This is a genomic window from Sulfurirhabdus autotrophica (assembly GCF_004346685.1).
GTDB classification, from domain to species: Bacteria; Pseudomonadota; Gammaproteobacteria; order Burkholderiales; family SMCO01; genus Sulfurirhabdus; species Sulfurirhabdus autotrophica.
Genome location: NZ_SMCO01000003.1, coordinates 1 through 57,671, shown reverse-complemented (window position 1 = coordinate 57,671; position 57,671 = coordinate 1). Strand labels below are relative to the sequence as shown.

The window sequence follows — 57,671 nt, the reverse complement described above, 5'->3', positions numbered from 1 at the left end:
ACAGAGGGGCTTGGCAGCAACTTCCATCGGGGGGAGAAACAGAAGAGGTTGCTCGTTCATTCTGGTTGCAGACAAAGCGGCTGCATGCAAGTCTTCTGGTTCCTGCTGGGCGCCCGGATTTTTCCGGAAAAGCATCCTTGTCAGAAATGAATCAGGAAGAATTGATGTGGCTGGCAAGCCAGCAAGCCATTGCTGGTGCCTGCATAGTGGGGGATGGTTTGTTGCATCGCCGACGGCAGATTGACTATCAGCCCTCTCGGGGAAAGGCCAACGACAGGGAAATGCGTTTCGAAGGCGAAAACTTGTGGGAAGGATCGCCCAATAGTACTGAGCATCTGGTGTGGCGAAAGATCAGTGAACCCGGCGCTGAATCGATTGCTTTACGGTTCCAGGATGAAGGCGATATCACAGACATTTCCGGGCAGCGTAAAGGATTGTTGTTGGTGGTGGGCGATTATTTCATGTACGTCCGTGATCGCGGTTATTTTGTGCCTCAATCAGAATCGCTGAGCACCTTGATTGAGTGCAGGGAATATGGCCTCAAGCAAATCGTGGAACTGCTGGATTTTGAAGTGTCATTTGGGGTGCGGCGCTCAGGAGAGATGCCCTGGCAAATTAAACTTTCTACCTTGCCGTTCAGGGAAGGCAAGCCGTTGATGACTGAGGGCGGGTTTGAAGCGCTTTCAAAAGACGGCGGCGCTCTTTTAAAAATGAATAGAGGTGGGAAAATTGTGTTGCGGCGCTGGTCTGTGGATGACTGGAGTACTGCAGCATAGCGGTGCAATGGAATGCCAATGCGGGTAAAGCCTTTGTTCACATCGGCATTCCAATAATAATCAGTTTTTTTCAATATGCGTGATGTTGTGAGCCTCATTTAATGTCTGGAAATACTTAGCACACCAATAAGCACAAGTCCGGAACCGGCTATTTGTAATGCTGTAATAGATTCTCCCAAAAATAAATGCGCCATGTATATGGTTGTTACAGGGCCAATTGAGCCGATCATCGAAGTGCGCCCAGATCCCATTTTACGTATGCTGGCAGCGAGAAAAAATGCCGGTAAAATGGTTGAAAAAACAGCCATTGCCATTCCCAGTTCATAAACCTGAAGGGGTAACTGTAATTTTGACAGGGGGTGAATTGCTGCAAACTGAATCAGTGTGGCAATGCTCGCTACCGACATGGCGTAGGCCATAAATCTCATTCCGCCGATTCGTGCTATTGATTGCCCAGCACCAATCAGATATATAGCATAAGAAATAGTGCTGGCGAATACGAGCAGCGAGCCGAGCACAATGCCTGTTTGCGTTAAAGTAATATTTTGCAAAAAGACGAGTGCTATCCCTGCGTAACTTAACAAGATTGCAATAATCGTTTTTTTATCGATTTTGTGACTGAAATATAGCGCACTCAGGATAATAACAATGGTGGGATACAAAAACAATATCAAGCGTTCCAGGCCAGCAGAAATATATTGCAAACCAAGAAAATCCAATAAACTGGAAAGGTAATAGCCCAATAAACCCAGTCCAACGACTGCAAACCAGTCATTACGGGTAAGTCGGGGGGACATTTTGTTCAAACCAAACCATAGTGCTAAGCCCAAAAAGACAGGCGCGGAAAACGCCATGCGCAGTGCTAGTAAAGTTACAGCATCGACTGGGTAGACATAGGCAAGTTTGACAAAAATGGCTTTGGCAGAAAATCCGATGGCAGCCAAAAGGGCAAAGGTAAAACCCACTAAAGTTACCTGGTTTTTTGACAAGGGGTGTGAGATAGCAGTATCCATAAAGTCCTTATAGTTTTCTGGCGGACCTTATGGCGGAGCTAAGCAATCGCGGTAAAGTCCGCGGTTGCTGAATTAAATTTACGTCATGTAGGAACAGCCGCGGTGATGGAAAGCTTCCATAGCCACAGCAGTGGATGTGATATCGTAAATGGATGTAAATTTTGTGCCATGTTTCAACTATACATACGTCATAATATGTAGTCAATGGGATCAGCTAGCTTAATTGACTAATCTAGCATTGATTATGCCAAGTGCCTTGGGTAATCAGAAAGGTAGGTTATACTTCATGACTACAACTTCATTTTTGAAGCATCTGTCAGTGTGGAGGTTGCGAAATGCTTGTTTCTATTAAAGCGATTGTAGTGTCCAGCATGGTATTTTTCTGTTCAATGACCGCAGGATTTACTTTGGCAGCTGATAAAGTAGACGAATTTTCGCTTCGTCCCATTATCAGTATTGAGAAGCGCCAGGATATTCGCGTTGCTTACGACGTAAAAGATGATGTGTGGGATGCTGGGATCGGGAAGGCGCTTTATTATGTTCGAGGCCTGCTTGATTCGTATAAATCCATGGGTGTAAAGCCGGAACAATTACATATCAGCGTAATCATGCATGGTGCGACAGCCTACTGGTTATTAAAAGATGAAACTTATCAGGAGTATAAGCAAGATCCTTTTGGTTATAATCCTAATGAACAGGTTGTTAAAGAGTTGCTAGCCCATGGTGTAAGTGTTGAAATTTGTTATTCAACCATGAAAGGCAAAGGCTGGCAGGCGGAGGATTTGTTGCCCGGAGTCACAATTGTGCATGATGCTTATACACGGTTGATTGATTTGCAGCAAAAGGGATATGCTTATATTCGATTTTAACTGATTTTTTTATAAAGAATGCACATGAGTGAAGACATATTTGAAGTGAAGAACGAACTGGAAAAGCAGCTTTTAGATGCAATTAACGGCGACCTTTCCAGCGATGAATTTATGACCCAGTTGTTTACAGCGCAGGTGTTTATGCCGGTGAAGGATGAAGCTAACGAGATCAAGGGATTTCAGCGTTCTACCAGCGCGAGTCCAATGGTGATTCAAGATGAAGACGGCAGTAATGTGCTGGTGCTGTTTACCAGTCCCGATCGAGCAAAGCCATTTGTGAAGGATTTTCCCGCTTTTGGTGGCGGTTTGCTTGCAGATTTTAAATGGGTATTGGAGCGCATGGACACTTGCATGGCGATAGCTGTGAATCCAGGGTGGGAAGTGGGTATGGATCTGGATCCCAATACAGTAGGGCAAATGATGCAACGTCTGGCAAGTGTTAAAGCAAATTAGCATTTAGCAAGCTTCAACACCTCCTCGCACTGAAATTGGCTAGTATTTTCTGCAATAGTTCTGCAAAAAGTGGAGAAAGCCAGACTAACTGATTTAAATAAGAGGTTGTTTTGCTGTGAATGATCAAAATCGCAAATACAAAATTAAAGAAACCTTTAATGTCGCTTCTGCGGGATACGACAAACCAGCGTTACGTTTTTTCAGATCAAGTGCCGAGCATCTGGCCAACCAGATGAGATTTGAAGGCCGTGAGCGCATACTCGATGTGGCAACTGGAACCGGTGCAGTTGCTTTGGCATGTGCGAAGCAGCTAGTGAATGGTCATGTTACCGGGATTGACCTGTCTGATGGTATGCTAAAGCAGGCAAGTTCAAAAGCAGCTTTACAGCATCTTGATAACCTCACATTTCATTGCATGGATTTGGAAGCAATGCCTTTCCCTCCTGCTGAGTTTGATGATGCTGTATGTGGATTTGGCATTTTCTTTATGCCAGATATGGAAGCTGCATTACGCTGCATAGCATCGGTTATCAAACCCGGCGGTCGCATAGGAATATCAAGTTTCACCGGGGACATGATGGAGCCGATGTCGCAGAAGTTTGTGGATCGTTTGCAGATATATGGTATTGAGATGCCACCGCTTTCATGGAAAAGGCTGGATGACGCTGAAAAACATCAATCTTTGTTTGCGATGGCTGGCATTACCCAGGTTGAAACCAGATCACAGCAGGTTGGCTACTTTTTGACTGGTTTTGATGAATGGTGGGACATACTGTGGAACAGTGGTTTTCGTGGGATGCTGAGCCAACTATCGGAGAAGGAATTAACGCGTTTCAAGGAAGATCATTTTGCCGAACTTCAGTCAGATACCAGTGATGAAGGTTTGTGGTTAAATGTTGAAGTGTTGATTTCGGTAGGAATTAAGCCTAATTGAACATAAAATAAATCCGATGGAAACGTCATTAGTTGTTTATCTTGCTGTTGTAGGCGGATTCGTTTTGCTGTTAAGGTTCTTGCAGCGTTATTTAGGGGTATTTTTCCTGATGGTGTTACCGGGAACCATTGCGCATGAATTAAGCCATTTCTTGTTGGGTGCGCTAACTTTTGGTCGGCCCAGGAATTTTAGTATTATTCCGAAAAGACAAGGTGAGGGGTATGTTTTAGGCTCTGTTTCTCTGGCCAATGTGCGTTGGTATAACGGACTGTTTATCGGCTTTGCACCACTTTTGTTATTACCTGCGGCAATACTTCTGATCAAGTGGCGTGTTGCAAGCCATCCGGTTGTGTATTTTGCTCACGAATTGCTATGGGTATATTGTGCGGCAAACCTCATTCACGGCTGTATTCCTTCCACGCAGGATATCCGGATAGCAGCAGTGTCAGTGTGGTGGGTTTTGCCAGTCATGGCGGTAGCTGGCTATTTTTATCTTATCCAATCAGGGATGTCGGCGAGATTTTAGGCACAAAAAACCCCGCAGCTGCGGGGTTTTTTATTTGCTGAAATACAATTATTTCGCTTGCTTTGCAATGATGTTGTCTTTGATTTTGTCGTAGACACCTTTAGGAATAATTTTCTTTTTCACCAAGTCATCTTTAGCTTTGTAAGGGCGGCCTTTGATAATCGCTTTGGCTCGCGCTTCTCCGATGCCATGAAAATCGCGCAATTGTTCTTCAGAAGCAGTATTAATGTCCAGTTTATCTTCTACGGCAGATTTCGCTGCAGCAGCTGGTTTAGCTGCGGCTTCAGGGCCGGCAGCAAATGCATTCACACTTAGTGTGGCAATAGCTGAAAAAATCAGTGCAGAAATTAGTTTGTTCATGTCCCATCCTTATACATTAAGTAAAAGCCAATGATATTTACCGATATAGCACTACAATAACGCACAAAACCGCTGATAGGTTGACTCGATTTTTACTTTATGTGTGTTGCAGCTCTTGATGTTCCGTGAATTTGAAAGTGAAACGCCCCTTACTCAGCCAAGAGATTGAGGTTAACAAGGCCAGGCCGCTTAGCTGTTCAATAGAAAAAACTTCTTGCGGCTTCAACGCGTTGAGCGTAATAGCTGGTTTTAAGGCTGCTGATGCGGATTTTACCATTTGTACTGGGTGCATGAATAAATCGATCATCGCCGATATAAATGCCCACATGGGAGAAAGAACGATTTAGTGTGTTAAAGAAGACCAGATCGCCAGGTTGCATTTTAGCAAGGGGGATTTCCCGGCCTAGCTGGGCAATTTGTTGAGCGTTATGTGGGAGGCTCATGCCTAGTGCGTTGTTAAAAATGTAGCTGACCATGCCACTACAGTCCAGTCCACTCTCTGGGTTGGAGCCGCCAAACTGGTAGTCTATGCCCATCAGCCCCATAGCATACATAACCACTTCTTTGCTCTTTGCAGGGTCCTGTAAAGTGATTTGATATCCCTTTAGGTTAGATTTGTTTGTGGGTGGCGCACTGGCGCAGGAAGCTAGCAGGCCCGCCAAAAATAATGCGGTTAGCTTCATCAAGTGGCTGACAGTCGGTTTTTGACTGTTCAGGAATTGAGGTTGTTCAAGGCTCATCGGTTAATCATAACGTATTTGGCTGAATTTATGCAAAATCGAGACTTTGAAACAATGCGTTGCTATAGTGAATGGTATGCGAGATATTAAAATAATTGGTGTGGCTTCGGGTTGGGGCGCACAGGATCAAGGATGCGCCAAGGGCCCAGAGGTGCTTCGCGAACATGGCCTTCAAGCGCAGCTCCTGGCTGATGGAATTTCGGTAGCTTGGGATGAAACTCTTTTTCCCGTGCCTGAAAAGAATAAAATACACCTGATATCCTCACTTTGTGAGAGGCTGGCCGGTAAAGTCAGTGGCATGATTGTCAATGGCAGCTTGCCGGTTATTTTAGGGGGTGATCATTCCTGTGCGATAGGCACATGGAGTGGCGTTGTTTTGGCTACCCGGAATAGCGGGCCCCTCGGGTTGATCTGGATTGATGCCCATATGGATAGCCACACACCAGAAACATCGCCAAGCGGTGCCTTACACGGTATGCCTTTAGCTTGTTTGTTAGGTTATGGCATTACTTCTCTTGTTGAGCTTGGCGGTTTTTATCCCAAACTTTTACCGCAACATGTGTGCCTGGTTGGTGTGCGCAGTTTTGAAGCGGGTGAGTCTGAGTTACTCAAAAAGCTTGGTGTGCGGATTTTTTTTATGGATGAAGTACGCCGTCGTGGTGTCGGTGTGGTCATGCAAGATGCTTTGAATATAGCTCAGCAAGGTACCGCTGGATTTGGTGTCAGCATTGATTTGGATGCGCTTGATCCCTTTGAAGACCCTGGAGTAGGCAGCCCTTCTCCGGATGGTATTATGGGCGTGGAATTGCTGGATGCGCTTAAGCAAATAAAAGAATGTGTCAATTTGCTGGGGATTGAAGTCGTTGAATATAATCCTGATCGCGATCAAAATACAGTGACGGCGAATAGGGCTATTCAGTTATTGGCAGCAATGTTGCCAAGGAATAACTTGTGAACTGGAAATGTATTGAAATGATGTACCTGCTCTTCATGAAGCTGGGTCCATGCAGATTTCTTACTTTTGGGTCTTGTAAATTTAAACATATTAAGGCGAGAAGGTTCCAGAACCCCCTGTTTCTGTTTATGGTAGGGCAAAGTTGTTTTTACCTGATTGATTTCAGGTGGAAAGTAAACTATGGAGTTGTTATTATTAAACTAAAGAATCAGGTTCCTCTGTGGATAGCTTGATTCGGCTCTAACCAAAACAGGGGTAGCCTGTTTTTCCTTGAAGGAAGAATAGATTGCGATGTTAGTTGTTTAGATTGAAGGAGAGGGATATGAAAATGGGTAGTGATATTCCAGAAACGCCACCTAACTTTGATGAAACACGCGTAATTGAACGACCCGATGGTTTTTTCTGGCAAGATAAAGTGACCGACCAGTTATTTGGCCCTTTTGCAACATTGAATGAGGCCGTTCAGGATATGCAGTACAACCCTGAATCTGACTTCGAACCTGGAGAAACGCTAAAGGAAGTAGAAGATGAACTGGGTATATCGGACTGGATTGATCCTGAAACAGGTGAGCTTGGTGAAGAGTCGCATCGTTTGGAAGATTGAAAGTGTAACTGTAGGTAGCGGAATTCGACTCTCAAGGGTAAAACACCTGTAGCTCAAGGTTTTTCAGGCATTAATCCCCGCTCTTCAGTCTCTACTGCTGCCATGTACCTTTGAATCAACACCTGATCGTGAGGAGTGATGCTGATGAAGCGGCATCCGATGCGTGTAACGGGCTCGCCCCGGGGCTGTGTCAGTACTATCGTGTAACGTACTTCAATATCAACGGTAATGACACCAAACTCTTTCAGCGTAATTTGGCAGTGGCGGAATTTCTCCAGTACGACACTCTTTTCAAAGCGTTTGGTGGCGTTCAGAGAAAGACCGCCAAGGCTGATGTCATGGATGTGCAACGAGGTGGTTGTGTTGTTTAATGAGTCAGGAATTTCGCAATGTATTTTAGCAAATCCAGGTATTTCCAATCGAAAAAATTCGCGACGTTGCAGACGGAGCAATTGCCTTGGCAATTTTGCGATTAATGCATCACTACCCTTGTATTGAACTTCACGGACATCTGTTGCCACAAACTGAATTTTGATACCGTTCAAGGTGGTGACAAATATGACTCTGTCACTTTCGAGTAATTTTTTATTCGCATTGTCTTTGCTGCCGCAATCAAATATAAAAGCACCCCGCCCAGGAAGTACGGTTAGCAGAGAGGTCAGAATAAATTCTGACCCTCGGTTGAAATAGGCAGTGAACATGGCTTTTTTTTCGATGGATTCACGCATAATGAAAGCGATTTCATTTTGAGTATGAACAAGATACTGGCTATCATCCCCCGAAGCTTGGAGCGGCTGTGTTGTATTATCTTTAATGGGCATAGCGTTGGCTGTTTTGCCTGATTTAATATCGATATTTATGTATAAATACCATATTTATTTTATTTGTGATAGTTCTATGCCTGCAGAATGACAAGTGGAGGCAAGGTGTTGGATTGAATATTGGCGGCTTTTGAAAAAAAATGGACATAACACGCGTAATAGGTATGAATACGTACAGTAACGAGCGTGTTTGTTATTTTAGGGGATAGGCGAGTAGAGCGGTGTTATTTAGAAAACAAATCATGTTCTTCTTTTTCTACCATAACTATAAATCGTTGTAGTATTGCCTGATTAGCAGGTGTGATCTTTGCAAATCTGCAACCCACGCGCGTAGCCAGACCACTTTTATTTTGGGATAGTGCAATGGCAATTCTCACTTCAAGATCTACTGTGATGGTACCGGCATTTTTCAGGTCTAGATGACAGTCGTGGAATGTTTCCATGATAGCGCTGCTATCAAGCTGTTTATTGGTGAAAAGGCCGAGGCCACCAAGACTGATATCGCGAACTGCCAGAATAATTGCAGAATCGCCTGAGAGCTCAGGAATGTCGCAGCCTATGCGAGCAAAACCTGGTACTTCCAGTCGGTAATATTCTCTACGCTGTAGCCGAAGTAGTTGTTTTGGTAGATGCGCAATAAAAGCATCTCTGCCTTTGAATTGAATCGCTCTGGCTTTGTCTGTCGCAAACTGGACTTTGACGCCGTTTATGGTGGCAACAAAAATCAGCCTTTCACTTTTCAATAGCTGCGCGTTCATAGCATCATTGCCGCCACAATCAAACACAAATTCAACCCTGTCGGGTAATACAGTCAACAAGACCGAAAGAATGAAACTTTTCCCGGAATTGAAATAAATGGTGAACATGGATTTTTTTTCAATCAGGTCACGCATGATGAAAATAATCTCAACCTGCGATGTCACCAAATATTGGCTATCATCTTCAGACGTGATCACAAGTGATTGTGTTGTGTTTTCGTTGTCAGGCATAGTTAACCGGCAAATCTACCAATTCAATAATGTTTGTATAAATAGCATATTTACAGGGCTAGGGATAGGGTTTGGGTTTGTTGACAGTTATTTTTATGCTGATTTCTGTTTGGTAAAGTAAAAGCGCAATACATTGCGCAATTTTCAGAATGACTTTTATTCGGGAGGGGGAACAAATAAGAAAGTGGGGCGGTTTATGAAAGCATTTATGGTTGCTACTATAGCCGGTCAGTTTACCCACCCTGTATGGGGTTAAAGACTATGAAAATAAAGCTATTCCCGAAAATTACCAAATTGAAGCGGAAAGTCACCGATGGATTTTTTTACTAACTGGATGGCATCCTGCAGAAGATCTCGCTTGGCCCCTGTGACACGAACGGTTTCACCTTGAATGCTGGCCTGAACCTTGAGTTTGCTGTCTTTGATAATTCTGACTATTTTTTTAGCCAGTTCAGTTTCAACACCCGTTTTGACGGTTATAGACTGCTTTACCTTGTTGCCGCTAATTTTTTCTATCTTGCCCAATTCGATGCATTTTATATCTATACCGCGCTTGATCAATTTATTGTTCAGCACATCCAGCACCTGTGTGATCTTGAAATCATCATCCGCGAAAACTGTCAGTACATATTCGGCCTGTTCTACACGTGCATCTGAGCCTTTAAAGTCAAAGCGGGTGCTGACCTCTTTATTGGTCTGCTCTACAGCGTTTTTAACTTCCTGTTTTTCGACTTCTGAAACAATGTCAAAAGAGGGCATGATGGTTCCTTCTTGATAAATTAGCTGTTAACCAGCTTGATACTATAGGAAATAATAGGCAATCCACTACGATCATCGAATTCAGCCGCAGCCTCGATTGCATGACGTGCTATTTCTTCGGCAGATTTTCCCATTTGATCATAGGTGGAGTAGAGTGCGCCAAGTGCGTAATCACTACCGCTGCCATAAGCATAATACTTTGAAAATTCCTGGACTGTCCGGTGTGCAGCAACACCGAAAATACCGAATGGGTTGGCAATCAGCACATCCATGCGGGTAGACTCCAGTTCATCGTCTTTATCTTCCTCAGTCTGGAGAAAATAATGTTCTTTGAGTTCAGCGTGCAGTTTGTTCCAGGTCTTGAAAATATTGGGAACGGTGTCGAGCTTGATTTCTTCTTCTGACGTCGCAAAATAATCAGCAAGAATTAGTTTAAAGGTCGCTGAACCTGTAATGGCTATCTGGCTGTTGCCAACCAGGATGGTTTTCTCGTGATTAACAATATACTCTGCGGATTCTTTGCCGGAACCCCACTTGGTTAGCGTGTCTGCCGCAATCGCCGCATATCCGTCTTTTTTGACTACAACAATGGTCGTCATTGCGATATCAGCAGAAGTGGCAAACGTAATCCAGCATTTCAACGGTTTCAATGTCGAATGAAGAATTACCAGGAACGGTAAATTTCTCACCTGTTTTGTAGGTTTTCCACTCGTTTTCGCCGGCCAGTTTGACCTTGCATTCACCGCTGTTTATTTCCATGATTTCAGGCGCGCCAGTGTTAAACACTAATTTGCTTGGGAAAATAACACCGATGGTTTTTTTTGTGCCGTCAGGGAAATTGACTGTATGAGAAACACATTTTCCGTCAAAGTAGACATTGGCTTTTTTTACAACATTCACATTATCAAATTGAGACATTTTATTTCCTTAAGACTTATTTGGCTTTGTTTTTGAATTTAGCGGCAATACGTAAACGTAATGCATTCAATTTGATGAAGCCCGCTGCATCTGCCTGGTTGTAGGCACCTTGATCATCTTCAAATGTGGCAATACCAGGGTCAAATAAAGAATTGGTTTTAGAATCGCGACCAACGACAGTGACATTTCCCTTGTAAAGTTTGACCCTGACCCAGCCATTTACGTTTACTTGAGAATGGTTGATCATGGTTTGCAGCATTTCGCGCTCGGGGCTCCACCAGTAGCCGTTGTAAATGAGCGAAGCGTAACGCGGCATCAATTCGTCTTTCAGATGCGCAACTTCCCGATCGAGCGTAATGGATTCGATAGCACGATGTGCTTTCAACATAATGGTGCCGCCCGGTGTTTCATAGCAGCCGCGTGCTTTCATGCCTACATAGCGGTTTTCTACTAAATCCAGTCGGCCAATACCGTGTTTTCCACCAATGCGATTCAGTTCTGCCAGCAAGTCTGCTGCAGAAAGTTGCTTGCCATTGAGTGCTACCGGGTCGCCATACTTGTATTCAACATCCAGATATTCCGCCTGGTCTGGTGCTTTTTCAGGTGAAACAGTCCAACGCCACATATCGTCTTCCGGCTCAGCAGCGGGATCTTCAAGATGGCGGCCTTCGTAGCTGATGTGCAATAGATTGGCATCCATGGAATAGGGGCTGCCGCCGGCTTTGTGTTTCATCTCTACGGGAATGCCATGCTGCTCAGCATAGGCCAGCAGCTTTTCACGGGAAAGCAGATCCCATTCGCGCCATGGCGCGATGACTTTAATATCCGGATTCAGGGCATATGCACCCAGTTCAAATCGCACCTGATCATTTCCCTTACCGGTTGCGCCGTGAGATATAGCATCAGCTTTGGTATCACGGGCAATTTCAATCAAGCGCTTGGCAATAAGCGGGCGTGCAATGCTGGTGCCTAGCAGGTATTCACCTTCGTAGATGGTATTGGCACGGAACATAGGAAAAACAAAGTCGCGCACAAACTCTTCACGCAAGTCATCGATATATATTTCTTTGACGCCGAATTTTTTTGCTTTTTCGCGCGCAGGTTCCAGTTCTTCACCCTGACCAATGTCAGCGGTGAAAGTGACGATTTCGCATTGGTAGACATCCTGTAGCCATTTTAAAATGACTGATGTATCCAGTCCGCCAGAGTAGGCGAGTACGACTTTTTTGATTTCACTCATGATTTGTTCCGTTCGATAGCTTGTTTAATGTGTGAGGTCACGTTTTGTGATGTTTTCAACCAATCCAGGAAAATTGCCGATTTTCAGACTGTCCAGATTGGCCTTTTCGCTGGCCTGATCTATTTCAATGCCAACGGGCTGTCCATCAGCACCATAATTGATGATGACACCTGGTGCTGCTTCCCAGGCGCCTGTGGCTTCCTGAGGAACCAGTTCGATATAGAGTGAATCAGTTTCTTCGAAATATACAATATTCATGTGCTAGAACCTATTGTCATTAATGTTCGTTGCAGGTATTTGATCGTGACGGAAGTTGATGTGTTGGACAAAACTACCTGCTTACTGCTCCTTGATTTTTCCGAGCAAGAGATATTCCACCAGTGCTTTTTGTGTATGCAACCTGTTTTCTGCTTCATCCCATACAACGCTTTGCGGACCATCAATCACGCCGGCAGAAACTTCTTCTCCACGGTGCGCGGGCAAGCAATGCATGAAAAGCGCATCGGGTTTGGCCAGTGCCATCATTTCCTCATCAACGCGAAAATCCTGAAAATCCTGTTTTCGATCTTCTGTTTCGTCTTCGTAGCCCATGCTTGTCCATACATCCGTCGTGACAAGATCTGCATCACGAGCTGCATCATGCGGGTCTGAAAAGCACTCCATGTGCATGCTTTCAAAACTTTCGCCGCGCTCTGGTTCTACTTCATACTCTGGCGGCGTGGCAATGTGCATATTGAAATCAAGTATTTTGGCAGCTTGCAACCATGTGTTGCATACATTGTTACTGTCGCCGATCCATGCGACGGTTTTGCCCTTAATAGAACCACGCTTCTCAATATAAGTAAAAATATCGGCCAAAATCTGGCAAGGGTGGTATTCGTCAGTCAGTCCATTGATGACGGGGACTTTGGAATGTGCAGCAAAGCGTTCGACGATGTCTTGTTCGAACGTGCGTATCATGACAATATCCACCATTCGGGAGATGACTTCTGCCACATCTTCAATGGGTTCTCCACGCCCCAATTGGGTATCACGGGGACTAAGAAACATGGCAGAGCCACCAAGTTGATTCATGCCGACTTCAAAAGAAACGCGGGTGCGAGTCGAATTTTTTTCAAAAAGCATGGCCAGTGTTTTAGCACGCAGGGGCTGGTATAACTCACCCTTGCCCAAACGCTGTTTCATTGTGCGTGCGCGCTTGAAAAGATAGTCCAGCTCTGATTGCTCTAAATCTTTAAGTTGCAGAAAATGCTTTACTTGCATAAAACCTCGAATGGCATTTTGTGAAAAATACCAGCCTTGAAAAAGTGGCACTATCCCTTTGAAGCGTCTATTTGTTGCTTAATAGCCTTGACGTTTAGCAGAGATGGTGCCGGATTTGTTAATGGTGACTCAAAAATTCCTTGATCAGTGCGCTGAGAATATCGATTAACTGCGCTGCTTCTTCCTGGCTCATGATCATTGGCGGCAGAAGTCTGACCACTTTATCGGCGGTGACATTGATCAATAAACCCTTTGCCAACGCCAACTTGACCAGTTCACCACATGGACGATCCAGTTCAATACCGATCATAAGGCCCAGGCCGCGAACTTGTGTCACCCCGGCGATGCCGGCAAGTGATTTATTGAAGCCATCCTGTATGTATTGACCGAGCTCGACTGAGTGTTCACGTAAATTTTGTTCTTCGATAGCGGCCAACGTAGCCAAAGCTGCTGCACAGGCAAGCGGATTGCCTCCGAAAGTGGAACCGTGATTCCCCGGTTTGAAGGTGTCCTTCGCTTTGCCGGCAGTCAGGCAAGCGCCAATCGGCATGCCAGAACCCAATCCTTTCGCCAGTGACATCACGTCGGGTTTGATTGCCGTGTGTTGATGGGCAAACCAGGTGCCGGTACGGGCAATCCCTGTTTGCACTTCATCGAGCATCAACAACCAGCCATTTTCATCACAGACGCGTCGTAATGCGGTGAAATAGTCTGTTAGCGGGGTAGGGATGTGAACGCCCCCTTCGCCCTGAACTGGCTCTACCAATATAGCGACAATATTTTTATTATGCGCTGCAACCTGAGTAATCGCTTCTATATCATCATAGGGGACGCGTACAAAACCCGAAAGCAATGGCTCAAAGCCAGCTTGAACTTTGCGGCTGCCGGTTGCGGTCAGTGTAGCCATTGTCCGGCCGTGGAAGCTCTTTTCCATGACGATAATAGTAGGAATTTCAATTCCCTTGCCATGACCATACAATCTGGCAATTTTGATGGCTGCTTCATTAGCCTCGGCACCGGAATTGCAAAAAAACACTTCATCCATCCCGGAAATGCTGGCAAGTTTGTCTGCCAATTCTTCCTGTTTCTTCACCCCATAAAGGTTGGATGTGTGAATCAGTGTTTTTGCCTGTTCGCAAATGGCATGTGTTAACTTGGGATGCGCATGGCCGAGGCCATTTACGGCTACACCGGCTACAGCGTCAAGATAGCGTTTGCCGTTTTCGTCCCAAAGCCACACGCCTTCCCCGCGAACGAATGCGACTGGTAGCCTGGCATAGGTGTTCATTAAATGCGACATTTTATTTTTGTTTACCTAACGTTACCTAAAAAGAAATGCAACACGGCGGCAAACGCCGCCGTGCTTTTTATAAAACTATACTACAAAAGAAGAATTACTTGAATTATAACCCGAAAACCGCGCGATGTGTCAGCTTGCAGCTATGAAGTCCCTGTCAGGGATTCGGTACAATTATAATGCTGATACTAATTCCGGGCTAATTCTGGGCGCTGCAAATCAGCAGATGCTTTTATTGCTGTGGAGAAATGTACGCAGTAACTTTGCATCTGTTAAAATGGCGCAATTAATTCAACAGTAAATATTTGATATGCCTGACACACAACCAGCCGAAATGATTATTCAGGGGCTAACCTCCGCAGGTAAGGCTTTCAGGCCGAGCGACTGGGCTGAGCGGCTTTCAGGGGTGTTGTCGACGTTTGGCAAAGATCACCGCATGTGTTATTCGCCTTATGTCAGGCCTGTAACGATTGATGGTGTGAAGTGTGTGGTCGTGGATAACAAACTAAAAGAAGCCCAACCTAAAGCCCATGCTTTTTTAATGGGTTTTGCCAAGGACAATGATTTGCAGGTTCTGGATGGGAGGCGTTGTTCTGAGCGTCCGGCATCTTAAACGCTGAATGCAATTAAGAGTCGAGTTTTCTTGGGCATATAAGTACAAAACCCCCAGTTAATAACTGGGGGTTTTGGTATTCAAGCCCTTAAATTCAGGCCATCGCTTTGATAGCGGCAGACAGGCGACTCTTGTGGCGAGAAGCCTTGTTCTTGTGAATGATTTTCTTGTCAGCAATGCTGTCTAGGGTACCGACAGAGGTGCTGTATACAGCTTGCGCAGCAACTTTATCGCCGATTTCGATTGCTTTAACTACTTTTTTGATTGCAGTGCGCAGCTCTGAACGCAGGCTGCTATTATGAGCGCGCTGCTTTTCGGCTTGCTTTGCACGCTTGCGGGCTTGTGCCGTATTTGCCAATTTTAACTCCTTAAACCTGTATTCAGGGGGTGTTCGGTAAAACGCAACATCATACGTTGAATGTTTGAGTTTTGCAAGGACAACTCGCTAAGGGTTTTCATTGAATCACTCTTTAAGCTCTGATGATTTGTTGGCATACATAGTATAAACGCTATAACATACGCCATTTTAGTCTCGTCCATAATCCCGATACAGATGAACCTTTTAAGAGCGTTAGCGACCATCAGCAGTATGACTTTAATGTCTCGCATTCTTGGCTTTGTGCGTGACACTGTTGTGGCGCGCATATTTGGTGCGGGAATATATACAGATGCTTTTTTTGTCGCGTTCAAAATTCCTAATCTGTTGCGTCGCCTATTCGCGGAGGGTGCTTTTTCGCAAGCTTTTGTGCCTATTCTGGCTGAATACAAAAATAGACGTGGCCATGAAGAGACCAAACTTCTGGTGGATCATGTGGCTACATTGCTGTCAATTATATTGTTCGTGATCACAGCCATCGGCATTCTTGCGGCACCTATGGTGGTCTATATCAGCGCACCAGGATTTACTGACGAGCCTGACAAGTTCAAGCTGACTGTAGATATGCTCCGTATCATCTTCCCCTATATATTTTTTATATCACTGGTATCGTTGTCTGGCGGAATTTTGAATACGTATAGTCGGTTTTCTGTGCCGGCTTTTACGCCAGTGTTGTTGAATATTTCCCTTATTGTTAGCACAGTCTGGTTAGCGCCTTATTTTCATCCTCCTGTTCTGGCTTTGGCTTGGGGGGTGTTTATAGGTGGTGTGGTGCAATTGGCTTTTCAGTTGCCACATCTAAAACGGCTAGAGTTGATGCCAAAATGGCGCTTCCAGTTGAAAGATGAGGGTGTGTGGCGCATTTTAAAACTGATGGGGCCGGCTGTGTTTGGGGTTTCTATTGGCCAAATCAGTTTGTTGATAAATACGATTTTCGCTTCTTTCTTGATAACCGGGAGTGTTTCCTGGCTTTATTATGCGGATCGTTTGATGGAGTTTCCTACAGGAATGCTGGGTGTGGCGCTTGGGACGATTCTGTTGCCGAGTTTGTCAAAACATTATGCGGATAAATCCCATGAGGAATATTCCAAGCTCATGGACTGGGGGTTGCGTTTGATTCTGATGTTGGCACTCCCTTCTGCAGTCGCGTTGGCAATACTTGCAGTGCCTTTAATTTCTACTTTGTTTCAATACGGTAATTTTACTGCTAATGATGTGTGGATGACACGTCAGGCATTAGTGGCTTACAGTGTTGGACTGGTGGGGTTGATCTTGATCAAAGTACTGGCCCCGGGTTTTTATGCGCGACAGAATATTAAAACACCGGTAAAAATTGCCATATTTACTTTGTTTGCCACTCAAGCGATGAATCTGGCTTTTATCGGGCCTTTTAAACATGCTGGACTGGCTTTGTCTATCAGTTTAGGGGCTTGCGTGAATGCAGGCTTATTGTTTTACCATTTGCGGCGCGCCAATATATATCAGCCTCAGCCTGGTTGGTTGAGATACATTTTGCAGATACTGGCAGGGGTGAGTGTGATGGCTGTGGTGCTCTGGTATGGAATGGGTGGCAATGAAAGCTGGCTGGCGGCGGGATTTGTTGCGCGAATCTCTCATTTGTCCTGGCTGTTGGCGCTCGGTGTTGTATCTTACTTTCTGACACTGGGCCTGTCAGGATTACGCCCCAGCCATTTTGCTAAACGGGCGGCTGAATGATTTTTGAAATTTGCACTTTACTATTTTAATATTTGATACTTTAAGTTTAAGCTCTGATTAATGAAAGTTTTTCACGGTATTCCCGAAAATAATCTTCCGGCAGCGGTGACGATCGGTAATTTTGATGGTGTGCATGGCGGGCATCAGGCGATATTGAAATTGCTGGTTGAAAAAGCAAATGCTTTGGCGCTGGTGCCTTGCGTACTGACTTTTGAGCCGCATCCTCGAGAATTTTTTACGCCAGATCAGGCGCCAGCGCGTTTGACTAATTTGCGGGAAAAAATGGAACTGCTTAGCCAGTTTGGTATTGAACGCGCCCATATTTGTCGCTTTACCCGTCAGTTTTCTCAATTGTCAGCACAGGACTTTATCGAGCGCATTCTGGTGAAGGGGTTGAAAGCAAAATGGGTGCTGGTTGGCGATGATTTCCGGTTTGGCGCAAAGCGCGCTGGTGATTTTGCCATGTTGCAGGAAGCTGGAAAAGAATATGGATTTGAAGTGGTTGCCATGCATAGCGTGCTGCAGGAGGGGCTTAGAGTATCAAGTACAGCCGTTCGTGAAGCGTTGGCTTCAGGCGATTTGCTATTGTCGCGCAAACTTCTGGGGCGCCCTTATAGTGTGAGCGGTCGCGTGGAGCATGGGGATAAACTGGGGAAACAAATAGGGTTTCCTACCGCTAACATCCAGTTAAAGCACAACAAGGCGCCGCTAGGGGGTATCTTTGCTGTAGAATTATGTGGTTTGCAAGAAGGTAATCTAAAAGGTGTTGCCAGTCTTGGCGTGAGGCCAACTGTGAAGCAGAATGGCAAACCAACGCTTGAAGTGCATTTGTTTGATTTTAACCGGCAAATTTACGGTGAGCATGTACGCGTAGACTTTTTGCATAAGCTGCGCGACGAAGAAAAATATCCCGATCTGGATTCGTTAATCGCACAGATCGGTCGTGATGTTGAAAATGCTAAATCATTTTTTAACTGCAGGGACACCAAAGAATAGAGAACAAATATCCTCTGGGATATATAGAAATGCAAATTTGATTGTTTTCTCAGCTACTTGGTCTCTGCGGTAAGATTGTTTCGTTGGAAAATTTAAATGCCTGACTATAAAGATACACTCAACCTCCCTGATACGGCCTTTCCCATGCGGGGAGACCTCGCCAAGCGAGAGCCCGGCATGCTGGCAAACTGGCAGGAAAGAAAACTCTATCAGCAAATCAGGGAGGCCAGAAAAGGCCGTCCGAAATTTATTCTGCATGATGGCCCACCCTATGCTAACGGGGATATTCATATTGGGCATGCAGTTAATAAAATTCTGAAAGATATCATTGTTAAGAGCAAAACTCTTTCCGGCTATGACGCGCCCTATGTGCCGGGTTGGGATTGTCATGGTCTGCCGATTGAACTGCAAGTAGAAAAAGAGCACGGCAAGGCGATACCTGCGGCGAAGTTCCGCGAGTTATGCCGCGAATACGCGCAAACTCAGATCGAGCGGCAGAAAGCAGATTTCATTCGGCTTGGTGTACTGGGCGATTGGGAAAATCCTTATCGCACCATGGATTTCAAGACAGAAGCCGATATCATGCGCGAACTGGGGCGGATTGAAGCCAATGGCTATCTGTATCAGGGTAGCAAGCCTGTGCATTGGTGTGTGGATTGCGGCTCGGCACTTGCAGAAGCAGAAGTGGAATACGAGGACAAAGCTTCGCCTGCTATTGATGTGGCTTTTGCTGTGAAAGATCTTGGTGCCCTGGCCAAAGTTTTGGGGGTGCCGCACATCACCGAGCCTGTGTATGCCGTAATCTGGACCACCACACCCTGGACATTGCCCGCCAATCAGGCGGTAAGTGTGCACCCTGAATTTATATACGATTTTATTCAGACGCCCAAAGGGATCCTGATACTCGCTCGTGATCTGGCTGAATCGGCTATCAAACGCTACGATTTTGAATCAGTGGAAGTCCTGGGGCATTGCAAAGGTAGTGCACTGGAGCATATTGAGTTGCAACATCCGTTTTACGATCGGGTAGTGCCGATCATTTGTGGTGACCATGTTACCACTGAGGCCGGAACGGGTTTGGTGCACACAGCCCCGGCACATGGTCTGGATGACTATGTAGTAGGTAGTCGGTATAACTTACCAGTGGATAATCCGGTAGATGCAAACGGCAGGTTTTACGAGGGTATTCCCTTGGTGAGCGGCCAAAGTGTCTGGCAAGCTAATAAAACCGTGATTGAAACGCTGGAGCAAAGCGGTTTGCTGCTTCATCATGTCAAGCTGCAACATAGCTATCCTCATTGCTGGCGACACAAGACCCCGATTATTTTCAGGGCAACCAGCCAGTGGTTCATAGGTATGGAAACAGTTGGAATAGATCAGAAAAGCTTGCGCGAAAAGGCCAAAAGTGCTGTAGAAGCAACGCAGTTTTTCCCTGCCTGGGGACGCGCGCGACTGGAATCGATGATTAATAATCGGCCGGACTGGTGTGTGTCTCGACAGCGTAACTGGGGTGTGCCTATGCCCCTGTTTATCAACGATGAAACCAAAGAATTGCATCCACGGACACAGGAGTTGCTGGAAGAAGTCGCGCTGCGCGTAGAAAAGCAAGGTATTGAAGCCTGGTTCAGCTTAGAAGCAGAAGAGTTGCTGGGTGAAGAGGCGAAAATATTCCGGAAAGTGTCAGATACACTAGATGTCTGGTTTGATTCCGGATCTACCCATGCCAGCGTGTTAAAGCGTCGACCTGAACTGCAATATCCTGCTGATCTTTATCTGGAAGGTTCGGATCAGCACCGAGGCTGGTTTCAGTCCAGTTTGTTGACTGGTTGTGCCACCGACGGACGTGCGCCCTATAATTCCTTGCTGACGCACGGATTTGTGGTGGATGGACACGGCCACAAAATGAGCAAATCCAAGGGTAACGTGATTGCGCCGCAAAAAGTGATCAATAGCATGGGCGCGGATATTCTGCGATTGTGGACGGCCTCCACCGATTACTCCGGTGAATTGACCATTTCTGATGAAATTTTGAAGCGGGTATCAGAAGGTTATCGTCGTATTCGCAACACATTGCGGTTTTTACTAGCTAATATCGACGATTTTGATTTGGCTAAACATGAGTTGCCGCAGGATAAATGGCTTGAAATTGATCGCTATGCACTAGTCATGACGAGCGATTTGCAAGCAGAGCTGCTTGGGCATTATGAAAAATATGAGTTTCATCATTTGGTGCAAAAACTACAGACATTCTGTTCGGAAGATCTCGGCGGCTTTTATCTGGATATTCTGAAAGACCGGTTGTATACCAGCGGTGAAGATTCGCTGGCGCGTCGTTCTGCACAAAATGCGCTATATCACATCACGCACGCGATTACGCGTCTGATGTCGCCAATCCTCAGTTTTACCGGCGAAGAAGTATGGGCTGTATTAACCCGGAATGATCAGGATAGTGTGTTTGTTCATGCCTGGCATGATATTCCGGTAGTGCCGGATACCGAAAACCTGCGGGCCCGCTGGGAAGCTTTGCGGGACATTCGCTCCAATACACAAAAACAATTGGAAACCTTACGTGCCATTGGTGTGATTGGCTCTTCACTTGCGGCAGAGGTGGAAATCCATGCAAGCGGGAATAAATATACATTGTTGAAATCCCTGGATGATGATTTGCGATTTGTGCTAATTACCTCCCAGGCAAAAGCCGTGGAAGCAGCAGATGAGGCGGCTGAAAAAGTGCATGCTGTAGCCAGTGCGCATCAAAAATGCGAGCGTTGCTGGCATTATCGGGCCGATGTGGGTAGCCATGCTGAACACCCTGCGCTGTGCGGGCGTTGTGCTTCCAATCTGTTTGGTGCAGGTGAAGCTCGTCACTATGCGTAATCCTACTCCCTGGTTTTTGATTAGCGTTGTCATTATTGTATTGGATCAGGTCAGCAAGTATGCCATCACACAATCCTTTGCTTTAGGCGAAGGCGTTGCGATCACTTCATTCTTCAATCTGGTGCTGGCCTATAACACTGGGGCAGCATTTAGCTTTCTTGCCAATGCAGGTGGCTGGCAGAAGGTGTTTTTCGCAGGTATAGCGGTGGTTGCCTCTGTTGTCATGTTTTATCTGCTGCATAAACATTATCAGGAACGATTGTTCAGCTTTGCAATCAGCCTGATTCTGGGCGGGGCCGTTGGTAATTTGATTGACCGGGTAGTGCTGGGGCATGTCGTGGATTTTCTGGATTTTTACGCAGCAGGTTATCACTTCCCTGCCTTTAATGTGGCCGATTCAGCGATTACGGTCGGGGCAGCCTTGCTTATCTGGGACAGCTTTAAAAAGCCGGTTGATAAGTCATAGCATTATTCAGAATTCAGCGTTTGTTTAGACACTTTCTGTTCATTTCTAAAGATGGAAAATATTAAAACCGTAAAGCTTGGCGATACTGTGCTGATGCAATATAAAATCAGCGCAGTAAATGGAACTGAATTTGAAAATTCATTTGGTGCTGAACCCTTGCAATTGACAATTGGCAATGGAGATATCCCTGCAAATCTGGAGCAATGGCTGATAGGTATTGAAACAGGTGAGCGGTATGTTTTTCAGCTTGAATCGCAGCAGGCTTTTGGTGAGAGTGATTCGTCGCTAATACAACAAATCCCATTAGACATGTTTCCAGAAGATATGCCTGCAGAAATTGGAAGCTTGATTGAATTTGGCATGCCGAATGGTACGGTTATGGCTGGTGAGGTAAAGAGTAAAAACCAAGAAGTTGCTACTGTTGATTTTAATCACCCCTTAAGTGACTGCCCTGTTTTATTTGAAGTAGAAGTGTTGAAAGTTTTGTAGGGTTTACTGCTCTGCTCGTCGATATCTAGTTCTGCTTTAACTGTTTTTTTAAATATAAACCAACTATTATTACCCTTAATCATCCCTTCAACTTTGAAAATTAAGTTCTGAAACTATGCAAGTAATACTCGCCAACCCCCGTGGATTTTGTGCCGGCGTCGATCGTGCCATTGAAATTGTAGAACGTGCGCTTTCACTTTATGGTGCACCCATATATGTCCGCCATGAAGTCGTCCATAACAAATTTGTGGTGGAAGACCTGAAAAAGAAAGGCGCCATTTTCATTGAAGACCTGGCAGATGTACCGTCAGGTAATACCCTGATTTTTAGTGCACACGGCGTATCGCAAGCCGTTCGCAAGGAAGCTGAAGCAAGAGGGCTGAAAGTATTTGATGCGACATGCCCACTTGTAACCAAAGTGCATGTGGAAGTTTCTAAAATGAGAGCTTCCGGTAAAGAAATCATCATGATCGGGCACAAAGGACACCCTGAAGTGGAAGGCACCATGGGGCAGGCAGATGGCGGGATGTATCTGGTAGAAACCCCGGAAGATGTAGCGCAGTTGAAAGTCACTGATGAAACCAATCTTGCTTTTGTAACGCAAACCACGCTTTCAGTGGATGATGCCAATAAAGTCATTGATGCGCTTAAATCGCGCTTCCCTGGTATTGCCGGCCCTAAAAAGGATGATATCTGTTACGCAACCCAAAACCGGCAGGATGCTGTGAAGGTATTGGCAAAGGATTGTGATCTGGTGATTGTGGTGGGCTCGCCTAACAGCTCGAATTCCAACCGTTTGCGTGAAGTGGCAAAAAATCTTGGGGTAGAAGCCTACATGATTGATAATGCCAGCCAATTGAAAGCGGAATGGCTGCAGGATAAGCAGAAGGTGGGTATTACTGCTGGAGCTTCAGCACCGGAGATACTGGTGCAGGAAGTGATAGCTGCTTTGCAAAATTTGGGTGCGCTTGAGATAGAAGAGCTGAAAGGGATTGAAGAAAATACGGTGTTTCCCCTGCCTAAGGGTTTAGCAAGTCTTTCCTGATAAGTCTACTGTTTTTACTGTCACTTCTTACTTATAAGGTTAGATATTAAATTTGTGGTTTTAGTAAAAAAAGGGTGGCTAAGTAGCCACCCTTTTTTTACTTTGAAGCTTGTTATTGGATCAGCTCGCGCCAGATCACGCGTTTTTTCTGGAATCCGGCAGGAGTACCAGTGAAAGGCGGTTTAACAATTTTAGGTGTTGGGTCATCAGCAGTTACTTCACCTACCACCGGTTGTCCATTGATGTAAAAAACGTTAATACCCACAATTGGTGCATTTGCCCTGGTTGAAACCAGATTGGTAGGACTAACGGCTGAGCCAGTTTTAAAATTTAAGTAGTTAAGCCAACCGTAACCACCTGGCGCGCAGGTTGTGTTAGATGGTACGGTAGTCGGCAACAGCAATGTACCTAATACCAGTAATCCATCTACATGCTGACGTTCTCCGTTATCAGGAAGATCAGCATACCACCCCCTTCCAGTTGCGAAATCTACTGGGTTGGATGTTGCCGTGCGATTTGATCCAGACGTAGTAATCGTTTGTTGCACCATCTTGTTAGTGCCTGAAGTAAAGGTACGTGGATTGGTAAACGTTGCCGTCGCATTGTCATCCTTGATGGCATAAATTGATTGTGTCTGAAACTTACCTGCAGCTGGATCCCTATCAACACTGCTATCCGGATCCAGGTCACCAGTTTCAAGATATTTACCCGTTCCGATGTACACAACCCGTTTTCCGGAAATCAGACCTAACACTGGGCGTGTAGTAATGGCCTGAGGCATGGTAGCCGCAGCATCGCTATACAAGGTTGCAAAAAGGAATGGGTTGGTGCCTGATGCTGGTGCTGTATTGATATCAAAACGCCAGACATTGCCCAATAGGTCACCACCGTAGGTATAGCTGACGATGTTGTTTTTCTCAGCATTTTCTGCCCAAGCACTGATTTTACTTAGGCCGCTAGGTGTGGTGGCACTACCTACACTGGTAGGATAAGTGTCAATCACCGTGCCTGAGTTTGCATTCAGCACATAAAGAATGCCTTTGCCAGGATAGGTACCTGTGGTGTTGTTGTATCCGGATGTCAACATTACTACCCATGTTCCATTTGCCTTTTTGGTGACAATAGGGCTTCCGTAGGTATACCCCATGTCATTGGTAGGGTTGAATTCCCACAGTAAGGAAGGAGAGTTTGGGTTGGTGATGTCCAGAGCATAGTAGCCACGGCCACCTGAGCTTAGGCCTGCTACCAGAATAGTTTTCCAGACGGCGGTTGTAGCGTCAGTGCAGTTTGCCGTGCAGATATCAGAAATAAGGGGGCTGCCATTGGTAAAAAAGACATGGTTGCTCGCATAGTTGCTGTTTGCCAGCTTCCACATGTTCGGAATAACCAGAGAAGGTACATAAGCCCAGCGTTCCTGACCATTGGAAGCGTTAAAAGCATGTAGCATACCTTCGTTTGTACCCATATAAATCGTGCCAGAACGATTTATATTGGCTGTTTTGAAGGCAGTGTATCCGGGGTCGGTATAGCTAAAAGTAGGTTTGCCCACAAAAGCCGGTTTTGAGTCTATGGCATCACCCATCACAGCTTCGCGGAAACGAAACAGTCGGTTATCCGTAGTACCAACCAGATTGCCGGAACGGTTCTCATAACCAACCTGACCGCGCAGATAATTTACCAGATTGGCACCTGCTGCGGCTGTTTTTTGTGCAGAGGTAAATGACGACCATTGATACAGATTGCTGGAGAGGAAGCTCGTGTCAAAAGTTGAATTCAATCCTGCAGCGGTAAGGTTGGAATAGTTGAAACTAGCCAGTGAACCTGAGACATTCATATAGATTGTGCGAGTGTCACTTGTATCACTTACTTTGCTGGACATGGTGCCGGAGCAAGAAGTTGCAGCTTGCACCTTGCAATCCGTACCAGACAAGGTGCCTGAGCAAGTAGCGGTAGAAGAGTTAGGGGTTACGCAATAATAGACAGTGCCGGAGGTAGTTATTTCCTTCACAATCGAAGATGGTGAGGTGCAGGTAGTAGCGATGACATCTTCTGCACACCAGGTAGCATCTTTACTGACTTCACCCGTTGTAATATTAATGGTGCGGGCTTCCAGATTACCAATCCACTTTACAGTCGTGTAGCTGGCTACATAGGCAAAATTGTTACCTGCCACCGGGTTCAAAGTACTGGTGGCTGCAGCAGCGCCTGCACCCAGTTTAGCGGTAATGGAAGCCAGCGCTTTGGTAAAACCAGCCACAATTTCATCTGGCTGCTTGGCGCTGAAATAAACACCATGGCCGTTTACTGCAGCGTGCCACAGGTCATCAATCCTTTCTTCGTTTGCGTTGTTGATGGGGTCAGGCCAATTTACGCCAGCGTAACCATTGAGCAGGTTGTACCAATCCAGCGGCACCCCTGATGGTGCAGTGTAGGTAACGTTGGGTGTGCTGGTAAGGTCATCCTGTTTTACGCTGGTGTAATCAGTGTAAAAGGCCAAGGTGCCATCAGCGCCCAAACCCATGGTAAACGTAGTCATATGCTGTTGAGGATTGTTGTCTGTAGTGCTGACATATACGTTGTTTTCACAGACATCATGGGTATTACCAGATTCGTCTGGGCCACCAGTGCAATTACCGCGTGCAGTGGTGCGTAGATCGGTGTCATAGTAATATTTGGCAATATCAGCCAGTGTATCGGATGCAGCAACTCCTTCCCTCATAGGGCGGTCTACAGATGTGCCGCTATCCAGATTGCCTACATTGCCGTTATCCAGACTGAGAGTGCCAAATTCCGATCCTGTATTCCAGTAACCGTCAGTGGATAGAATGGCAAAGTTTTGTTGGCAGGAAAATTGCACAGGGTCTGGCGCAGAACTGGAAACTTTATGGGCAAACACTTTTCCGGCTTTGGCTAGTGCGCTACGCAGGGGAGTGGAGCCTGTTGGGTTGGCACCAAACAATTTAGTAAACCAATTGTATTTGTGGGTGGTTTCAAATTTATCGATGTGGAGAAATTCTGAGCTGTCTGCGGCACCCGTGTTGCTAATGGTGCTATAGCCAACGCGATAGCGGTTATCAATGTCCTTGAAAGCGCGGCTTACCGAGGTTTTCATGGACTGCATGCGGGTATGGTAATAGGCCCACCAGTTGGCATAATTGGTCATTTCTTCCGCATAGGTACAAGTCGTGCCAGAGCAGTCAGTGCGGCTTATTCCTTTGCTGGTGGTTCCCGGAAAAGGGTAGCTCGTGGTGCTGGATGTAATCGTTGTTAATGGGATTGATCCAGGTGTGCCACCGGAAAACGCAGAAGTAGCGTATGTAATAGAGCCGGAGCTAGTGATATTTGGTGTATAGGTATTCATACCCCCTGGTGGAGAGGTAATGGTGACTACTCGGCCTGACACGGTAGCGCTATAACCTGCCACGGTACAGTTTCCGCTGATGGCGCTGGTGCAGTTATTGATATTGCTGGCTATATAAGAGGCGACATCGTTTCTGTTGGTTGAAGCTGGGGAAGTAGTGCCGGAAAGTATTTGCTTTCCGTTAACTGTAATGCTGCTAACCGCTGAATTTGATGATGTGGGGTTATTCACAGTAATAGTAGTGGTTGATGGCATGCCAGCATAACGTGCATATTTGAATGTACCATTCTTGGTTGCCTGGCAAGTAGTCAGGGCCGTGGAGTTACACCAGCGTAAATTAGCTGCGTACGGGTATGAGGTGGATGTTGCTGAAGCGGTAGTACATGTTTTCAGATCAGGTGAAGTGCAATATTCACCCGCTACAAAGGTATAGTAAGAAGCATTGCCTTCCAGATTGCTGGTTGAAGTAGATTGAATGCCATAGGCATCATCTTTGACTTTTCTCCAGTTTGGCTTGGTGGATGAGTCAGCACCCGATGTGGTGTCCTGACCTCTTTGTGTCTGGTATGTTGCCGAAGTATTGACCGCTCCAGCCGAGTCATAGGCATAGTTGAGTGCGCCGTTGCTATCATATTTTACAGGCGGAGAATAACGTGTCCCCGGATTATAGGCTACACCGTTATATTCTGCGTTATTTCGCAACCAGGGAAGGCTGGAGTTCGCCCAATCCGGCAAGTAATTCCAATCCATACTGCCTGAATCATCCAGAATAAACAAAATATTAGGGAGTACCTTGGCGCCAGAGGTGGATTTGGTCAGTGGTTCTGTAGCCAGATTGACTGTGGCCGCAAAAGAATAAAGTGGCAGGGCCAGGCTGGCAGCAAGCGCCAGTTTTTGCCAGCGCAAAACTTTGGAGTAAGTGACTGATTTGTTTTTCATGGTTGTCTCCTAGTAGACGAATGCCTGGACGTAGCTGATGGTATTTCTCGGGCCGGTTACTCTGGCTGTTACGCGATACATGGGGCTGAGGGCAGATCCAACATTTGCACCTGCAAGGTCAGCCCCTTCAATTTGTCTTTGGTTATCAAGTGGCGTTTCTGCCCCAAACAGGCATGTCGTTGACGATGTGGGTCCAGTGCTGTTGCACATGCGCTCGATGATATAACGGGTAGTGTTTGCAGAACTATCTGTACCATAACCATTAATATCAATGCCGGTTGCAGCTACACTGACAGTCGCGCCCCATGTTGCGTCATTTGTAAAAACCTTACTACCAGAAGTGGCGTAATATCCCTGTGTTGCATCACCAGCTTCGAGCACTGAGTTGCTTTGCAGGCTAATCCATGAAACAGCCGTTTCCAGTCCGCTGTCACCAGAAGAGGTTGCGGCTTGTTTGAACGCAAGATTGCCGGAAATAATGGTGCTGGTATCAACTGAGCGCATCAGGGCAATGCCGGCAAGAGTCATGGCTACCAGTGCAATAAGAGCGATAAAGAGCACTACCCCGCGTTGCTGTTCGGGAAGAGCGGGTTGTATGGCAAATGTATTGTAATTGGCGTTCATAGTTTATCCCATGACCAGATCATGTTGCGAATTGGAATAATAGTGTCAAAAACCTTGTAGCGATAACGTTGCCAGTTAGGGATGGCGCTCACATCTATCGTTGGAGCGGGAGACCCAGCCGTACCCCCCCAAGCGCATAAACCTGTAGGTGATGCTGCCGTGGTAGAAGAGCATGTGTTGGTTACAGGGGCCTTTTCCAGCAGGTTGTTTCTGGCAACAACCGCTACTCGAATGGCTTTGATGCGATTGCGGTCTGCTGTAGAAGGAGCCGCCCAAGTTCCTGTGGCGTTTACCCACGCAGTAATTATATTGCTGTTGGGAGCCGCAGAAATTCCGTATTGCGCTTGGATATTTACGATATCTGCCACGCTGGAGAAACCAGCTCTTTGTAACTCATTACTGCTAACAGCATAAGTGATCGTATTCCAGACTCCCAGGCAGGAAAGGCTGGAAGTGGTAGGTATAACGCCACTAATGGCTGTTGCCAGATTGACATGGGTGGTGTCTGGTGTGCCAGAAGGTACCGGGGGAATGGCAATGTCTGTTGGGCCTGAGACGGTTGATAAGGAACAACTCGAGCCAGTAACAACAAGTGCGGTATCGCCAACACGGCAACCCATATTGGTATCTACACCCATAATGTTACCTGAGAGACCTACAATTTTAACGGCAATACCACCGCTAGGCGCATCGCCGTAGCGAATGGTAATGGAGTCGCTGCCTGTGCCACCATCGGTAATGGAAATGGGTGAAATGTTTGTGCCTGCAGGGGAAAACGCCGTACATGCCAGAGGTGTGTTGTTCCCATCGAATACAGGGAGTCCAAACCCTGCCATGAGCGCTTCGCGCTGAATATTATATAGGGCGATTGCGCCATTTGTCTGAGCATCTGCCGTGCCAGTGGTGGTGCGTTTCTGACCTTCGAATACAGAAAAAACTTGCATGATAACCATTACTGCAAGCAGGCCAATGACCATACCTACCAGAATTTCTACCAAGGTAAAACCAGAATGGTATCTAATTGTGATTTTGTTGTTAAAGGGCATCTTTTTAGCCTCCGGCAATGCGGGCAGTGGTTTGATAATTATGTGTTCCAGACTGCCCCGGCTGTGCCCAGGTAACTGTAACGGTGACCTGGGTGGCACTATTTAACACAACTGTGCGTGTGCCACTTGGCAGCAAGTTTGAAATATCTGTATTCGTTTCAACAAAACCACCCAGATTTGTGGGGTTAGCCCACATATCCCCTAAACGCTTCTGGGCAATAAAGCTGGCTTCAGAACGGAATTTTGAATCAGTGGTGTTTTTGATCATGGCTGCTTGCATGCCTACGACGGCAAGAATGCCCATGGAAAAAATCAGCATTGCAATCAGCGCTTCCAGCAATACAACACCCTGCTGAGAAGTGGCAAAAGTGGCAGGAAGTTTCGGTTTGCGATTCTTCATTACTGTTTTCCTTAAGGGCATTTACGAGGGTCGCTTGAAGGGAGTGAGGTGCTTGGATCGCACATTTTAACCGTCCCCCCTCCGCCAACTATCAATATACGTAGTGGGCGGTTACCTTGAGGGGTGGATACGTCCATTTGGGTAAGACCTGCGGATGCTATGGCGCCAAAACTGTTGAAAGTGATACTGGTTGCCGTGCTGGGTAAAGGGGTAACCACAACTGCTGTTGTTGAGCCTTCAGTTGATGACCGTGATTGTAAAATTGCAGGGCAGTTGGCTGTTGCTGTCGCGCAGCCAACAGTCCAGCCTGATCCAGGCCCAAGTGTAAATGTGACGGATGCGTTGCGCCGAACTGCTTCTGCTCGGGATAGCTGTAACCCGTTTTGCAGAGATTCGGCTACGTTGCGTACTTTTGTATTCTGTATCCAGCTTTGGTAAGAGGGTAGGGCAATGCCGATAAGAAGAGCGAAGACCGCAATCGCGATCATCAGCTCTATTAGCGTCATTCCTTTTTGTATGGTGCGTGAATCGCTTAGCACGATCCGTCCTTCCTTCTGACCCAGCAAGTAGCACCTGTGCCAGACCATCCACTGCCCACAGTTGAAGTGCCCTGAACATTAGCATCATTAATAGTATAAACAAAGCCACCAGTACCTTGAGCAGCTACGCCAGTAGCTACTACGCTAAACGCAGTCGTACTTAGAGTAGGGCAAGAGAAAACAAAATACTTGCCGGTTGGCAATGGAACTGATGTGCCAGTTGCACATGCACCCGCGTAACTTCGATTGTCCTGATAATACTGTTCAAGTTTTACTCGGGTGTCGGCTAAGGTAGCAAAAGCTTCAGTCAACTTTCCTCGTAATACATAACCATTGTAGGCCGGCATTGCAATGGCAGAGAGTATGCCTATAATGGCGACAACGACCATCACTTCAATTAAAGTGAATCCTGAATATTGCCTGTGAAAACTAAAGGTATCTTTACAGTTTTGGATCATTTCAGTGTCCGCTCCTTTTTTATGATTTTCATATTAAATAAAAAGTGTAAATTAAGCTAATCACATCCGATGGGCGGTCAATTTGTTAGAATGAGTGGTAAAAGCTTAACAGGAAGGTGTTTTTGAACTTGGATTTCATTATTGTTGGTGGTGGGGTTATTGGTTGTGCTACTGCGCTAGAGATGGCTTTGCAAGGGGCGCGCGTAACAATGCTGGATCGTGGGCTGGTGGGCAGTGAGTCATCATGGGCAGGTGGAGGCATTTTGTCTCCTTTGTTGCCGTGGGATTATTTGCCGCCCGTGACTCGGCTTACACAATGGAGTACTTCTCTTTACTTGAACTGGGTCTCTGAGTTGCTTGGTTCAACGGGCGTGGATCCTGAATTTGCTGAGAGTGGTATGCTGGTTTTGCCGCCATTTGATGCAGAGAAAGCACGAAATTGGTGCCGGGATAACGACTGGGAAGCTTCCCGGGTAGCAACGCAATCAGTGATGCCTGTGCTAACTCAACATAGTAATTCTCTATGGTTGCCCAAAGTGAATCAGGTGCGAAACCCGCTCTTGATTAAGGCATTGGTAAAGCGCCTTGAAATGCTGGGTGTGGAGATCAGACCGTATACGCAAGTATCGGCAATTGAATATGATGGGAATAAGGTATCAGCAATGAAAGTTGCTGAAGAGAGCGTGTCTGCTTCTCAATACATTGTGGCTGGAGGCGCCTGGAGCAGGGAGTTGTTTGGCTCAAAAAGCGGAGCTCTAAATATTAAGCCTATACGGGGTCAAATGCTATTGTTTAAGCTCGAACCAAGTGCACTTTCTCATATTGTATTGCAGAGTGGCGTTTATTTGATTCCACGTAGGGACGGTCACATTCTGGTTGGAAGTACACTCGAAGATGTGGGTTTTGATAAATCCACAACCGAAGAAGCGGCAAAGCAACTTCATGCAGCAGCGGCACGTATTTTTCCTCGTTTAAAGAATGAGAACCCAGTGAAGCACTGGGCCGGGTTGCGGCCCGGTTCGCCTGATAACATCCCGATCATTGCCCGGCATCCTGATATTGAAAACCTGTATGTGAATAGCGGCCATTTTCGTTATGGCGTCACTATGGCACCGGGAAGCGCTAAGATACTGAGTAATTTGATTTTTGATCAGCCTCAGCCATTTGATGTTTCACCCTATGGCTGGCCATCTGAAACGTAGGTATAGCTTGGAAAAAGTCATTGTTTTTACGATTTATTTAGCGAAATTGTAACTGTTTTATAAAAATTAGACATTGTCTAAGTAATATATTAATATCAAACTGTTATTATCGTTACGATCTTTCTTTATGCAGCAATATACCCGCGACAACATGGCTGAGCTTTTGCGTAGCCACAGTATTAATCCGACTCATCAGCGGATTGAGATCGCTTTTGCACTTTTTTCTCGGCAAGAGCATTTGTCTGCGGATCAGATTATGTCGTTGGTGAATACCCGTTTTAGTGAAACTTCGAAAGCGACGGTCTATAACACGCTTAATTTGTTTGTTGAAAAGAAACTGGTGCGTGAGGTGATTGTTGACCCCAGTAAGGTGTTTTATGACCCGAACACGCAGGAACACCATCATATCTACAATGTTGTTAGCGGTGAATTAACGGATATTGATGTGTCTGCCATTTCCATCGGAAGTTTGCCTAATTTACCAGAGGGTTTGGTGACAGAGGGAATCGATGTCATTGTCCGAGTACGTCCTCAGAACATCTTAAGTTAAGTGTAACTTCTGAAGCATTACTTGTTGTGATGCAGTTATCACGACATATCAGGTTGGTAATGCATCATTCCCTTTTTCTTCTAAGGGATATTCAAGCTATAATCAACAAGATATTAATAAGTGTTATTTATCGTCACTATAGTGTGACGGTGACAACAGCGATAGTGCGGATTCGATGATGATGTTCAATTTCAAGAAATTTTTTGGTGAGAAAGACGAAAGTCCGCTTGCCAATGTGGAAGAAGTTACACGTATTCTGGATTACCTTCCAGTCACAGATCCTGTCCAGTCGTTGCAAGAACTGACTCATTGGCTCAATCAGCTCGCAACCAAAGAAAATTTCAAGTTAAAAAAGCGTATTCAACTGGCTGAACGTTTTGATCAGTCGGCTCAACAACATGTACGTAAACTGCTGGTTGAGTATATTAAAACCCCCAGAATGAATAAAGCGCGCGATGAAACTATCTGGAATACATGTAAACAGTTTGAATCGGCGGTAAATCTTGCGGATTTTCGCTGTCTTGCTGATTACCAAAAAGATGCCGAGGGCGTCAGCGCAGAAGAAATTGCCTTGTTAGCTGTCAGGGCTATGCGCGCGCTGACGATGCAGGTACATTGGTTGCATTTACGTTATCAGTCCCTCCCGGAAGATTTCTGGGACAAGATTTATGCCATCTTTAATGTGTCTGAACAGTATGGTTTTAGCCGGCTGGCTGTTTCGCTGAATGCTTACGCTAAAGTAGAAACAAGCGTCTTGGTGGAAATGCTGAAAATTCTGATGATGGAGGTTTCGTCCCCGGATCAGCTAACTAAATCCCAGATAGAGATTGCCAGACTGTTGATTGAAGACTATGCCACTTCCTTCGTATGGGAGGATTTGCCGGCGGGTGGTACGGTTTTTCACATGGATTTTGCCTCTCGCAATCCGCCTCTCCGTTTAAGCCAAATGACGCAATCGCATTTTATGACCCGCTGCTTTGGTCCCGGAAAAATAGTCAGCTCTATGGTGATTGCGTTGAAACAGCTTGAGTCTGGTGCTATTCCAAAGGGGTTCGATATTCAGCGCTTTAGGGATTTTGAACGGGAAGACCTTTTAGAGGTGCTTTTGCATCTTTCACAGGCTTGGGGTAAAGCTAAGTCAAAGTCTCAGGAAGAACTTGCTCTTGACAATAAGCGTGATTCACAACGCAAGAAGGCTTTTTCTTATCTGGATGTGATTCACGGATTAGGGAATATACATAAGAAACTGCACAGTCTCTCAGACGTTTTTAATAACGCACATGCTGAAAACGATATTAATCAATTGATGCAAAAAAATATTGATGCTTCCATTCAGGTTGAAAGCTGGGTGGTAGAAAATGTCAGTAAAAGAGGTTATGGGTTGACCATTCCTTCTCTTAAACAGGACTGGGTTCAGGGGTCGGTCGTGTTAGCGGTGAAACTTTCAGAGTCACCTTGGGCAATCGGCGTTATTCGGCGTATTGAAGTAGATAAAAAGGCTGATACGCGCGTAGGAATTTCTGTTTTGTCTCTCCAGCCTGTTGCAGTCAGATTGCGCCCGGTTATTACTGATTCGACTGTTTGGGAATCTAAAGAACATACATCCTCAGCTCAAAATATTGATGCGTTGTTATTGAAAGCGGAGCCTCCAACTGAGAGTGTTGATACCCTGCTCGTTGAGATGAATTCGTATCATCTGCATAGAATTTATGAGCTTATAACGAGCGAGGGAACCCGGCTAATACGTCTGGATTTTTGCGAAGAAAATTTCAAACGATTGGATCGCGTTGCTTTTTCTGAGGTAAAAAAAGAAGATCTCAAAAAAAGTGCGTCCCTGTATCGCTGAAGGTAGCCTCATAATTTTGCGGCAGCTAAGTTAGTCCTAGCCTTTTTGCGGACCTGCTGTTTTAATCCCCCATATTTCTGAAGCATATTGCTGTATGGTACGGTCGCTGGAAAATTTTCCCATATTGGCGATGTTGATAATTGTTTTGCGTGACCATTCATCAGTATCGCGATAGAGCACGTCAACGTTTTGCTGGCAGGAAATATAAGCGTCATAGTCAGCCAGCAGTAAATAATGGTCGCCATGGGTGGTGAGGTTGTCCATTATCGGCCGGAAACGACTGGGTTCTTCTGGTGAAAAAAAGCCATTACTGATCATATCGAGTACGGCTTTTAATTCATGATTTCCATGATAATAATCCCAAGGCTGGTAGCCTTGGTTATATCGCTCTGCAACTTCCTCCGTATTCAGGCCGAATATAAAGATATTATCTTTTCCCACTTCTTCACAGATTTCAACATTGGCGCCATCCATTGTGCCAATTGTGAGTGCGCCATTGAGTGCCAGCTTCATGTTGCTGGTTCCTGATGCCTCAGTGCCGGCAGTGGATATTTGTTCCGAAAGGTCTGCGGCCGGAATAATATCCAGAGCGGTGGAAACATCATAGTTGGGAATGAACACCACTTTAAGTAGCCCGCGCACAGCCGGGTCGTTGTTGATGATGTCTGCAACGTCGTTGATCAGTTTGATAATGAGCTTGGCCAGGGCATATCCCGGCGCCGCTTTGCCACCGAAAATAATGGTGCGAGGTACCATGTCACTATCGGGATTGTGGCGGATGCGATTGTAGCGAGTGATGATGTGTAATATATTGAGCAGCTGGCGCTTGTATTCGTGAATGCGCTTGATTTGCACATCGAATAAAGAATGCGGATTGACCTCAATGTCCATGTGCTGTTTTATAAGGCTGGCCAATCTGACCTTGTTTGCATGCTTTACTTCACGAAATTGTTTGCGGCACTTTGCATTATCTGCGAGTGGAATCAATTTTTTGAGTTGCGTAAGGTCAGTGACCCATTTGTCCCCGATGTGTGAATTAATGACCTTGGATAATAAGGGGTTGGCCTGTTGCAGCCAAAGCCGGGGTGTGACTCCATTGGTCATGTTGATGATACGATCTGGAAAGAATCGGTGAAAATCAACAAATATGGTGGTTTTCATTAATTCTGTATGAATTCTCGCCACGCCATTTACTTTATGGCTACCAACAAAAGCAAGATGTGCCATCCGTACCTTCTTTTCTCCCGTTTCATCAATGATTGACATGCGGCGCAGAAGATCACAATCGCCGGGATGTTGGTGCATAACGTCTTTCAGAAAACGGTGGTTTATCTCGTAAATAATTTGTAGGTGACGCGGTAATATTGTGCCAAACATCGATAGCGGCCAAGTTTCCAGGGCTTCAGGCATCAGAGTATGGTTGGTGTAGGAAAAAGTACGTTGAGTAATGCTCCAGGCTTTATTCCACCCCAAGTGATAAGTATCCAGAAGCAAACGCATCAATTCCGGAACGGCTATGGAAGGATGCGTGTCATTGAGCTGGATGGCGACCTTGTCAGGCAAGGTGTCAAAGGAGTTGTGATGTTTGTGGAAGCGGAAAATAATATCTTGCAGCGAGGCGCTGACAAAGAAATATTGTTGCTTGAGCCTCAGTTCTCGCCCCATTTCGGTGCTGTCGTCCGGGTATAAAACTTTGGAAAGATTCTCGGAGTCGTTTTTATCTTCGACGGCTTTAATGTAGTTGCCTTCGTTGAAATATTTCAGGTTAAAGTCACGGGAAGCCTTGGCTGACCATAGCCTCATGTTGTTGACCGTGCCATTGCGATAACCTGGTACAGGGGTGTCGTAAGCCATGGCCATGACTTCTTCTGCGTCTTCCCAATGATGCAGGGTGTTGCCTTTACTGTCTTTATAATCAACAACATGCCCATAAAAACTGACTGGGAAAAGCACTTCAGGCCTCGGGAATTCCCATGAGTTGCCATAACGTAACCAGTTATCAGGGTGCTCAACCTGCCTTCCATCTTCAATGCGCTGATGAAACATGCCATATTCGTAACGAATGCCGCAACCATACCCTGGGATGCCAATGCTAGCCATTGAGTCGAGGAAACAAGCTGCAAGCCGGCCTAGTCCGCCATTGCCAAGCGCTGCATCAGGTTCAAGTTCACGCAAATCTTCAATATCAAGGCCAAATTCTTCAAGAGATTTCACGCATTCATCGTAAAAACCAACGTTATTCAGGCTGTTTATGAGTACTCTGCCAATCAGAAACTCAAGGGAAAAGTAATAGACGCGCTTGGAATCCTCTTGGTAGTAACTGCGCATGGTCTCCATCCAGCGTTCGATAAGCCGATCGCGGACTGTGTAAGAGAGCGCATTAAACCAGTCTCGGTCAGTTGCAGTGCGAGGGTCTTTTCCGACAGAAAATGTAAGGCGGTTAGCGAGGGACTGTTTGATGGCGATGGCGTCAAGCCCAAGAGGTTCGGTGCTGAAAGAGGTGGTTTTGGTGGTTTTTTTCATGTGATTCCCCGGTTGGAATGACTTGTTATTGTGATCAGTTGAATATGATCGCTTAAGTTAAATCAAGCAAAAGACTAGAGTATAGACAAAACAGATTAAAATAGATGAATTAGTAAGATATGCCTGTTTGAAGTTTATAAAAAGTACGATGCTGACTGTTTCAGCGCTATAACAAGTGTTTGGAAAAAAGCAAAAGGACAAATTTAGCGTATTTCCTCAATTGAAAACCGTTTGTCCATAATGTTGGGAGCAATGAGCGCATATCCCTGATTTTGCCAGTGCGCTAATTCAGTCATGGCGGAAGGCACAATTTGAATGAAGTCCTGGAAGTCTTTGGGTTGATAATCATAATCCTTTGCGGCTAATCCACATACTTTGAATTCCACACCTAAGCTGGCGTAATAGCGCATTCTGTCTACAGCATCTTTATATTTAGGATAGTTTTTCTTGATTACGGTGACAATCTCAGTGCCGTGAATAACGACTTTGATATTGAGCGCTTCGGGGCTGAATGAATAGGGCTCTTCCCCTAGCGTATTGATCAGCGAACGCAGCCAATATAAAGCACTGTTGATTTTTTGAGGATGATCGAAATAAAAGTCATATAGCACTTTTTGGGGCTGGTAGGGGGTGTCGACTACTTTTCCCTCACCAAATGACAGACCAGGGGCCGTAATCAGAACGATCGTATAAAACAGTTTAGCTAGTGTCATCGCTTAACTCTCTTGCACGGAGTTCAAGTATAGACAATTTCGGTAAATTAGCAGGGAGAGTTTTACAACCTGCTGTGGCCTGCATGAATCAGTTTATGGTAAGCGGAGATGCGCCGTTTGCTGATTTCGCATTTTTCAAGCGCTTCAAGTAATGCACAACCGGGTTCTGATATGTGCAGACAATTATTGAATTTGCAGTGGCCAAGGTAGGGGCGGAACTCAATGAAAGCATGATCGATTTCAGTGGGGGAAAGATGATGTAAACCAAACTCTTGCAACCCGGGAGAATCAATAATCTGGCTTTGTTCATCCAGATGGTAGAGTCGTGTGTGGGTGGTAGTGTGTCGGCCGGAATCCAGTGCCTCTGATATTTCAGCCGTCACTACTCGGGCTTCGGGTAAGAGTGCATTAATGATACTGGATTTACCCATGCCAGATTGCCCTACCAATACGCTGGTGTGGCCTTTCAGATAGGGTTTGAGCGGGCTGATATCCTGTTTCGCAGAGAGTTGCAAAACTTCATAACCTAAATCACGGTAGAGTTGCAGGTTATTTAAAGCCTGCTTTGATTCTTCAGACAAATCGCATTTGTTCAGGACGATCAACGCTTTGATATTGTTGGCTTCAGCGGCGGCCAGGCAGCGATTGAGCAGCTCTTCATAAAAGCTGGGTACAGCTGCTGCCACGATAATAATCTGAGTGACATTGGCAGCGATGATTTTTGTGTGAAAAGTATCTGATCTGTATAGTAAGGAAGCGCGCGGGGCAATGCGTTCAATGGCACCTTGTTCAGTTCCGCTTGGTGTGATGAAAACGCGGTCACCACAAGCCACCCCGCCTTTTTTGCCTCGCATGACACAGCTGATCAGCTTGCCACTGTCTAACTCAACTTCATAACGCCTGCCATAGTTGGCAACAACCTGGCCTTCTAGCAAAGTATCCTGATTTTTTTTATTGGATTGTTTGTGCAAAACGCAGACAGGTGTGGAGGCTAAATTTCTAACAGTGCGTCAATTTTGGCTGCGCAGATAAAATCGTTCTCTGAAAGCCCGCTAATGGCATGTGTCGTATAGTGAATGCTGCATTTGTTGTAACCCACTTCCAGATCCGGGTGGTGATCTTCACGGTGAGAAACCCAAGCTGTGGCATTGACGAAAGCCATGGTTTCATAATAATTCTTGAACTGGTAGGTTTTACTGATGGTATTGTTGACAACTTCCCACCCTTTCAACTCTTTGAGAAAGTGCTGGATTTCACTTTCTGTCAAGGGTGGAACACCGCCTTCACAAGGTTTGCAGTTTTTATTGGTGAGGTCGCAGACTTGGCTCATTGCCTATTCCTTAATTTATTTAAAATGGTAGTAATTCAAGTTTAAATAAGCAGCAACGTGCATTTCTTCATCAGGGTACCAGTTTGCACCAGCGTTGGTATTGCAGATACGGATACGGGAAAGCAGTTGTTGCGCATTTTTTACTTTGCGGTCTGGACGGGTATAGATTTTAGAGCCGTCACCGCCAAACATGGAAATATGGCAGGCAGCACAGGATTTATCCACGAGGGATTTACCTACTTTAGGATCGCCTTTGGCAAAATTATCTGCAAAGGCCGGCACAACGGCCAGACATAGCACTAAGGTTGTCAGAAAAATTCTCATGTGTTCTCCTTCTCATTAAACCTGATTGGTTCACTCAAGTATTATGCCCTGCATTTAGCAATCGCGCTATACGTGTCGCGGCTGGTGGGTGGGAATCATAGAATACCGAATGCAGTGGGTCAGGGGTTAAAGTGGAAGCATTGTCTTTGTAAAGCTTGACCAGTGCTTGCACCATGTCATTGGCGTTTGCGTTTTGCGCAGCATATTGATCCGCTTCAAACTCATGCTTGCGTGAATAGAAACTGGATAAAGGCTGAAACAAGAAAGTAAATGCCGGAATGATCATGAAAAACAGAATCAATGCCATACCCGTGCTTTGGGTAGTCACGCCGAGCCCTTGATAAAACCAGGTTTTGTCCATAAGCCATCCCAGCAGCCATAAAAATCCGAGACTCAGAATAAACGTCCAGACGATGCGTTTAATAATATGGCGGCGTTTGAAATGGCCTAGTTCATGGGCGAGCACGGCTTCAATTTCATTGTGCGTCAGGTGGGTAAGCAGCGTGTCGAAAAAGACAATACGCTTGCTTTTTCCGAAACCGGTGAAGTAGGCATTGCCGTGGCTACTGCGTTTGGAGCCATCCATCACAAACAACCCTTCAGCCTTGAATCCGCATTTTGTTAAAAACTGTTCGATGCGGGTTTTGAGCTGCATGTCTTCCATGGGTGTGAACTTGTTGAAAAACGGTGCAATAAACGTAGGGTAGATGGCCAGCACCAGCAGATTGAAACCCATCCAGGCAAACCAGACATATAACCACCATTTCTCACCCATTTTATCCATAAGCCAAAGGACGCCGGCAAGGAAAGGCAGGCCAAACAGGGAAGCAAGCAAAAGTTGCTTGAACATATCCACGATGAACAATGCCGGTGTCATTTTGTTGAAACCAAACCGTGCTTCCACCACAAAGGTAAAATAAACGTTCAAGGGAAACTCGAGAATACTAATGATCAGAATTGGGCTGATGATGAGCGCCATGCTGTGCGCTATGCCGGCATTAAAAATGGTAGCCCAGAAATCGCTTAGTATTTGCAAGCCGCCACCCAGGGTGAAAGCCAGTAACAAAACCGCATCCAGCATGATCTGAATAAAACTGAGGCGGGTTTTAGTGCTGCTGTAGTCTGCGGCCTTCTGGTGAGCATCCAGAGCGATTTGTTCTGAAAACTCCTGAGGCACAGCATCACGATGAGCCTGAATATGTCGAACGTGTCTTGCTGCCAGCCACAATTTTGTCAGGGTGGTAAGTAGCAGCGCTATCAAGAAAACCAACGTAAAAGTTTGCACGAATTGTCCTTAAATGATCTGTCTGTAGTGACGATTCTTTCGTGGATATGACACAATACAGACTTTGAAAACCGAGTAAGGCAATATTATGGCACAAGATGCGAATCACCTCATCTGGATTGATATGGAAATGAGCGGTCTTAATCCGGATGGCGACCGAATTTTGGAGGTGGCGCTGGTGATCACTAATGCAAACCTGGAAACAGTTGCTGAAGCACCCGTACTGGTAGTGCATCAATCAGATGAAGTGTTGGATGGTATGGATGCCTGGAATAAGGGTACCCATGGTAAATCGGGATTAATCGAGAAGGTAAAGGCTTCAACGCTGAATGACGCAGATGTGGAAGCACAGATGATTGCGTTTCTGAAAGAATATGTGCCAGCCAAAACTTCTCCTATGTGTGGTAACTCCATTTGTCAGGACAGGCGTTTTATGGCGCGTTATATGCCAGAACTGGAAGCCTACTTTCATTACCGCAATCTGGATGTAAGTACGCTGAAAGAACTGGCGAAGCGTTGGAAACCTAGCTTGAAAGCGGGATTTGTAAAAGCAAATAAGCACGAAGCACTGGCTGATATTTACGAATCCGTAGAGGAAATGAAATATTACCGTGAACATTTCATTAAGCTTGATTAACGCTGATTAAATCAATAAATGGATTCAAACCCTAACCCTCATCGCAGAACAGGCATGACCATGCTGGTCATTGCATGGTTGCTGGTGTTCGCTGGCATATACTGGTTTTTTAATGGATGGTATATGCGGCAAACCAACCCTAACCCTCATGGAGCGCTGCAAAGCCAGACAGGTGAAGTGGTTTTGCAGCGAAATCGTGCCGGACATTACGTGGCGGATGGCGAGATCAATGGCACACCTGTGACCTTTTTGCTGGATACCGGAGCCACACAGGTTGCAATGTCAGCCAAGCTGGCCAGTCAGTTGGGCTTAAGGCGAGGAGCGAACGTCACTGTTCAGACGGCAAATGGTATGGCGCAAGGTTTTACCACTCGGCTGGATTCGGTGCGTCTGGGTTTTATAGAAGTGAACAATGTCAGCGCTATCGTAAGCGATGGTATGGATGATGGCATGGTATTACTAGGGATGAGCTTTCTAAAACAACTGGAATTTACGCAACGTAACGATCAGTTGATTCTTAAACCACTTTAGTCCTAACTTGTTTTTAGTTCTGGGCTGCCGGATTTTCGACTGTTAAATTGTCCAAAGGGCTATTTTATTGAATGATGTGGGTAGGGCGAATGAAATGTGGGAATTAGTTAACCTTCGTATGGGCAACTAGGTGCCATAAGGGGTCATTCTGGCAAGGTTGGATTAAAGTCAGGTATGGCGAACAACAGTCATTCAGGGAGGAAAACAGGGGGTTTCTATAACCTCAACGTGCAGTTTGCTGGCGGAGCGTTCCTCACGAAGCACGGATTGTGCTTAAGCCCACGATTCATAGTGATGTACCCAGCATTTAACAACGAATTTTTCCATTCCAGGAGAAATTGCAGCATGCTTCCACTCCTCACCAGCAAATGATTTCAAAGCCGCTTCATTCTCTCATTGAGAAATAATTGGGTATGCATCAGGAGCCCATTTTGTGGGCTTGAGAATAGAGACGGAGATAAAACCGGGCGCTTCATTGACTCTGATTACGCTTCTACCCACAGTAAAATTCTGAATCCCTAAATTTTGTAATATTTCTTCCTGTAAAATTCTCAAACTGAAAAAAACGTCTAATATTAATTCAGAACACTGCAAAACTTAAATGCTAGTGAGCATTTCTGAAAAGAACAGAATTAAGCAAGGGAGCATCGCATGAAGGAAGGCACACCTTTCATCGTTGAAGTAAATCCAAAAATTCCAAGACGACTAAAGCGGATGGATGAGTTGGCAGGTAATTTATGGTACAGCTGGAATCGTACCAGCCGCACGCTTTTTGCCCGTTTGCACCCAAGTCTTTGGGATGCTGTAGGGCATAGTCCCAAGGCGTTTTTAAAGCGAGTCAATGAGCAGCGGTTAGTGGATGCGGTGGATGACCAGGTATTTCTTGCAAATTTTAATCGTGTTTTATCCGCCTACGATACTTACCATTCTGAACCTATGCGCCAGAATGGCACAGGGTTGCATCAAAGTGATCTGGTAGCCTATTTTTGTGCTGAATTTGGTTTTCACGAGAGTTTTCCTATTTACTCAGGTGGGCTGGGAATATTGGCGGGTGACCATTGTAAAGCTGCCAGCGATATGCGCCTGCCCTTTATTGCCGTGGGCCTTTTGTATCGACAGGGCTATTTTTCCCAGTTGATCGATGCGGAAGGTAATCAGGTCGCAACTTACGCAGATTCTGATTTTGATGATTTGCCTATTTCTCCCGTGCTGCGTGACGATGGTAATGAAGTGCATATTAACGTGGGTTTTCCTGGACGTACTGTCATTGTGAAAGTCTGGCAGGCCAGAATAGGGCATGTGTGGCTTTATTTGCTGGATACGGATCTTGAAGTCAATTCTTTGGCAGATCGTGACATTGTTCACCAGCTCTATGGCGGTGATCGTTATATGCGGATGCAGCAGGAAATTCTGCTGGGGGTGGGTGGGGTGCGTGCTTTGCAGGAGATTGGGTTAAAGCCTACTGTATGGCATATCAACGAAGGGCATGCTGCATTCCAGATACTTGAGCGCGCCAGAAGTCTGGTAAGGGAAGGACTGGATTTTGCCAGTGCGCTTGAGGCTGTTGCAGTGAATACAGTTTTTACAACCCATACGCCAGTACCTGCTGGGCATGATCATTTTTCCCCGGATATGATGATTGAGTATTTTAGTGAGATGCTTCATGATCTGAAAATTGAAAAAGAGGAGTTTCTGGCGCTGGGGCAATCTGCGGACAGTCATGAATTTAATATGACGACCTTGGCGATTCATGGTTCGCGTTACCATAACGGTGTAAGTCGTATTCATGGTGATGTTTCGGCCAAAATCTGTGGAGATTTGTGGCCACAAGTCGGGCCGGAAGAAAGCCCTATCACGTATGTCACTAACGGCGTGCACGTTCCCAGTTTTCTTGCGGATGAATGGGTGGATTTGTTTGATACCTATTTGGGTTACGAGTGGCGGCATCGATTGTGTGATACAGAATTTTGGTCAAAAATCGACATGATTCCGGATCATTTGTTCTGGAGTGTTCGCCAGTCTCTCAAATCGCAAATGTTGTATCAGCTACGACACCGCATTTCTAACCAGCACTTTCGAAATCATGGTTCTGAGGCGCATCTGGACCGCTTGCTTAAATACACAGATCCAATCAATCCTAACGTTCTGACAATTGGCTTTGCGCGTCGTTTTGCAACCTATAAACGGGCGACCATGTTGTTTGATAATCTTGATTGGTTGCGTGAAATTATTGCAGATGAAGATCGACCCATTTTGTTTGTGTTCGCAGGCAAAGCACATCCTGCAGATAAACCCGGCCAGGAGTTGATCAGGCAAGTGCATAACATTTCCCGTTTACCTGAATTTGAAGGAAAAATATTACTGGTGGAAGGTTATGATATGGGGCTGGCCAGGAGGCTGGTTTCGGGTGTGGATATCTGGTTGAACAACCCCGTTTACCCGTTGGAAGCGAGCGGGACATCGGGTATGAAAGCAGGAATTAATGGCGCTATTAATTTAAGCGTGCTTGATGGGTGGTGGGGCGAGGGATACGACGGTAAAAATGGTTGGGCGATCAAACCTTCGCCGGAGCATTATGATGATTACCGTCGTAATAAAGAAGAAAGCCAGACTCTGTATGAAATCCTGCAGGATCACGTATTACCACTCTATTATGATCGTGGAAAATTTGGTTATTCGGAAGGCTGGGTCAAGATGGCCAAGCATTCCATTGCAACTGTACTGCCGCGGTTCAATGCCACGCGAATGGTAGGGGAATATGTTTCACGTTTTTACACCTCAGCCAGCACACAAGGAAAAATATTCGCTCAAAATGATTTTGAAAATGCCAAGCGTTTGGCAGTCTGGAAATCACGCGTTAAAGCAGCATGGCATGGGGTTGCTTTACGCAGGCTGGATGAACCGAAAAAGCGTATTCAATTTGGAGATGCAATGCGTTTTGAGGTTGGCGTGCAACTGAACGGATTAAAATCAGAAGATGTAAGGGTGGAATTGCTCGTTGGCAGGCCCGGGAACGTCAATGCCAGTGAGATGCAACATTATAGTTTTGTAAGTCAGGAAGCGACAGGTACAGGCCATGAACAGGTTTTTGCATTGGAACTGGCACCAGATTTGTGTGGCAAGCTGCAATACATGGTACGAATTTATCCCTGGCACGAGTTGCTGACCAATTCTCATGAAACGGGCATGATGTTTTGGCTGTGAGTTTCTTATGCCTATTTCTGAATAAGCGATGAATAAAGCGATAAATAGGTTTCGGCGCTTTTTGTCCAGCCGAAATCTCGGTGCATGCCGTTTAGCTGCAGTTTCCGCCAGGTTTTTTTATCATGATATGCATCAATAGCGCGTTTAACGGTCTGGAGGAGGTTTGCCGCAGTAAATGACTGCAACATAAATCCCGTTGCGCTGCCATCTTTCAGGCTGGTAGGCGTGAGGTCAACCACAGTATCAGCCAGACCACCGGTTGGTGTCACAATGGGTGGCGTTCCATAAAGCATGCTATACATCTGATTAAGTCCGCATGGTTCAAAGCGGGATGGCATCAGAAACATATCCGCACCCGCTTCAACCTGATGGGATAGCCCCTCATCAAATCCGATGACTGCCCGGAAATGATTGGGGTATTGTTCACCCAAGAGCAGAAAGGCTTGTTCAAGTTCGAGTTCACCTGTTCCAAGCAGGATTATTTGTGCGGGTTCGCGCACAATGGATGGCAGGATTTCCAGAAGCAGATCCAGGCCTTTCTGGTGCGTAATGCGACTTACCACACCGAATAAAGGAATGTCAGCAGAAACGGGCAAATTTAATTGCTGTTGCAGTGCCTGCTTATTGGTTTTTTTTCCATTCAATCTTGTCGGGCTATAAGTTGTAGCAAGGTGGGTATCGCATGCGGGATTCCAATGCTCGGCATCGACACCATTCAGAATGCCGGTCAGCTGGGTTGAGCGCTCAGCCAGTAAACCTTGTAAACCAAAACCTAACGCCTCTGATTGAATTTCCTTTGCATAGGTTAGGCTAACGGTAGTGAGGTGGTCGGCATAATAAAGCCCGGCCTTAAGGAAGGAAATGTTGCCATAATATTCCACCCCGTGCATGTCAAAGCTTTCTTCGGGTAAGTTGAGTTGGGGGAATACTTCTGGCGGAAATATACCCTGGTAGGCGAGATTGTGAACAGTCATGACTGTTGCAGCCTTGGTTCCCTTGGCAAAATGCAGATAGGCGGGTGCAAGGCCAGTCTGCCAGTCATTGCAGTGAACAATATCAGGCTTCCATGCCAGCGGATTTTTTTCTGAACCTAATATCGCTGCAATGCGGGACAATAACCCAAATCGAAGTGCATTGTCCGGCCAGTCCAGCCCGCTTTTATCAGAATAAGGTCCGCCTGTACGCTCATAAAACGCTGGATAGTCTATGATTATGATTGGAACATCGCTACCGGGTATTTTTGCTGACAGGAGATTTACTTCTCCGTGGCCTGGAATATCTATGATGCGTGCCAGTTTGCGTTTGTTTTTAATGACAGACAAAATTTTAGGATAGCCCGGCACCAATACTCTTACGTCCACCCCAATAGCACGTAAAGCAACGGGAAGCGCTGCACTCACATCAGCCAGCCCGCCAGTCTTGATTAACGGGTGAATTTCTGAGGTGACAAAAAGAACTTTGGGTTTTTTATTTTTGCGAGAATTTGCTTGCAAGATGATATTTTTGCCAAAAATTAAGACGATTAATTCTAACGCATATTTTTGTGCCGAGTGGGTGAATTCGCTATATAAGTCATGTGGGGTATTGATTTAAACCGATTATCCATCTATTTTAGGGGTGTAGGTTTGTACCACACATAGACTAACTGGGAGGCATTATGAATATAGGCATGATCGGAATGGGTCGAATGGGCGCAAATATGGCACGTCGGTTGCGTCGGGGTGGTATGGAAGTCGTGGCCTATAATCGTAGTGCTGAAGTTACACAGCAACTTGCAAAAGAAACGGGCCTGACGGCAGTTGAGTCATTCGAGGCAATGATTAAACAGCTGGCTGCACCCCGCATTGTCTGGCTAATGCTCCCTTCAGGAGACGCAACCCAGAATGCGATAGATCAACTAGCCCCCATGCTGAGTGCGGATGATATTCTGGTTGATGGCGGAAATGCATACTACAAAGATTCCATGAGACGGGGTGCTGAATTGTCTAAATCCGGTATTCATTATATTGATGCCGGTGTGTCAGGTGGGGTATGGGGGCTGGAAAATGGTTACGCTATCATGACCGGGGGAGAGGCTGGCCCGATGAAACGGATTGAGCCGTTCATCAAAGTGCTGGCTCCCGGCGCAGATGCAGGCTGGCATCATTGCGGGCCTGTGGGTTCCGGACATTTTGTGAAAATGGTCCACAACGGTATTGAATACGGCATGATGCAAGCCTTTGCAGAAGGTTTGGCGCTCATCAAAGGACGTGAAGATTTTAATATGGATCTTGCTGCCATTACCGAGATGTGGCGTCATGGTAGTGTAGTGCGTTCATGGCTACTGGATTTAACTGCAGAGTTTTTGAAAGAAGATCAGTCGCTGGATAATATCAAACCCTTCGTTTCAGATTCGGGAGAAGGTCGCTGGACTGCGCTTGAGGCAGTTGAACAGGGCGTTCCTGCGCCGGTAATGAGTCTTGCGTTAATGATGCGCTTCGCTAGTCAAGGTGCCAATGATTACCCCGCCAAGATGCTTGCAATGATGCGCAAAGGGTTTGGTGGTCACGCAGTTAAGGGAGATTGAACATGAAGGATCAATCACAGTTTCCTTGTAACTTCGTGATTTTTGGCGCCACTGGTAATCTGGCTTCCAATAAATTATTGCCCTCGCTATATCATCTTGAAGTGGCCAATCGCTTGCCGCCAGCTTTGAATTTTACCGCTTATTCCCGCCGAGACTGGGGGCAGGAAGATTGGAAAAAGCATATGCAACTGACACTGCAAGATAAAATTGGTGAGAATTTTGATGAAGAAATTTTTGCGAAATTTTCAGCACGATTCAGTTATTTGCAAGGGGAGTTGCACGATTTAGATTCCTATAAACGGCTATATGAAGAACTATCAAAGCCTAAAGAAGGTGTCTGCTCCAACATGATTTTTTATCTTGCGATTAAGCCAACCGAATATAACTCAGTCGTTAAAAATCTGGATGCAGTGGGGTTGAACAAACCCCGTGGACTTCATCGTATTGTGTTGGAGAAGCCTTTCGGTGAAGATATTGAAAGTGCCCATTTGTTGAATGAAGTGTTGCACCGTTCGTTTGATGAGGAACAGATCTTTCGTATTGATCATTATCTTGGGAAGGAAACCGTTCAAAATCTGTTGGTGTTCCGTTTTGCGAATACCTTGATTGAGCCACTTTGGAACCGCAATTTTATTGACCATGTGCAGATTACCGTTGCTGAAGATATTGGCATTGAAAAACGTGCAGACTACTATGATAAAGCGGGTGCTTTACGGGATATGTTACAGAACCATTTGATGCAGTTGCTGGCGGTTGTTGCAATGGAGCCGCCTCCAGCACTGGAAGCCGATGCGCTGCGCGACGAAAAAGTAAAGGTGTTGCGCTCCATCAGGCCCATTTCAAAACGCTCGATCAGCGCCCATGCTTTCCGCGCGCAGTATGCTGCAGGATTCGTGAATGGCAAATCTGTAGCCGGATATCAGGATGAAGAAGGCGTAGAAAAAGCATCAGCCACGGAATCCATGGTGGCTGCCAAATTTTACATCGATAACTGGCGCTGGCGTGGCGTGCCTTTTTATCTCCGTACGGGTAAGCGCCTGGCAAAACAGATGTCGCTTATTGCTATCCGGTTTCGTTATCCGCCACAGCAGTTATTTCGGGAAACACCTGTTGAAAGCATTGCGCCTAACTGGATATTGTTGTCTATTCAACCCAGTGAAAGCATGCATATGGAAATTCATGTGAAACGGCCAGGACTGGAAATGGATACGCGGGTTATCTCACTCAATGCCTCATATCGTAAAACCGACGAAGTGCCTCTGGACGCATACGAAACCCTGCTGCTGGATATCATTGAGGGTGACCGCAGCTTGTTTATCCGGTTTGATGAAGTGGAGTGGGCATGGCGCGTTGTTGATCCTATACTGAAACACTGGGCGCAGGAACGGGATTTTATTCATACTTATCCAGCCGGTACATGGGGGCCAGAAGAAGCCAATCGACTGTTTGATAGCGAAGATCATCAGTGGCGTAATGAGTTATGACCCGGTTATAAGCGATTAGCGTATGGCTTTTGAGTTTTTTGTACTGCTGATCTTATTCTGAAGGGCGGTGAAATTTATGCAAAAGTGTCGTTGGCACGTTTTTCCAGATACTAAAGCATTAAAGAAACAGGCTGTTAAAGAAATCGTCAAAGCGGCAGATGAGGCCATCGCGCAGCGTGGTGTGTTTAATCTGGTGCTGGCTGGCGGCACGACGCCCCGTGCTGTCTACGAAAAACTGCGTGATATCAAGACTGACTGGTCAGCCTGGTACATTTATTTTGGGGATGAGCGTTGCTTGCCTGCTAATCACCCGGATCGTAATAGTGTGATGGCGCTGACGGCCTGGCTTAATTATGCCACTGTTCCCCATTGTCAGATTTTCATTATTCCCGCCGAGCAAGGTTCAACTATGGGTGCTGAAGCATATAGCAAACTGTTAAATGATGTGACATTTGATCTGGTCTTGCTAGGGTTGGGAGAAGACGGGCATACCGCCAGCTTGTTTCCCGGACATGATCCTGGCTTGGCACCCGATGCGCCTGTTGCACAAGCGGTCCACGATGCGCCCAAACCACCCTCGGAAAGAATCAGTTTAAGCGCCCGTTGTTTAAGCGATGCTAAAAAAGTGATTTACCTGGTAACAGGGGAATCCAAACGTCTGGCCGTTAGTGACTGGCGTTCGGGAAAGCCTATCCCGGCCTCGCTAATAGCGCCCAAAAAAGGGGTGGATATTCTGCTGGAAGAGGCTTGTCTGGCCCCTTGAATCAATCGAAACTGTAATGTTTTTTGACTGATTGCTTAATATCCCAGGTGCAGGACATGCCAGCGGGAAAAGTAACAAGATCGCCTTTTTCAATTTTCACTGGTTCACCTTTGGTGGGAGTGACAATTACCTCTCCCTCCAGAAGGTAACAGGTTTCCCTGCTGTCATACGTCCATGGAAAGGTGGAGGTTTCTTTATCCCATATTGGCCAGCGAGGCACTTCCAGTTCCATTAATCTGGCTTCTGATGGGTTGTGTTCAATAGTAATTCCGTTCATGTGTATTCCAGTTGAAATTTAAATTACAAGACTGATGCACCAAAGTTAAATTCTTTGCGATTTGTAAGAATTAATCAAGCCGTTTGTGGAGGTGTCATGGCTGCTTACCTCGCTGGTTCCGGTGAGTTCAGGCTGAATGACTTTGGCTAATTGTTTGCCGAGTTCTACACCCCATTGATCAAAAGAATTAATGTTCCAGATGATGCCCTGGACAAAAATTTTATGTTCGTAAAAAGCAATGAGAGAACCTAGCGATTTGGGATCCAGGGTTTGCATTAATATTGAATTGCTAGGTTCATTGCCAGGAAAAACTTTATGCGGCAGCAAGCGTTTAATATCTTCTTCACTGAGACCTTCTGCTTGCATTTCCAGCATGGCTTCTTCAGGTTTTTTGCCGCGCATTAATGCTTCAGTCTGGGCAAAATAGTTTGCCAATAAAATGGCGTTGTGTTCACCAACAGGGTGATGACTCTCAACCAAAGCGATGTAATCAGCAGGAATGAGGCGCGTACCCTGATGAATAAGCTGAAAAAACGCATGCTGGCCATTGGTACCAGGTTCACCCCAAATGATCTGGCCTGTCGGGTAATTGACCAAATTGCCATCCCGGTCGATGCGCTTGCCATTACTTTCCATATCCAGTTGCTGAAGATAGGCCGGAAGCCTGCGCAAATACTGACTGTACGGCATGCAGGCTTGGGTATCGGAACCGAAGAAATTGTTGTACCAGATACCTAACATTCCGAATATGACAGGGAGGTTTTTTTCAAGTGGCGCAGAACGGAAATGTTCGTCCATTTCATGAGCACCCTGAAGTAGCTCTTCGAATCGGGCCATGCCGATCGCCAACGCAATGGATAATCCGATGGCGGACCACAGTGAATAACGTCCACCCACCCAGTCCCAGAACTCGAACATTTGATCAGGATTAATTCCAAATTCGGTGACTGCCTTGGTGTTAGTAGAGATGGCAACAAAGTGCTGTGAAATGGCGCTTTCTTCAAGCGCGGCTTTCATTAACCAGTCCCGCGCTGAGCGGGCATTGGTCATGGTTTCCTGTGTAGTAAAAGTCTTTGAAGCAATGATGAAAAGCGTAGTTTCCGGATTGAGATGGCGCTCTGTTTCAAACAGGTCGGTGCTGTCAATATTGGAAACAAAGTGAAATTTTACATTGTGACGATGATAGGCAAGGAGTGATTCAGTCACCATGGCCGGCCCCAGGTCAGAACCGCCAATACCGATATTGACTACATCCGTAATGGTTTTGCCACTGTATCCTTTCCATTCACCGGAACGAACAGCATTGGTAAATTTACGCATTTTACTGAGTACAGCATTGACTTCAGGCATGACATTTTTGCCATCGACCATAACAGGCCGATTGGTGCGGTTACGCAGTGCAACGTGCAGAACAGAGCGATTTTCTGTGAAATTAATGGGTTCGCCGGTAAACATTTTTTCTCTCCAGCCTGGTACGTCCATCTCTCTTGCCAGGTTGAAAAGTAAGGCTAACGTTTTATCTGTGAATCGATTTTTGGAAAAATCGAACAGGATATTGTTGAAGGTGATGGAATGTTTTTCGAACCGTTGCGGGTCAGCCTCGAACAGATCGCGCATATGGGTGTGCGCAATCGTTTTTTGATGTCTTTTTAATGCCTTCCATGCTTTGGTTTGGGTAGGTTGCGTCATACGAAAACCTTTAAGTTGTTGTTTGTATTTTAGGCTCTTGCAAGAATAATACCAGCGAGGGGGGGTAGCGTGATTTCCATGGAGTGAGGAAAACCCATCCAGGTCTTATCCTGAGCAAAAAGTCCGCCACCATTTCCGCTATTGGTGCCGCCATAATAGCTGGAGTCACTGTTGAATATTTCTTTGTACTCCGCGCCTTCAGGTACGCCAATTCGGTAATTATTGCGTGGTACGGGAGTGAAATTCAGAACGACCACGACAAATGACCCATCGCGCGCACGTCGCATGAAGCTTAGTATGGACTGATCCGCATCGTGGCAATCAATCCAGGAGAAACCATCTGACGAAAAATCAAGATCATGCATTGCCAGATTATTTGCATACAGGTGGTTCAGATCGCGGCAAAGTGTCTGAATATTCTGATGCAGTCCGATGTCCAGAAGTTGCCATTCAAGACCGTTTTTTACCCGCCATTCCCGGCCCTGGGCAAATTCATTTCCCATGAAATTCAATTTTTTCCCAGGGTAGGCCATCTGGTAGGTATACAGCAAGCGTAAATTGGCAAATTTCTGCCAGGCATCACCGGGCATTTTGTCCAGTAGCGAGCGTTTGCCATGCACAACTTCATCATGAGAGAAGGGCAGGGTAAAATTTTCGGTGTAGGAATAGAGTTGACCAAAAGTTAACTGGTTATGGTGATAGCGTCGGTGGACTGGGTCTTGCGAAATATAGGCCAGCGTGTCGTTCATCCAACCCATATTCCATTTCATGGAGAAGCCAAGTCCGCCAAGGTAGACCGGGCGAGATACCATGGGCCAGGAAGTAGACTCTTCAGCAAATGTCAGGGCACCGGGGAAGGCATCGTGCACCATGATATTGAGTTCGCGCAGAAACTCAATGGCTTCCAGATTTTCACGGCCACCAAATTTATTGGGTATCCATTCGCCTGCTTGTCGGGAGTAGTCCAGATAAAGCATAGAGGCGACCGCATCTACCCGTAAACCGTCAATGTGGAACTCAGAAAGCCAGTAATGGGCACTTGAGAGCAGAAAACTTTTTACCTCATTGCGGCCAAAATTGAAAATATAAGTGCCCCAATCCTGATGAAAACCCATGCGCGGGTCTTCGTGTTCGTACAGTGCGGTGCCGTCAAATCTGGCCAATGCGAAACTGTCCTGAGGGAAGTGTGCCGGTACCCAATCAAGAATGACGCCAATGTTAGCCTGATGACATGCATCTACAAAATAACGAAGATCATCTGGTGAGCCATAACGGTTTGTCGGTGCAAAATATCCGGTTGTCTGGTATCCCCATGACTCATCCAGCGGATGCTCGCTGATTGGCATGAGCTCTATATGGGTGTAGCCCATCTCTTTGATGTAAGGGATGAGCGATTCAGCCAGTTCACGATAGGTGAAAAAATCATCATTGGCATGACGTTTCCATGATCCGGCATGCATTTCGTAGATGTTGCACGGTGCATGCTGCCAGTCGTGTTTGGCGCGTTTTGCCAGCCATTCGTTATCTTGCCAGTGATGGGTACTTATTGCGGCAACACTGGACGCAGTGCCAGGGCGTTTTTCGAAATATTGGGCATAGGGGTCTGTTTTGACCAGGATATGCCCATTATGGCGATTACGAATTTCGAACTTGTATAAGGCACTGTCAGCCAGGCCGGGTATAAATAACTCCCATACACCACTTGAACCGTGCACCTGCATAAGATGCGTACGGCCATCCCAGTGATTAAAATCTCCGATAACACTGACACGTTCCGCATTTGGCGCCCAGACAGCGAAGTGAACACCTGCTACACCATTAACAGTGATGAGATGTGCGCCAAGAGTGTTGTATGTCTGGTGCAGGTTCCCCGCGTTGAATAAATACAGATCGAGGTCAGTGATTTGGGCGGGGAAGGCGTAAGGGTCATGAAATTCATGCAACTCGCCATATGCCGCTGCGCGCAAGCGATAAGTTGCAGGCAAAGCCTGTTTTCCATGCCATTCAAAAAGGCCATGAGGGTCGGTTTTGGTCAGGGATGTCCATTCCGTTTCAGTTTCAACCCATACTTGCTGTGCGTAGGGCAGGAAGACACGCAATACATAGCCATTACCTTCCCAATGCTGGCCGAGAAACTGGTGTGGGTCATGTAAACGTGCCTGTATAAGGAGTTCAGTTTTGGTGTTGAGCTTAGGCTTTGTATCCTGTTTCATAGCTATGTCATTTGAGTATTGTTTAATTGTAGCTCTAAAATTACATAATATTACGGGAAGCTTCATGCAAGGAATATTTCAGCCCGATAGCTATCATCCTACCAGCCATCGGCTAAAATAAAAAATAGATGTTTGAGTAAAATGTTAAATTTTAGGTGTTTTTGGTATGAAATCGGAAGAATGCGTATTGTTCTCAGATGCATTTGAACTTTTTTCACATCAGGATTGTTGTGTTGGTGGGATTTGCAGTAGTATTGAATTAAATATTAATAGGCTAAGGAGAGGCTCTTGCAAAAAGATTTACCGCGCTTTGTCAGTCTGCTGACAAAAAATACAGTTGCATTGATTCTTGCCGGAGGCCGTGGCAGCCGATTAAAACAGCTGACAGATTGGCGCGCCAAACCGGCAGTGCCATTTGGCGGCAAATTTCGTATCATTGATTTTCCGCTTTCCAATTGCCTGAATTCAGGCATCCGGCGTGTGGGTGTCATCACTCAGTATAAAGCCCATAGCATGATCAAGCATATTCAGCGTGGCTGGGGATTTCTGCGGGGTGAGTTCAATGAGTTTGTAGAACTGCTACCTGCACAGCAACGACTTGAAGCCGACTGGTATAAAGGTACGGCAGATGCGGTTTATCAGAACATGGATATTATCCGCGCCTATGAACCAGAGCATGTGCTGATTTTGGCCGGGGATCATATCTACAAAATGGATTATGGCGAGATGCTTGCCTATCATGTGTCTCATGAGGCAGATATGACGGTTGCTTGTATTGAAGTACCGCTGGCTGAAGCATCGGCATTTGGCATCATGACGGTAGACAAAGATAATCGTGTCATCGATTTTAATGAAAAACCGGCAAATCCATCGCCCATGCCAGACAATCCGGATAACGCCCTGGTAAGTATGGGTATTTATATTTTCAATGCCAAATTTCTATATGAACAACTGATTCGGGATGCTGATGTTCGGCATTCGTCTCATGACTTTGGTAAAGACATTATTCCTCATTTGGTCAAGAAATATAAAGTAGTTGCCCACCCCTTCAGTGAGAGTTGCGTCTGCAAACCTGACGATGTGCCCTATTGGCGTGATGTGGGTACTGTTGATGCATTTTGGGAAGCGAATATGGAGCTGACCAAGGTGACTCCTGCGCTCAATTTATACGATAAAAAGTGGCCGATCTGGACTTATCAGGAGCAGCTGCCCCCTGCTAAATTCATCTTCGATGATGAAGAAAGAAGGGGTATGGCAGTAGATTCCATGGTTTCAGGTGGGTGCATTATCAGTGGTGCCAAAATTACCCGATCACTGCTTTTCTCCAATGTATATGTAATGAGCTTTTCAGAAGTCGTGGATTCTGTGGTGCTGCCGGATGTGAAAATTGGCCAGAATGTGTATTTGAAGCGAGTGCTGATTGATAAGGGTTGTATTATTCCAGATGGGTTGGTGGCTGGGGTGGATCCTGTTGAAGATGCAAAACGCTTCCATGTTACAGAAAAAGGAATTGTGCTGATTACACCGGAAATGCTGGGCCAACCTGTCCACCATGTTCGCTGATTCTGCATTCGTCATTTGAAATATGATCGTTAATCAGGCGTATAGATTATGACTGCTAAGCAAGACAGAAAGCTGAACCTTATCCTTTGCTGGCATATGCACCAGCCGGATTATCGCAACTATATGTCAGGCGAATTTGAGTTGCCTTGGACTTATCTTCACGCCATAAAAGATTATACGGATATGGTGTATCACCTGGAGCAAAGTCCAAAATCAAAAGCGGTTTTCAATTTTGTCCCTATTTTGCTGGACCAACTGGAAGCGTATGTAGCAGATTTTGACAGCAAAAAGATGTCGGACCCTTTACTTGGTTTGCTGGCGCATGAAGATATGAATTCGCTTAGCGATGCTCAGCGTGAACTGATTCTGGAAAAATGCTTTCGCTGCAATCATGTGACCATGGTCCACCCTTTTCCATCCTATAAACGTCTGCAAGATTTTTTTAATGTGATAGACGAGCAGGGTGAAGCCTGTATGAGTTACCTTTCCGGGCAATACCTGGCCGATCTGCTGGTATGGTATCACCTGGCATGGACGGGAGAGAGTGTCCGGCGTGAACACGTACTGGTAACGCAACTTATGGCCAAGGGTGAACATTTTAGCTATAGCGATCGTATGGGGCTATACGATTTAATTGGTAATCTGATGCGCGGTCTTATTCCACGCTATAAAGCTTTAGTTAAGGCTGGGCGGATTGAATTATCCAGTACCCCCCATTATCATCCCATCGCACCCCTATTAATAGATTTTAAGGCGGCAAGGGAATGCACTCCCGATGTTGCTTTGCCAGAATCGCCAACTTATCCCGGAGGTAAAAGCCGGGTTGCATTTCATATTGAGTCCGCCATAGCAAGCCATGAGGCGCGATTTGGTGAAAAGCCTCATGGTTTTTGGCCTGCAGAAGGGGGTGTTTCTGACCCGTTGCTCAATTTGCTGGCACATTTTGGTGTTCGCTGGACGGCTACCGGCGAGGGTGTGCTGGTAAGCAGCTTGCGTAAAGCAAGTCCTGGCTCACCCCCACCTGAGAAAAAACAGTATTTATATCGACCCTATCAAGTGACTGGTCAGGAAAATAAAGTGACCTGCTTTTTCCGTGATGATCATTTGTCGGATTTGATTGGCTTTGAGTATGCAAAATGGTATGGGCGCGATGCCGTTAATAATTTTGTTCATCTTCTGGAAGGGATCCTTGAACAAGCGCCACAAGGCGAAAACCCTGTTGTCAGTGTGATTCTGGATGGAGAAAATGCATGGGAATATTATCCGTACAATGGGTATTTTTTCCTGTCTGAACTTTATGAGGCTTTATCAGCACATCCATCTATCAACATGACAACATTCAAAGATTATCTGGATGCTGCTGAGAAGTCTGAATCTACGGCTACAAGCAAGGCTGGTTCGGGTCACTTTGCGAAAATGGGTAATTTGCCTGGATTGGTTGCAGGTAGTTGGGTGTATGGTGATTTTTCAACGTGGATAGGCTCCACAGATAAAAACCGTGCCTGGGACTTGTTATGCGCTGCAAAACGAAGCTTTGACCATGTGATAGCTAGTGGTAGGCTGACTCAAGCCGAGCAGGAGGCAGCTTATAAACAATTGTCAGATTGCGAAAGCTCTGACTGGTTCTGGTGGTTTGGTGACTACAATCCACAGAATAGTGTGGAAAGTTTTGATAAGTTATACCGGGAAAATCTGACCAATTTGTATCAGCTGCTGAAACTCGAAGTGCCGGAGGTACTTAGCCAGCCTGTCAGTCATGGTGGTGGGCATGCAGAAGCAGGTGGTGCGATGCGGCGTGCAAGCTGATCTTCTTTGTGGAAATGCGCTAAGAGCGGCTAATTTAAAGTTGCTGGCGACTCTCTGCGCTTCCCCCAAAACAGTAGATTATTGTGCTTTAAGTAATTCCACATCAAAAATCAGTGTTGCGTTAGGAGGGATGACCCCACCTGCGCCGTTGGCACCATAACCCATTTCTGGTGGTATGGTCAGGGTGCGTTTTCCGCCAACTTTCATTCCGGCAACCCCTTCATCCCATCCACGTATAACCTGGCCACCACCCAAGCGGAAGGTAAACGGCTCGCCTCGGTCTACGGAGCTATCAAACTTCGTTCCTCTGTTTTTTGGTGCGCTTGCGTCAAACAGCCAACCAGTATAATGAACAGAAACCATTTTACCGCTAACAGCTTCTTTTCCGGTGCCGACCTTTTGGTCAATTTTGATTAATTGGGATACTTGGGTTTGTTTGGTTTTATCAGAACCGTTGTTTGCAGTGTTGTTGTCTGCGCATGCCGAAATGGAAAATGCGAGTAAAAGTACTGCGGTTAAAGTGGTGATTCTTTGCATGGTTTGCTCCAGATAAAAAGTATAAGCCAGAGAGATTCTATCTCAAACTGAAGTATCGGGGAAAAATAGGACGCGGATTCAAGTTTGAAGTGCAAGGCCTGTTGATTCGAAGAATACCTGATTGGGCGTTTGATATCCAAGTCGTTTTCTGGGGCGATTGTTCAAT

General features: G+C 45.9%; 55 protein-coding genes (1 of these 55 running past the window's edge). 25 read left to right on the top strand and 30 right to left on the bottom strand.

Translation table 11 applies throughout. From position 1 onward, the window contains the following. Window positions 1-776: the 3' portion of a hypothetical protein gene (locus EDC63_RS05580; protein WP_124945979.1), read on the top strand. It extends 37 nt beyond the left edge of the window; the window shows 776 of its 813 coding nt (coding positions 38-813); its start codon lies beyond the left edge, outside the window; the stop codon is at window positions 774-776. A 98-nt stretch (window positions 777-874) separates the two neighbouring features. Here the strand turns inward: EDC63_RS05580 and EDC63_RS05575 are convergent, their stop codons facing one another. Further along, on the bottom strand, window positions 875-1,789 hold the full coding sequence (locus EDC63_RS05575) for a DMT family transporter (protein ID WP_124945980.1): 915 nt from the start codon (window positions 1,787-1,789) through the stop codon (window positions 875-877). A 335-nt stretch (window positions 1,790-2,124) separates the two neighbouring features. Between EDC63_RS05575 and EDC63_RS05570 the strand changes: the two genes are divergently transcribed. The 4 genes from EDC63_RS05570 to EDC63_RS05555 all read left to right on the top strand — a co-directional run bounded on the left by EDC63_RS05570 (window position 2,125) and on the right by EDC63_RS05555 (window position 4,571). Next, complete coding sequence (locus EDC63_RS05570; protein ID WP_223248235.1) at window positions 2,125-2,658, top strand: DsrE family protein; 534 nt, start codon at window positions 2,125-2,127, stop codon at window positions 2,656-2,658. A 24-nt stretch (window positions 2,659-2,682) separates the two neighbouring features. Then, window positions 2,683-3,111, top strand: a complete 429-nt coding sequence (locus EDC63_RS05565; protein WP_124945981.1) for an SseB family protein — start codon at window positions 2,683-2,685, stop codon at window positions 3,109-3,111. A 115-nt stretch (window positions 3,112-3,226) separates the two neighbouring features. Beyond that, on the top strand, window positions 3,227-4,045 hold the full coding sequence (locus EDC63_RS05560) for a class I SAM-dependent methyltransferase (protein ID WP_124945982.1): 819 nt from the start codon (window positions 3,227-3,229) through the stop codon (window positions 4,043-4,045). 16 nt (window positions 4,046-4,061) lie between these two features. Continuing rightward, complete coding sequence (locus EDC63_RS05555; RefSeq protein WP_124945983.1) at window positions 4,062-4,571, top strand: hypothetical protein; 510 nt, start codon at window positions 4,062-4,064, stop codon at window positions 4,569-4,571. Window positions 4,572-4,619: 48 nt separating this feature from the next. On the opposite strand, the gene EDC63_RS05550 is transcribed toward EDC63_RS05555, so the two are convergent. Together EDC63_RS05550 and EDC63_RS05545 are read right to left on the bottom strand one after the other, a co-directional pair. Then, complete coding sequence (locus tag EDC63_RS05550) at window positions 4,620-4,931, bottom strand: ComEA family DNA-binding protein (protein ID WP_124945984.1); 312 nt, start codon at window positions 4,929-4,931, stop codon at window positions 4,620-4,622. A gap of 197 nt (window positions 4,932-5,128) precedes the next feature. After that, on the bottom strand, window positions 5,129-5,671 hold the full coding sequence (locus EDC63_RS05545) for a C40 family peptidase (RefSeq protein ID WP_223248236.1): 543 nt from the start codon (window positions 5,669-5,671) through the stop codon (window positions 5,129-5,131). 76 nt (window positions 5,672-5,747) lie between these two features. Here EDC63_RS05545 and EDC63_RS05540 point away from each other — a divergent pair, with 76 nt between their 5' ends. Together EDC63_RS05540 and EDC63_RS05535 are read left to right on the top strand one after the other, a co-directional pair. Beyond that, window positions 5,748-6,626 (top strand): arginase, encoded by an 879-nt coding sequence (locus EDC63_RS05540; RefSeq protein WP_124946040.1) that lies wholly within the window; start codon window positions 5,748-5,750, stop codon window positions 6,624-6,626. A 322-nt stretch (window positions 6,627-6,948) separates the two neighbouring features. Beyond that, window positions 6,949-7,230 (top strand): hypothetical protein, encoded by a 282-nt coding sequence (locus EDC63_RS05535; protein WP_306307883.1) that lies wholly within the window; start codon window positions 6,949-6,951, stop codon window positions 7,228-7,230. 53 nt (window positions 7,231-7,283) lie between these two features. On the opposite strand, the gene EDC63_RS05530 is transcribed toward EDC63_RS05535, so the two are convergent. From EDC63_RS05530 to EDC63_RS05490, 9 genes are all read right to left on the bottom strand, one after another. Continuing rightward, window positions 7,284-8,051 (bottom strand): flagellar brake protein, encoded by a 768-nt coding sequence (locus EDC63_RS05530; RefSeq protein WP_124945985.1) that lies wholly within the window; start codon window positions 8,049-8,051, stop codon window positions 7,284-7,286. Window positions 8,052-8,275: 224 nt separating this feature from the next. After that, window positions 8,276-9,040: a flagellar brake protein gene (locus EDC63_RS05525; protein WP_124945986.1), complete on the bottom strand. Its 765-nt coding sequence runs from the start codon at window positions 9,038-9,040 to the stop codon at window positions 8,276-8,278. A gap of 273 nt (window positions 9,041-9,313) precedes the next feature. Beyond that, window positions 9,314-9,799 carry a YajQ family cyclic di-GMP-binding protein gene (locus EDC63_RS05520; protein ID WP_124945987.1) on the bottom strand — a complete coding sequence of 162 codons (486 nt, stop codon included), beginning with the start codon at window positions 9,797-9,799 and terminating at the stop codon, window positions 9,314-9,316. Between the two features lie 20 nt (window positions 9,800-9,819). Beyond that, window positions 9,820-10,398: a hypothetical protein gene (locus EDC63_RS05515; RefSeq protein ID WP_124945988.1), complete on the bottom strand. Its 579-nt coding sequence runs from the start codon at window positions 10,396-10,398 to the stop codon at window positions 9,820-9,822. A 7-nt stretch (window positions 10,399-10,405) separates the two neighbouring features. Further along, on the bottom strand, window positions 10,406-10,717 hold the full coding sequence (gene ppnP / locus EDC63_RS05510) for a pyrimidine/purine nucleoside phosphorylase (protein WP_124945989.1): 312 nt from the start codon (window positions 10,715-10,717) through the stop codon (window positions 10,406-10,408). Between the two features lie 16 nt (window positions 10,718-10,733). Continuing rightward, window positions 10,734-11,957 (bottom strand): argininosuccinate synthase, encoded by a 1,224-nt coding sequence (locus EDC63_RS05505; protein WP_124945990.1) that lies wholly within the window; start codon window positions 11,955-11,957, stop codon window positions 10,734-10,736. 24 nt (window positions 11,958-11,981) lie between these two features. After that, a complete protein-coding gene (locus tag EDC63_RS05500) occupies window positions 11,982-12,215 on the bottom strand; it encodes a DUF2283 domain-containing protein (protein ID WP_124945991.1) in 234 nt (77 codons plus the stop codon). A gap of 81 nt (window positions 12,216-12,296) precedes the next feature. After that, entirely contained in the window at window positions 12,297-13,220 is a 924-nt protein-coding gene (gene argF, locus EDC63_RS05495) for an ornithine carbamoyltransferase (protein ID WP_124945992.1), read from the bottom strand. Window positions 13,221-13,338: 118 nt separating this feature from the next. After that, window positions 13,339-14,520, bottom strand: a complete 1,182-nt coding sequence (locus EDC63_RS05490) for an aspartate aminotransferase family protein (RefSeq protein ID WP_124945993.1) — start codon at window positions 14,518-14,520, stop codon at window positions 13,339-13,341. 307 nt (window positions 14,521-14,827) lie between these two features. Between EDC63_RS05490 and EDC63_RS05485 the strand changes: the two genes are divergently transcribed. Further along, complete coding sequence (locus tag EDC63_RS05485) at window positions 14,828-15,130, top strand: DUF3579 domain-containing protein (protein ID WP_124945994.1); 303 nt, start codon at window positions 14,828-14,830, stop codon at window positions 15,128-15,130. A 94-nt stretch (window positions 15,131-15,224) separates the two neighbouring features. Here the strand turns inward: EDC63_RS05485 and rpsT are convergent, their stop codons facing one another. Then, window positions 15,225-15,488, bottom strand: a complete 264-nt coding sequence (gene rpsT / locus EDC63_RS05480) for a 30S ribosomal protein S20 (protein WP_124945995.1) — start codon at window positions 15,486-15,488, stop codon at window positions 15,225-15,227. A gap of 195 nt (window positions 15,489-15,683) precedes the next feature. On the opposite strand from rpsT, the gene murJ reads away from it, so the two are divergent. From murJ to ispH, 6 genes are all read left to right on the top strand, one after another. Then, a complete protein-coding gene (gene murJ, locus EDC63_RS05475) occupies window positions 15,684-17,222 on the top strand; it encodes a murein biosynthesis integral membrane protein MurJ (protein WP_124945996.1) in 1,539 nt (512 codons plus the stop codon). Window positions 17,223-17,282: 60 nt separating this feature from the next. After that, the gene (locus EDC63_RS05470; protein ID WP_124945997.1) at window positions 17,283-18,218 is read left to right on the top strand and encodes a bifunctional riboflavin kinase/FAD synthetase; all 936 of its coding nucleotides are present in this window, start codon (window positions 17,283-17,285) and stop codon (window positions 18,216-18,218) included. Window positions 18,219-18,314: 96 nt separating this feature from the next. Next, window positions 18,315-21,095 carry an isoleucine--tRNA ligase gene (gene ileS, locus EDC63_RS05465; RefSeq protein WP_124945998.1) on the top strand — a complete coding sequence of 927 codons (2,781 nt, stop codon included), beginning with the start codon at window positions 18,315-18,317 and terminating at the stop codon, window positions 21,093-21,095. Continuing rightward, window positions 21,088-21,561: a signal peptidase II gene (lspA, locus tag EDC63_RS05460; protein ID WP_124945999.1), complete on the top strand. Its 474-nt coding sequence runs from the start codon at window positions 21,088-21,090 to the stop codon at window positions 21,559-21,561. Before ileS ends, lspA begins: the two co-directional genes overlap by 8 nt. A 51-nt stretch (window positions 21,562-21,612) precedes the next feature. Continuing rightward, window positions 21,613-22,050, top strand: coding sequence for an FKBP-type peptidyl-prolyl cis-trans isomerase (locus tag EDC63_RS05455; RefSeq protein ID WP_124946000.1), 438 nt, complete (start codon window positions 21,613-21,615; stop codon window positions 22,048-22,050). A 115-nt stretch (window positions 22,051-22,165) separates the two neighbouring features. Next, the gene (gene ispH, locus EDC63_RS05450; protein ID WP_124946001.1) at window positions 22,166-23,095 is read left to right on the top strand and encodes a 4-hydroxy-3-methylbut-2-enyl diphosphate reductase; all 930 of its coding nucleotides are present in this window, start codon (window positions 22,166-22,168) and stop codon (window positions 23,093-23,095) included. Between the two features lie 112 nt (window positions 23,096-23,207). On the opposite strand, the gene EDC63_RS05445 is transcribed toward ispH, so the two are convergent. Genes EDC63_RS05445 through EDC63_RS05420 form a run of 6 tightly spaced genes read right to left on the bottom strand, consistent with a single transcriptional unit; the run spans window position 23,208 to window position 30,462 of the window. Then, complete coding sequence (locus tag EDC63_RS05445; RefSeq protein ID WP_124946002.1) at window positions 23,208-27,395, bottom strand: pilus assembly protein; 4,188 nt, start codon at window positions 27,393-27,395, stop codon at window positions 23,208-23,210. Between the two features lie 9 nt (window positions 27,396-27,404). Continuing rightward, on the bottom strand, window positions 27,405-28,019 hold the full coding sequence (locus tag EDC63_RS05440) for a pilus assembly PilX family protein (RefSeq protein WP_124946003.1): 615 nt from the start codon (window positions 28,017-28,019) through the stop codon (window positions 27,405-27,407). Continuing rightward, entirely contained in the window at window positions 28,016-29,065 is a 1,050-nt protein-coding gene (locus EDC63_RS05435) for a PilW family protein (RefSeq protein WP_124946004.1), read from the bottom strand. The genes EDC63_RS05440 and EDC63_RS05435 overlap by 4 nt, the downstream gene beginning before the upstream one ends. A gap of 4 nt (window positions 29,066-29,069) precedes the next feature. Continuing rightward, window positions 29,070-29,465, bottom strand: coding sequence for a type IV pilus modification protein PilV (pilV, locus tag EDC63_RS05430; RefSeq protein WP_124946005.1), 396 nt, complete (start codon window positions 29,463-29,465; stop codon window positions 29,070-29,072). An 11-nt stretch (window positions 29,466-29,476) separates the two neighbouring features. Continuing rightward, a complete protein-coding gene (locus tag EDC63_RS05425) occupies window positions 29,477-30,004 on the bottom strand; it encodes a GspH/FimT family pseudopilin (RefSeq protein ID WP_165922918.1) in 528 nt (175 codons plus the stop codon). Continuing rightward, window positions 29,998-30,462 (bottom strand): type IV pilin protein, encoded by a 465-nt coding sequence (locus EDC63_RS05420; protein ID WP_124946007.1) that lies wholly within the window; start codon window positions 30,460-30,462, stop codon window positions 29,998-30,000. The genes EDC63_RS05425 and EDC63_RS05420 overlap by 7 nt, the downstream gene beginning before the upstream one ends. Before the next feature lie 122 nt (window positions 30,463-30,584). Here EDC63_RS05420 and thiO point away from each other — a divergent pair, with 122 nt between their 5' ends. From thiO to EDC63_RS05405, 3 genes are all read left to right on the top strand, one after another. After that, entirely contained in the window at window positions 30,585-31,664 is a 1,080-nt protein-coding gene (gene thiO, locus EDC63_RS05415; protein WP_124946008.1) for a glycine oxidase ThiO, read from the top strand. Window positions 31,665-31,791: 127 nt separating this feature from the next. Next, window positions 31,792-32,214, top strand: coding sequence for a Fur family transcriptional regulator (locus EDC63_RS05410; RefSeq protein WP_124946009.1), 423 nt, complete (start codon window positions 31,792-31,794; stop codon window positions 32,212-32,214). 175 nt (window positions 32,215-32,389) lie between these two features. Further along, window positions 32,390-34,060, top strand: coding sequence for a hypothetical protein (locus tag EDC63_RS05405; protein ID WP_124946010.1), 1,671 nt, complete (start codon window positions 32,390-32,392; stop codon window positions 34,058-34,060). A 36-nt stretch (window positions 34,061-34,096) separates the two neighbouring features. On the opposite strand, the gene EDC63_RS05400 is transcribed toward EDC63_RS05405, so the two are convergent. The 6 genes from EDC63_RS05400 to EDC63_RS05375 all read right to left on the bottom strand — a co-directional run bounded on the left by EDC63_RS05400 (window position 34,097) and on the right by EDC63_RS05375 (window position 40,235). After that, window positions 34,097-36,583, bottom strand: a complete 2,487-nt coding sequence (locus tag EDC63_RS05400; protein ID WP_124946011.1) for a glycogen/starch/alpha-glucan phosphorylase — start codon at window positions 36,581-36,583, stop codon at window positions 34,097-34,099. A gap of 203 nt (window positions 36,584-36,786) precedes the next feature. Further along, window positions 36,787-37,296, bottom strand: a complete 510-nt coding sequence (locus EDC63_RS05395; RefSeq protein ID WP_124946012.1) for a DsrE family protein — start codon at window positions 37,294-37,296, stop codon at window positions 36,787-36,789. Between the two features lie 62 nt (window positions 37,297-37,358). Further along, the gene (gene rsgA / locus EDC63_RS05390; RefSeq protein ID WP_223248237.1) at window positions 37,359-38,267 is read right to left on the bottom strand and encodes a ribosome small subunit-dependent GTPase A; all 909 of its coding nucleotides are present in this window, start codon (window positions 38,265-38,267) and stop codon (window positions 37,359-37,361) included. Between the two features lie 20 nt (window positions 38,268-38,287). After that, on the bottom strand, window positions 38,288-38,626 hold the full coding sequence (locus tag EDC63_RS05385; protein WP_124946013.1) for a 4a-hydroxytetrahydrobiopterin dehydratase: 339 nt from the start codon (window positions 38,624-38,626) through the stop codon (window positions 38,288-38,290). A gap of 15 nt (window positions 38,627-38,641) precedes the next feature. Then, window positions 38,642-38,950 carry a cytochrome c gene (locus EDC63_RS05380; protein ID WP_124946014.1) on the bottom strand — a complete coding sequence of 103 codons (309 nt, stop codon included), beginning with the start codon at window positions 38,948-38,950 and terminating at the stop codon, window positions 38,642-38,644. A gap of 34 nt (window positions 38,951-38,984) precedes the next feature. Further along, window positions 38,985-40,235: a M48 family metallopeptidase gene (locus tag EDC63_RS05375; RefSeq protein WP_124946015.1), complete on the bottom strand. Its 1,251-nt coding sequence runs from the start codon at window positions 40,233-40,235 to the stop codon at window positions 38,985-38,987. A gap of 88 nt (window positions 40,236-40,323) precedes the next feature. On the opposite strand from EDC63_RS05375, the gene orn reads away from it, so the two are divergent. From orn to glgP, 3 genes are all read left to right on the top strand, one after another. Continuing rightward, complete coding sequence (gene orn, locus EDC63_RS05370) at window positions 40,324-40,872, top strand: oligoribonuclease (RefSeq protein ID WP_124946016.1); 549 nt, start codon at window positions 40,324-40,326, stop codon at window positions 40,870-40,872. 18 nt (window positions 40,873-40,890) lie between these two features. Next, entirely contained in the window at window positions 40,891-41,403 is a 513-nt protein-coding gene (locus EDC63_RS05365) for a retropepsin-like aspartic protease family protein (protein WP_223248238.1), read from the top strand. Window positions 41,404-42,054: 651 nt separating this feature from the next. Next, window positions 42,055-44,607: an alpha-glucan family phosphorylase gene (glgP, locus tag EDC63_RS05360; protein ID WP_124946017.1), complete on the top strand. Its 2,553-nt coding sequence runs from the start codon at window positions 42,055-42,057 to the stop codon at window positions 44,605-44,607. A gap of 11 nt (window positions 44,608-44,618) precedes the next feature. Here glgP and glgA read toward each other — a convergent pair whose 3' ends face one another. Then, a complete protein-coding gene (gene glgA / locus EDC63_RS05355) occupies window positions 44,619-46,100 on the bottom strand; it encodes a glycogen synthase GlgA (protein ID WP_306307884.1) in 1,482 nt (493 codons plus the stop codon). Window positions 46,101-46,264: 164 nt separating this feature from the next. Here glgA and gnd point away from each other — a divergent pair, with 164 nt between their 5' ends. The 3 genes from gnd (at window position 46,265) to pgl (ending at window position 49,420) form a co-directional block, all read left to right on the top strand. Then, a complete protein-coding gene (gene gnd, locus EDC63_RS05350; protein ID WP_124946019.1) occupies window positions 46,265-47,173 on the top strand; it encodes a phosphogluconate dehydrogenase (NAD(+)-dependent, decarboxylating) in 909 nt (302 codons plus the stop codon). Window positions 47,174-47,175: 2 nt separating this feature from the next. After that, window positions 47,176-48,657, top strand: a complete 1,482-nt coding sequence (zwf, locus tag EDC63_RS05345) for a glucose-6-phosphate dehydrogenase (RefSeq protein WP_124946020.1) — start codon at window positions 47,176-47,178, stop codon at window positions 48,655-48,657. A gap of 76 nt (window positions 48,658-48,733) precedes the next feature. Beyond that, window positions 48,734-49,420: a 6-phosphogluconolactonase gene (gene pgl / locus EDC63_RS05340; protein ID WP_124946021.1), complete on the top strand. Its 687-nt coding sequence runs from the start codon at window positions 48,734-48,736 to the stop codon at window positions 49,418-49,420. A 1-nt stretch (window position 49,421) separates the two neighbouring features. On the opposite strand, the gene EDC63_RS05335 is transcribed toward pgl, so the two are convergent. The 3 genes from EDC63_RS05335 to glgB are packed head-to-tail and all read right to left on the bottom strand — an operon-like array spanning window position 49,422 to window position 53,599. Beyond that, a complete protein-coding gene (locus tag EDC63_RS05335; RefSeq protein WP_124946022.1) occupies window positions 49,422-49,697 on the bottom strand; it encodes a cupin domain-containing protein in 276 nt (91 codons plus the stop codon). Window positions 49,698-49,742: 45 nt separating this feature from the next. After that, the gene (gene pgi / locus EDC63_RS05330) at window positions 49,743-51,386 is read right to left on the bottom strand and encodes a glucose-6-phosphate isomerase (protein ID WP_124946023.1); all 1,644 of its coding nucleotides are present in this window, start codon (window positions 51,384-51,386) and stop codon (window positions 49,743-49,745) included. 29 nt (window positions 51,387-51,415) lie between these two features. After that, window positions 51,416-53,599, bottom strand: coding sequence for a 1,4-alpha-glucan branching protein GlgB (gene glgB / locus EDC63_RS05325; protein ID WP_124946024.1), 2,184 nt, complete (start codon window positions 53,597-53,599; stop codon window positions 51,416-51,418). A 288-nt stretch (window positions 53,600-53,887) separates the two neighbouring features. On the opposite strand from glgB, the gene glgC reads away from it, so the two are divergent. Further along, window positions 53,888-55,162, top strand: coding sequence for a glucose-1-phosphate adenylyltransferase (gene glgC, locus EDC63_RS05320; RefSeq protein WP_124946025.1), 1,275 nt, complete (start codon window positions 53,888-53,890; stop codon window positions 55,160-55,162). 48 nt (window positions 55,163-55,210) lie between these two features. Next, complete coding sequence (locus tag EDC63_RS05315; protein ID WP_124946026.1) at window positions 55,211-56,968, top strand: glycoside hydrolase family 57 protein; 1,758 nt, start codon at window positions 55,211-55,213, stop codon at window positions 56,966-56,968. A gap of 78 nt (window positions 56,969-57,046) precedes the next feature. Here the strand turns inward: EDC63_RS05315 and EDC63_RS05310 are convergent, their stop codons facing one another. Continuing rightward, window positions 57,047-57,505, bottom strand: coding sequence for an FKBP-type peptidyl-prolyl cis-trans isomerase (locus EDC63_RS05310; protein WP_124946027.1), 459 nt, complete (start codon window positions 57,503-57,505; stop codon window positions 57,047-57,049). Window positions 57,506-57,671 lie beyond the last annotated feature (166 nt).

Coding starts and splice junctions, on each gene's coding strand:
- argF (WP_124945992.1), bottom strand. CDS start 13,220: ATGCAAGTAAAGCATTTTCTGCAACTTAAAGATTTAGAGCAATCAGAG.
- EDC63_RS05500 (WP_124945991.1), bottom strand. CDS start 12,215: ATGAATATTGTATATTTCGAAGAAACTGATTCACTCTATATCGAACTG.
- EDC63_RS05515 (WP_124945988.1), bottom strand. CDS start 10,398: ATGACGACCATTGTTGTAGTCAAAAAAGACGGATATGCGGCGATTGCG.
- EDC63_RS05435 (WP_124946004.1), bottom strand. CDS start 29,065: ATGCCCTTTAACAACAAAATCACAATTAGATACCATTCTGGTTTTACC.
- EDC63_RS05570 (WP_223248235.1), top strand. CDS start 2,125: ATGCTTGTTTCTATTAAAGCGATTGTAGTGTCCAGCATGGTATTTTTC.
- EDC63_RS05485 (WP_124945994.1), top strand. CDS start 14,828: ATGCCTGACACACAACCAGCCGAAATGATTATTCAGGGGCTAACCTCC.
- EDC63_RS05565 (WP_124945981.1), top strand. CDS start 2,683: ATGAGTGAAGACATATTTGAAGTGAAGAACGAACTGGAAAAGCAGCTT.
- orn (WP_124946016.1), top strand. CDS start 40,324: ATGGCACAAGATGCGAATCACCTCATCTGGATTGATATGGAAATGAGC.
- EDC63_RS05365 (WP_223248238.1), top strand. CDS start 40,891: ATGGATTCAAACCCTAACCCTCATCGCAGAACAGGCATGACCATGCTG.
- EDC63_RS05505 (WP_124945990.1), bottom strand. CDS start 11,957: ATGAGTGAAATCAAAAAAGTCGTACTCGCCTACTCTGGCGGACTGGAT.
- murJ (WP_124945996.1), top strand. CDS start 15,684: ATGAACCTTTTAAGAGCGTTAGCGACCATCAGCAGTATGACTTTAATG.
- EDC63_RS05440 (WP_124946003.1), bottom strand. CDS start 28,019: ATGAACGCCAATTACAATACATTTGCCATACAACCCGCTCTTCCCGAA.
- EDC63_RS05520 (WP_124945987.1), bottom strand. CDS start 9,799: ATGCCCTCTTTTGACATTGTTTCAGAAGTCGAAAAACAGGAAGTTAAA.
- pgi (WP_124946023.1), bottom strand. CDS start 51,386: ATGACGCAACCTACCCAAACCAAAGCATGGAAGGCATTAAAAAGACAT.
- EDC63_RS05540 (WP_124946040.1), top strand. CDS start 5,748: ATGCGAGATATTAAAATAATTGGTGTGGCTTCGGGTTGGGGCGCACAG.
- EDC63_RS05550 (WP_124945984.1), bottom strand. CDS start 4,931: ATGAACAAACTAATTTCTGCACTGATTTTTTCAGCTATTGCCACACTA.
- EDC63_RS05525 (WP_124945986.1), bottom strand. CDS start 9,040: ATGCCTGACAACGAAAACACAACACAATCACTTGTGATCACGTCTGAA.
- EDC63_RS05455 (WP_124946000.1), top strand. CDS start 21,613: ATGGAAAATATTAAAACCGTAAAGCTTGGCGATACTGTGCTGATGCAA.
- EDC63_RS05420 (WP_124946007.1), bottom strand. CDS start 30,462: ATGATCCAAAACTGTAAAGATACCTTTAGTTTTCACAGGCAATATTCA.
- EDC63_RS05385 (WP_124946013.1), bottom strand. CDS start 38,626: ATGAGCCAAGTCTGCGACCTCACCAATAAAAACTGCAAACCTTGTGAA.
- glgB (WP_124946024.1), bottom strand. CDS start 53,599: ATGAAACAGGATACAAAGCCTAAGCTCAACACCAAAACTGAACTCCTT.
- EDC63_RS05335 (WP_124946022.1), bottom strand. CDS start 49,697: ATGAACGGAATTACTATTGAACACAACCCATCAGAAGCCAGATTAATG.
- EDC63_RS05555 (WP_124945983.1), top strand. CDS start 4,062: ATGGAAACGTCATTAGTTGTTTATCTTGCTGTTGTAGGCGGATTCGTT.
- pilV (WP_124946005.1), bottom strand. CDS start 29,465: ATGAAGAATCGCAAACCGAAACTTCCTGCCACTTTTGCCACTTCTCAG.
- pgl (WP_124946021.1), top strand. CDS start 48,734: ATGCAAAAGTGTCGTTGGCACGTTTTTCCAGATACTAAAGCATTAAAG.
- EDC63_RS05490 (WP_124945993.1), bottom strand. CDS start 14,520: ATGTCGCATTTAATGAACACCTATGCCAGGCTACCAGTCGCATTCGTT.
- EDC63_RS05535 (WP_306307883.1), top strand. CDS start 6,949: ATGAAAATGGGTAGTGATATTCCAGAAACGCCACCTAACTTTGATGAA.
- ispH (WP_124946001.1), top strand. CDS start 22,166: ATGCAAGTAATACTCGCCAACCCCCGTGGATTTTGTGCCGGCGTCGAT.
- ileS (WP_124945998.1), top strand. CDS start 18,315: ATGCCTGACTATAAAGATACACTCAACCTCCCTGATACGGCCTTTCCC.
- EDC63_RS05310 (WP_124946027.1), bottom strand. CDS start 57,505: ATGCAAAGAATCACCACTTTAACCGCAGTACTTTTACTCGCATTTTCC.
- EDC63_RS05395 (WP_124946012.1), bottom strand. CDS start 37,296: ATGACACTAGCTAAACTGTTTTATACGATCGTTCTGATTACGGCCCCT.
- EDC63_RS05545 (WP_223248236.1), bottom strand. CDS start 5,671: ATGAGCCTTGAACAACCTCAATTCCTGAACAGTCAAAAACCGACTGTC.
- EDC63_RS05470 (WP_124945997.1), top strand. CDS start 17,283: ATGAAAGTTTTTCACGGTATTCCCGAAAATAATCTTCCGGCAGCGGTG.
- EDC63_RS05380 (WP_124946014.1), bottom strand. CDS start 38,950: ATGAGAATTTTTCTGACAACCTTAGTGCTATGTCTGGCCGTTGTGCCG.
- EDC63_RS05445 (WP_124946002.1), bottom strand. CDS start 27,395: ATGAAAAACAAATCAGTCACTTACTCCAAAGTTTTGCGCTGGCAAAAA.
- EDC63_RS05400 (WP_124946011.1), bottom strand. CDS start 36,583: ATGAAAAAAACCACCAAAACCACCTCTTTCAGCACCGAACCTCTTGGG.
- EDC63_RS05405 (WP_124946010.1), top strand. CDS start 32,390: ATGATGATGTTCAATTTCAAGAAATTTTTTGGTGAGAAAGACGAAAGT.
- ppnP (WP_124945989.1), bottom strand. CDS start 10,717: ATGTCTCAATTTGATAATGTGAATGTTGTAAAAAAAGCCAATGTCTAC.
- EDC63_RS05575 (WP_124945980.1), bottom strand. CDS start 1,789: ATGGATACTGCTATCTCACACCCCTTGTCAAAAAACCAGGTAACTTTA.
- EDC63_RS05410 (WP_124946009.1), top strand. CDS start 31,792: ATGCAGCAATATACCCGCGACAACATGGCTGAGCTTTTGCGTAGCCAC.
- gnd (WP_124946019.1), top strand. CDS start 46,265: ATGAATATAGGCATGATCGGAATGGGTCGAATGGGCGCAAATATGGCA.
- glgP (WP_124946017.1), top strand. CDS start 42,055: ATGAAGGAAGGCACACCTTTCATCGTTGAAGTAAATCCAAAAATTCCA.
- EDC63_RS05530 (WP_124945985.1), bottom strand. CDS start 8,051: ATGCCCATTAAAGATAATACAACACAGCCGCTCCAAGCTTCGGGGGAT.
- zwf (WP_124946020.1), top strand. CDS start 47,176: ATGAAGGATCAATCACAGTTTCCTTGTAACTTCGTGATTTTTGGCGCC.
- EDC63_RS05315 (WP_124946026.1), top strand. CDS start 55,211: ATGACTGCTAAGCAAGACAGAAAGCTGAACCTTATCCTTTGCTGGCAT.
- lspA (WP_124945999.1), top strand. CDS start 21,088: ATGCGTAATCCTACTCCCTGGTTTTTGATTAGCGTTGTCATTATTGTA.